We start from the raw sequence: 50,631 nt of genomic DNA, 5'->3' as shown, positions 1-50,631 counted from the left end.
CTCCGCCGCCACGACAGCCCCGACCGTCGCCGCGACCGCCACCTCAAGGCACTCCAAGACCTCGGATACGAGGTCACACTCGCCAAGGCCTCATAGGCTGCGGTCGATTCTCCTGACAGCCACTTTCACGCAACCAGCTGGCATGAAAGTGGCTTTGCTGCAATCCGGGGCGTGCCATGATCGGGACGTGGTCGTCGAGACGCTGATCGCCGCGGCGCTGGTCCTCGCCGGCATCGTCGGGGTCGTGGTGCCGGTGCTGCCCGGGCTGCTCCTCGTGGTGGCCGGCGTGGCGGTGTGGGCGGTGCCCCGCGGCGACACGGTCGGTTGGACGGTGCTCGCCGTTGCCGTGGCGATCGTCGTGCTCGGCAGCGTGGCAAAGTACCTGCTGCCCGGCCGGCGGCTGCGCGACTCCGGGGTGCCGGGGCGCACGATCGCGCTCGGAGCGGTCCTCGGGGTGCTCGGCTTCTTCGTGATCCCGGTGGCGGGGCTGTTCGTCGGGTTCGTGCTCGGCGTCTACCTCGCGGAGCTGGCCCGGCTCGGCGGGAGCGAGCGGGCGTGGCCGTCCACCCGGCAGGCGCTCACGGCCGTCGGCTGGAGCATCCTGATCGAGCTCGCCACCGGCCTGCTCGCCGCGGCGGTGTGGCTCGGGGCCGTCGTGTTCGCCTGATTAGTCTGCGCGCGTGACTGCGAACGGGATCCGGGTCGGCGTGCTGGGTGCGCAGGGGCGCATGGGCCAGGAGGTGTGCCGCGCGGTGGAGGCCGCGCCGGACCTGACACTCGTCGCGCAGGTCGACGAGGCCGACTCCCGCACCGAGCTGGTCGACGCGGGTGCGCAGGTGGCGGTGGACTTCACCCACCCCGGCGCCGTGCTCGACAACCTGCAGTTCTGCCTCGACCACGACATCGCCGCCGTCGTCGGCACGAGCGGCTTCGACGACGCGCGGCTCGCCGACGTTCGCGCCAGGCTCGAGCGCCGCCCGGGACACGTGCTGGTCGCCCCCAACTTCGGGATCGGCGCGGTGCTCGCGATGCAGTTCGCGCGGCAGGCGGCGCCGTACTTCTCGTCCGTCGAGGTGATCGAACTGCACCACGCCAACAAGGTCGACGCGCCCTCGGGCACCGCCGTGCACACCGCGTCCCTCGTCGCGGCGGCGCGGGCCGAGGCCGGGGCGGGGGCCGTCCCGGACGCCACGACCACCGAGCTGCCCGGTGCGCGCGGTGCCGACGTCGACGGCATCCGGGTGCACTCGGTGCGGCTGCCCGGCCTCGTGGCGCACCAGGAGGTGCTGCTGGGCACGCCGGGGGAGGCCCTGACGATCCGGCACGACTCGTTCGACCGTGCCTCGTTCATGCCCGGTGTGCTCATGGCGGTGCGGGCGGTGCGGGAGCGGCCGGGACTCACCGTCGGCCTGGAGTCACTGCTCGGCCTCGGCGGCTGACGGGGCCGGTTCCAGGAGCCCGCGCCGAGCACGGGGGCGGTGCGGGTGCCCTCCGTCGGGGCGCTCCTCGGCCGTGATCAAGGCGTGGATGTCGCTGCTGTATCGGTTCGGGGCGACAGTAGCGCCTTGATCGGCGGGGGTGAGGCGTCGTCGGGTCTGCGTCCGCTTGCCAGCGGGCCGAGTCGGGCGGGCTGCGCCACGTCGAGGTCCGCGACGCCTGGTCGGCGGGGCCGGTACCTACTCCTGCAGCTTGAGGTCCAGGGAGCCGGTCACGCGCACCTCGCGCAGCTCGCCGTCGCCGGTGTCGAGCACCCGCACCGTCCCGTCGGGCTCCCAGCCCGCCCGTGCGTAGAACCCACGTGATGCGGCGTCGGCTTCGGGCACCCAGGCGAGGCCGTAGATCGCGCCGGCGCCGCGCAGGGCGGCCGCGGCGGCGGCCAGCAGTCGCCCGCCGTGTCCGCGCCGTCCCCACCGGGGCTCCACGAGCAGTGTGCCCACCTCCCCCCACGCCTCCGGGCCCAGCGTCACGTCCACGGGGCCGGTGACGCCCTCCGGGGCCACGGCGGGGGCGGCCGCGCAGAAGCCCACCGTCCACGTCCCTTCGAGTGCGACGAGCACGTGCCCGGTGCCGGCCTCGACCGCCGACGTCCAGGCCTGCTGCGCCGCCTCGCCGCGCAGGTGCGCGATGGCGGCGGCCGGGACGAGCCCGGAGTAGGCGGTCTCCCAGGTGTCGGCCTGGATGCGCGCGATCTCGGCGACATCGGCGGGGGTGGCGGGACGGACGCCGGCGGTGGCCATGCCCGGCATTGAATCCCACCGCCCGCGCCCGCCCTGCTGCGGGCCGGTGGAGGCACCCCGGCACGGCGCCGGTCGAGGGCAGCCGCACGTTGGATCACGAAACCGAGCGGTGCCGGCGCGCCGAGCGGGGAACGCGACGGCGTCACGAGGGCACGAGGTGCCGCGCAGCGAGTGGGCGATCGAGCGACGGACGACTGCGTCGTCAGCCCGATCGGAAGCTGACCGGGCGCCGGGAGGGTTCGACACGTGCTCGCCCGCAGTAGGTTTCCGGCGTGGCTACGTTCGTGTTGGTCCACAGCCCCCTGGTCGGGCCGCGCAGCTGGCTCCCGGTCGCCGAGCAGTTGGGTGCGCGGGATCTGCGGACCGTCGTTCCGTCGCTGCTCGGTGCTCTCGCGTCGCCGGCGCCGCGGTATCCGGCGTTGGCCGGCGCCGTGCACGCCGCTCTTGCAGACCATCCGGACGACGACACGGTGATCCTCGTCGTGCACAGCGGCGCGGGTGCCCTGGTGCCGTCCATCGTCGATGGGCACGCCTCGCCGGTGCGCGCCATCGTGTTCGTCGACGCCACGCTGCCCTACCCCGGGCGGCGGTGGCTGGCCACCGTTCCCGCCGAGATGCGCGCTCGGCTGCGCGCACTCGCGGACGCGGACGGCGTGCTCCCCCGTTGGCATGAATGGTTCCCGGCGGACGTCGTTCGCGACCTGCTGCCCGACCCGACGACCCGTGCCGCCTTCTGCGCCGAGATCCCCCGGTTGCCGTTGGCCTACTTCGAAGAGACCGCACCGGTGGTCGACGCCTGGGTGGATCAACCGTGCGGGTATCTCCAGCTCTCGGCCGCCTACGATGACGCGGCGGCCGAGGCCCGACGTCGGGCTTGGCCGGTCGCCCGCCATGACGGACACCACCTGAGCGCCGTGACGGAGCCCGCTGCCGTGGCGGAGGCGATCCTTGCCATGGCGAATCGCTTGCAGAACTGAGCACCTGCAGCTCGGCCGCGATCACTGGTGACGAACGGGGCGATGCACGGCACACGGATCGAGCCCGACAGCACGTCGTTCGCCATGGCAACGTTCATCGGGTGGAAGTTGCTGCCGCCCCTCGTCCTCCCGCGATCGCCTGGGTCGCGCTCGGGGTCGTGTACGTCCTGTGGGGGTCCACCTACCTGGCCAACCGCTACATCATCACGGACGTCCCGCCGCTGTTCGCCAGCGGCGCGCGGTTCCTGGTCGGTGGCGCGCTGCTCGCCGTGGTCGTGCTCGCGGTCGCCGGGAGGCGCGCGTTCGCCATGACGTGGGCGCAGTTCGGCACCACCGCGCTGTCCGGGCTGCTGCTGCCGGCCTGGGGCAACGGGCTGGTCACGGTGGCGCAGCAGCACGTGGCGTCCGGCCTCGCGGCGCTGCTGATCGCCTCGGTGCCGCTGCACATCGTCCTGCTGCGCGCCGTCACCGGCGACCGGCCCCGGCGGGCCACGCTGGTCGGGGTCGGCGTGGGGGTGGCGGGCCTCGCGCTGCTGCTGCTCGCCGGCGCGTCCGGGGGGTCGGGGGCTGTGTTCGGCAACGCCTGGTGGGGGCCCTGGCTCGTGTTGCTGGCCGGGCTGGGCTGGGCCACGGGGACGTTCGCCACCACCCGCCTCCCCGCCCCGGCCAACCCGTTCGCGCTGGCCGCCGTCCAGATGCTCGTGGGCGGGGTCATCCTCATGGGCGGCAGCCTCGCGGCGGGGGACCGGCCCGACCTCTCGGCGGTCGGCCCGTCCGCGTGGTGGGCGTGGGCCTACATGGCGGTGGTCGTCTCGCTCGGGGCGTTCAGCGCGTATGCGTTCGCGCTCGCGTCGCTGCCGGTCTCGACGGTCGCCACCTACGCCTACGTCAACCCGGTGATCGCGGTGCTGCTCGGGGTGCTGGTGGCCGGCGAGCGGTTCTCCGCGACCCAGCTGGCGGGCGGCGGGGTCGTCCTGCTGGCGGTGGTGCTGGTGATCGCGGCGGAGCGGCCCCGAAACCGTCGGACGGAGCTGGCAGCATCCCGGTTGTGACCGCTCCGTCCGCCGTCGACACCCTCGGACCCGCCGCGGCGCGCCGGGCCGCGCTCGCCGCGCAGGGTTTCGCCGACCCGCTCCCCACCGGCCCCGTCACGCGCCGCCACCTGGTGCGCACGCTGCACCGGATCCGCCTGCTGCAGCTCGATTCGGTCAACGTCGCCGTCCGGGCGCACTACATGCCGCTGTTCAGCAGGCTCGGTACCTACGAGCCCGCGCTGGTCGACGACGCCGCGTGGGCCCACTCGGGCCGCAAGCCCCGGCTGCTGGTCGAGTACTGGGCGCACGAGGCGAGCCTGCTGCCCGTCGAGGACTGGCCGCTGGTGCGCTCCGGGGCGAAGCGGGAGGGCTGGTGGCGGCACTACGGGTCACTGGTCGATCGGCATCCCGGGCTCGTCGGCGACGTGCTGGCGGCGGTCAAGGAGCTGGGCCCGGTCGGCGCCGGCACGCTCGAGGCGGCGCTGGGCGGGCCGGCCCGCCCGCGACCGCCGGGCGCGTCCTGGTGGGAGCGGTCCGACGTCAAGCGGATCTGCGAGTACCTGTTCGGGATCGGAGTGCTCACCACGGGCACCCGCCGCCACTTCCAGCGCCTGTACGACCTGCCCGAGCGGGTGCTCCCGCCGCACGTGCTGGCCGCGCCGGCGCTGTCGGAGGAGGAGGCGGCCAGGGCGCTGATCCGGCGCTCGGCGTCGGCGCTGGCGGTGGCCACCGAGCCGGACCTGCGCGACTACTACCGCCTCGGCCCCACCCGCAGCCGCCGCGCGGTGGCCGAGCTGGTGGAGGCGGGCGAGCTGGAACCGGTGCAGGTGCGCGGCTGGCGCCATCTCGCCTACCGCGTGCCCGGCGCCCGGGTGCCGAGGCGCGTCACCGGACGCGCGCTGCTCGCCCCGTTCGACCCGCTGATCTGGGCACGCGACCGCACCGAGCGTCTCTTCGGCTTCCGCTACCGCATCGAGATCTACGTGCCCGAGCCGAAGCGGGAGTACGGCTACTACGTGTTCCCGTTCCTGCTCGACGGCGAGCTGGTGGCCCGTGTCGATCTCAAGGCCGACCGCAAGGCGGGAGTGCTCCGGGTGCCCGGCGCGTTCGCGGAGTCCGGCGTCGAGGTGCCACGTGTGGCCGCGGAGTTGGCGGGGGCCCTGCGGGAGATGGCCGGCTGGCTCGAGCTCGACGGGGTGGTGGTCGGTGAGCGGGGCGACCTCGCCGCCCCGCTCACCACCGCCCTGCCCTGACCGCACCGTGCACACCCGCCGGCGGCGGTGCACACGTCCGGCGGCGTGCACGGCCGACGCGGGGTGTGCACGGCCGTGCGCGGCGTCAGGCCGCCGCGCGCGTGACCAGCACGTCGCCGCTGCCGGTGCGGCCGCTCACGTGCAGGGCCGGGGCGTGCTCGGGCGCCACGGTGGTCACCTCCAGCTCGCTGCGCGCACGGCCGGAGCCGCACGACAGGTCGAGCTCCGCCCCCACACCCGGGTGCACGCCGATCCGCAGCGCTCCGGAGCCGCTCGTGAGCTCCACACGGCCGCTGCGCGCGTCGGCGATCGTCACGTCGCCCGAGCCCGTGCGCACGCCGAGGTCGCCCGCGACCTCCCCGACGCGGACATCGCCGCTGCTGGCCTTGATCTCCGACGGAGCGGCCACGGCCGCCACGGACACCGTGCCCGACCCGGTGCGCACCTTCGCGCGCCCACCGATCGGGCCGAGCTCGATGTCGCCGGAGCCCGTGGCTGCGTCGGCGTCACCGTCGACCGCACCCACCGCGATCCGGCCGGACCCGGTCTTGACCCGGGCCCACCCCGCGCGACCCGTCACCGTCACTTCGCCCGCCCCGGTGCGGGCGGCCAGGCGCGACCCGGCCGGCGCCGACACCGTGACGGCGAGCGGCACCACCCGCAGCGGCAGCTCCTCGGACGAGCGCACCACGAGCCGCCGCGCGGTCTCCGACCAGCTGATCTCCGCGGCGCGGACGGCCTGGGCCGCGAGCTCGCCGGCGTCCCCGCCCCCGCCGGACCCACCGGTGGCGCCGCCCAGCCAGTTGATGATGCCGCTGAGCCCCTGGCTCCAGCTGTTGCCCGCCGAGGGGTCGTGGCGCACCTCCACGCGCACCTCGTTGCCGCCGACCTGCTCGTCCAGGTGCACCCGGATCCGCCCGACGTCGAGGGTCAGCTCCAGCTCCGCGGGGCCGTCCACCGGCCAGCTCTGCTGGCGCACCACTTCGGTGCCCCCGTCGCCGCCGGCGTCGTCCTTGGCGAAGTCCACCACGTCGTTCACCCCTCCACCCATCCCCGCAGGCGCCGCCCCTCGCGGTCGCCCGTCCAGTCGTCGCGCCTGCTGTGGCGGCGTCCCTGGCTGCCCCCGGTCAGCGCGCCCTGCACGGCCTGCGCCACCCAGGAGTTCAGCGAGACGCCCTGCGCCGCCGCCGCCTGCTCGGCCTGGTTCTTGATCTGCTCGACGAGCCGCAGCGTGATGCGGCTGATGTCGCCGGTGTCGGCACCCCCGAAGCCGCGGAACGGCGGCGCCGGGGGAGCCTCGGCGGACGGCCGCTCCGCCGCCGGGTCGGGCGAGACCGCGACGCGGACGTCGCGGCCGTCGAGGCGCACCTCGACCACGCGGTCCCCGAGTGCGGCGGTGACCTCCGCCGCGAGGTCGGAGAGGGCGTTCATGATCGCCAGCCGCGCGGCCGGTTCGACGGCGGCGCCGAGCAGACCCGCGATGCGCTGCGTCTGCTCGTCGCCGGCCGCCGCGGCCGAGGAGAGGTCCTCCCGCAGCTGCGTGACGTACTGGCTCAGGTCCATGGCATCACTGTGGCGTCATTCGTGACGTCAGTCAAGCATCTCGTGGTGTCATCCGACGGCGACGAGCTCCCGGTGGTGCTCCGGGGTCTCGATCTCGTCGACGAGCGCGACGGCGAGATCGGCGTAGGGGAACGTCCGCGGTGGGACCTCGGGGGGCAGTACGCGGTGGTCGCCCAGCCGGTACCGGCCGGTGCGCGGCGCCCCGTCGTCGAGGACCTCGGGCGGCGGGGCGAGCACCAACCAGTCGAGGATGCTGTCGCGCAGCACCTCCAGCTCGGCCCCGTGGCCCACGGAGAACGCCCGGTACTCCGCCGGGAACTCCGGGGCGTCGTGCACGGCCATCCCCGGCGCGGCCCCGAGCGTGGTGCCCACGCCGACGAGCACCAGCCGCCGCACATCCGCTCGGCCCAGGCCGTCGACGAGCGCCCGGGCCGCGGTGACGAAGAACTCGCGCGCCGGCACGTCGGTGCGCGCGACGGCACTGATCGCGGCGTCCTGCCGCGCCGCTGCCGCGGCCACGCTCTCGGCCACCGTGGCGTCACCGGCGACGACGGTGACGCCGTCGGCGGCGAGGTCCGGATGCCGCGCCGGGTCGCGCACGACCGCCGTGACCTGGTGCCCGCGGCGCACCGCCTCGGTCACCGTCCGCCTGCCCGCGCGTCCGCCCGCGCCGAAGATCACAAGGTGATCACCGCGTCGCTGCGCGCGATGGAGCGCGACGGGATGCTCACGCGCACCGTGCACGCCGAGATCCCGCCGCACGTCGAGTACGAGCTCACCGCGCTCGGCCGCACGCTGCTGGAGCCGCTCGCCGCACAGTGCGCATGGACCAGGGCGCACCTGGCCGAGCCGGCGGAGGCCCGCGAGGCCCACCGGCGGCGGCTCATGCCTGGCGACGGTGATCCAGTCCCGGCGTTCTAGGCTCTGGGACATGCCGGAGATCGTGCCGATGAGGGTCCAGCTCGTCGCCAAGACCGAGTTCGTCGTGCCAGCGGACGTGCCGTGGAGCACCGACGCCGACGGCGGCCAGGCGCTCGCCGAGTTCGCCGGTCGCGCCTGCTACCAGTCCTGGAGCAAGCCGAACCCGCGCACCGCCACCAACGCCGGCTACCTGCGCCACATCCTCGAGGTCGGGCACCTGTCGGTGCTCGAGCACGGATCCGTGAGCTTCTACCTCACCGGCATCTCGCGGTCGCTCACCCACGAGCTGATCCGGCACCGGCACTTCTCCTACAGCCAGCTGTCACAGCGCTACGTCCCGGAGCGCGACGCGGCGATGGTCGAGCCCGACGTCGTCGCGGCCGACCCGGAGCTGCACGCCCTGTTCGCCGAGGCCGCCAAGGCGTCGGTGAAGGCCTACGAGGAGCTGCTGGAGGGGCTGGAGAAGAAGTTCGCCGACGTCCCCAACGCCACCCTGCGGCGCAAGCAGGCCCGGCAGGCGGCGCGCGCGATCCTCCCGAACGCCACCGAGACGCGGATCGTCGTCACCGGCAACTACCGCGCCTGGCGGCACTTCATCGGAATGCGCGCCACCGAGCACGCCGACGTCGAGATCCGCCAGCTGGCCGTGGAGTGCCTGCGCCAGCTGCAGCGCGAGGTGCCGAACGTGTTCGGCGACTTCGAGATCGCCGCTCTCGAGGACGGCACCGAGATCGCGTCCAGCCCGTTCGTCACGGAGGGCTGACCGCCCGCCAGGACGTGGGATTCCCAGGTTCGCCGTTCCACCTGCCACGCTGAGCACTCGACCGGAAGCGGAGAGTGGGCGTGACAATTCGGAACGGATCGGCTCACCAGGGCGGCCCGGCAGAAGGGCTGGTGGCAGGCCTACGGGCTGGGCGAGCACGCGTTCTACGTCGGCTACGAGACCGAGGCAACCCGCGTCCAGGTGTTCACCCTCGGCTACGTCCCCGGCCTGCTGCAGACCGCCGACTACGCCCGGGCCCTCTTCACGGCGGTGCCGCTGAGCCGCACGGCCGAGCAGCTGGACAACGAGGTCACGGTACGCATGATCCGCCAGGAGCGGTTGACCTCGCCCGACGATCCGCTGCAGCTGGCGGCCGTGATCGACGAGTCGGTGCTGCACCGACCCGTCGGTGGGTCCGACGTCCTGCACACCCAGCTGCAGCACCTGGCCGTCGCGGCGACATGGGACACCGTGACCCTGCAGGTGCTTCCGATCGCCGCGGGGGCGCACGAAGCGCTCGCGTCCGGGCTCGTCGTGCTGCACTTCGGCGACCTCGGTGAACCGGACATGGCCTACGTCGAGCACGCCCTCGGCGCTCTCGTCCTGGACAAGGAGCGCGACGCCGAGCGGGCTAGACTCGCGTTCGGGCGGCTGCAGTCCGGTGCGCTGAGCCCGGCCGAGTCGCTCGCGCTGATCCGGCGGCTGGCCGGGGCAACCTGACGCAGGACGAGGAGGGCGCCGTGGATCTCGCCGATGCCCAGTGGCGCAAGAGCAGCTTCAGCGGCGGCAACCAGGGCGACTGTGTCGAGGTCGCCTTCCTCGCCGACAACACCGTCGCCGTGCGCGACACCAAGGACCGCGCTGTCCCCGCCCACCGTTACCCCGGCGCCGCCTGGGATGCGTTCATCGCGGGTGTGCGGGCGGGGGAGTTCGAGCGGCGCTGAACCGGTTGCGCCCCCGACGGCCGTCGGTGCGGGGCGGTACCGTCACCCCATGAGTCCCACCCCCGCTGGATCGCGCCCGAAGGGTCGTCCGTTCGGCCGGGTGCTGACCGCCATGGTCACGCCCTTCGACGCCGACGGGCGCCTCGACCTCGCCAAGGCCGAGGAACTCGCCGCCCACCTGGTCGACCTGGGCAACGACGGGCTGGTCGTCAACGGCACCACGGGGGAGGGCCCCACCACCAGCGACACGGAGAAGGCCGAGCTCGTCCGCGCGGTGGTGAACGCCGTGGGCGACCGGGCCACGGTGGTCGCCGGGGCCGGCACCTACGACACCGCGCACAGCATCCACCTGGCCCGCGCCGCGGAGAAGGCGGGCGCCCACGGGCTGCTGCTCGTCACGCCGTACTACTCGCGGCCGCCGCAGTCCGGCCTGGTGCTGCACTTCACCGCGATCGCCGACGCCACCGACCTGCCGGTGATGCTCTACGACATCCCGCCGCGCAGCGTCATCCCGATCGAGGTGGAGACGCTCCAGCGGCTGGCGGAGCATCCGCGCATCCTGGCCGTGAAGGATGCTCGCAACGACCTGCGCGTCGGCACGGAAGTGCTCGCCACCACCACACTCGCCTACTACTCCGGCGACGACCCGGTGAACCTGCCGTGGCTCTCGGTCGGGGCGGTCGGCTTCGTCAGCGTGATCGGGCACGTGGTGGCCAACCGGCTGCGCGAGATGCTCGACGCCTACGAGGCCGGCGAGGTCGAGCGGGCGAAGGCCCTGCACTACGCCACGCTGCCGGTGATCCGCGCGATGGGCCGCGTCGGCGGGGTGGTGTTCGCCAAGACGGCGCTGCGCCTGCGCGGCATCGACGTCGGCGAGCCGCGCCTGCCGCTGCCCCCGGCCACCCAGGAGCAGGTCGCCGCCATCGCGGGCGATCTCGGCACGGCCGGCATCGCGCTCGACCCGGAGGCGCCGCGCGGCGAACGCGGGCACGGCGCCCTCGGCTCCCGCACCGCCACCGATCTCGGTGCCGAAGTGGCCTACCGATGACCAGGCGCATCTCACGTCCCGCGCTCGCCTGAGGAGCGCGACCCCGACCCCAGGCGCTCCAGGCGCCGCTTCCCCCAGCACTGCGAGGAACTTCCGTTGAGTCGCCCACCCGCACGGTCCGACCGTTCCCGGTCCGACCGCCGTTCCCGGCCGCCGCGGCGCGGCCAGCAGCGTCCCGCCCCGGCCCCGCCCGAGGAGGTCAACCGCGCCGAGCTGCCGGCCGGCCCGCCCCCGCCGCTCCCGGAGGGCGGGCTGCGCGTGGTGGCGCTGGGCGGCATCGGCGAGATCGGCCGCAACATGACCGTGTTCGAGTACGACGGCCGGCTGCTCGTCGTCGACTGCGGCGTGCTGTTCCCGGCGGAGGACTCCCCGGGCGTCGACCTGATCCTGCCCGACTTCCGCGCCATCGAGCACCGCCTCGACGACATCGACGCGCTCGTGCTCACCCACGGCCACGAGGACCACATCGGCGCCGTGCCGTTCCTGCTCCGGCTGCGCCCCGACCTGCCGATCGTCGGGTCGCGGTTCACGCTCGCGCTGGTCGCCGCCAAGTGCAAGGAGCACCGGCTCACCCCGCACCTGCTCGAGGTGAAGGAGGGCACCACCCTGCAGCACGGCGCCTTCTCCTGCGAGTACTTCGCGGTCAACCACTCCATCCCGGACGCGCTGGCCGTGGCCATCCGCACCCCGGCGGGCCTGGTGCTGCACACCGGCGACATCAAGCTCGACCAGCTCCCGCTCGACGGGCGGCTCACCGACCTCGCCGGGTTCTCCCGGCTCGGCGACGAGGGCGTCGACCTGGCACTGGTCGACTCCACGAACGCCGACGTGCCCGGCTTCGTCGTCGCCGAACGCGAGATCGGCCCGGTGCTCGACGGGGTGTTCCACCGCTCACCGGCGCGGATCATCGTGGCCTGCTTCGCCAGCCACGTGCACCGGGTGCAGCAGGTGCTCGACGCCGCGGCCGCGCACGGCCGCAAGGTGTGCCTCGTCGGCCGGTCCATGGTCCGCAACATGGGCCTGGCCGCCGAGCTGGGCTTCCTCACCGTGCCCGACGGGCTGCTGGTGGAGCTCGACGAGGCCATGGAGCTGCCCGACGACGAGCTCGTCCTCGTCTCCACAGGCTCGCAGGGCGAGCCGCTGTCGGCGCTGGCCCGGATGGCCCGCGGCGACCACCGCTCGGTCCGGATCCAGGCCGAGGACACGATCATCCTGGCCAGCTCGCTGATCCCGGGCAACGAGACCGCCGTCTTCGCCGTGATCAACGGGCTCACCCGGCTCGGCGCGTCCGTCGTGCACCAGGGCACCGCGAAGGTGCACGTGTCCGGGCACTCGCCTGCCGGGGAGCTGCTGTTCCTCTACAACGCCGTGCGCCCGAGCAACGTCATGCCGGTGCACGGCGAGTGGCGGCACCTGCGGTCCAACGCGGCGCTCGCCGTGCAGACCGGGGTGCCGGAGGACGCGGTCGTGCTGGCCGAGGACGGCGTCGTCGTCGACCTCGTCGACGGCCGGGCGTCGATCAGCGGTCGCGTCGAGGTGGGGCGGGTGTACGTCGACGGGCTCGCGGTCGGCGACATCGGCGAGAGCACCCTCGGCGACCGGCTCGTGCTCGGCGAGGGCGGGTTCATCTCGATCACGGTGGCCGTCGACACGCACACCGGGCGCGCCATGTCGCGTCCCACGCTGTCGGGCCGCGGGTTCTCCGACGACCCCAAGGCGCTCGACGCGGTGCTCCCGCTGGTGGAGGACGAGCTCTCGCGCACGGAGGCCGAGGGCATCACCGACACGCACCGGATCGCGCAGTCGGTGCGCCGCGTGGTGGGGAAGTGGGTGGGCGAGACCTACCGGCGCCGCCCGATGATCGTGCCCACGGTGATCGCGGTCTGACTCCTTGACCTGAAGCCGGGTCGAGGTATGACAGCGCCCCGCATCGAGGACACCTCCACCGACCACGCCGCCGACGTCGAGGCGATCCGCCGCGTGATCGCCGACATCGAGAAGGGCTTCAACACCGGCGACGCCGAGCTGCTCGTGGAGCACTTCACCCAGAACGCCACGGCGGTCGCCGTCTCGGGTGCGCAGCTCGACGGGCGCGACGCGTTGCTCGCGTTCAGCCGCACGGCGCTCGCCGGGCCGCTGCGCGGGCAACGCGCCCGCTACGAGCTCGCCGACGTGCAGTTCGTGCGCCCGGACGTCGCGGTGGCGCACAAGCACGCCCAGGCGCTCGACGAGGCGGGCGAGCCGGCGGACGTCGGGCACGCGATGAGCGCGCTGTACGTGCTCGTCCGCGAGGGCGGGCGGTGGTGGGTGGTGGCCCGCCAGAAAACGCTCGTGTCGCGGCCCTGACGCCGATCGCCGTGCCCGGGCAGAGTGGACGTCGTGCTGATCTCCACGATGAACGACCTGCCCGGGTACCGCATCGACAAGGTCCACGGCGAGGTGTTCGGGCTGACCGTCCGGTCCCGCCACATCGGGTCGCAGCTCGGTGCCGCCTTCAAGTCGCTGGCCGGCGGCGAGCTGCGGGGGATGACCAAGAACCTCGAGGCGAGCCGCTGGGAGGCGGTCGACCGGCTCAGCCGGGCGGCCGAGGCGCTCGGCGCCAACGCGGTGGTCGCCATGCGCTTCGACACCACGGAGATGGGCGACACCTGGAGCGAGGTGTGCGCCTACGGCACGGCGTGCACCGTCACCGAGCTCGACGGCTGAGCGCGCCGCCCCCGTCAGGCGGGGCGGCGCCGGTAGCGCAGGAGCACGCTGCCTCCGTCGAAGGCCCGCGACTCGACCAGCTCCATGCCGATCCGCTCCTGCGGGCTGCGGAACAGCGGCTTCCCCCCGCCCAGGACGACCGGGTGCACGACGATGTGCCACTCGTCGATCAAGCCGAGCCCCGTGAGGGTGGCCGGGAGGCGGGAACCGCCCATCAGCAGGAGGTCCTTGCCGGGGCCCACACCACGCGCCCGTACAGGATGGTGTCGGCGCGGTCGGTCAGCGCGTGGGAGTAGTCCGAGAGGTCCGCCTTCATCACCGGCCAGTCGAACTCGCCGTTCGGGCCGTCGATGTGGCCGTCGACCGACGTGTGGACGAAGTGGATGACGTTGCGCATGGCGTTCCTCCTCTGCGAGCGCCCGGGAGGCCGTTCCTCCCGGGCGCTCGCAGGCAGGTCGGACCCGCTCACGCGTTAACGACACCACCCGGCGAAGAACTTTCAGCCGGGGAGGCGGAACCCGATGTCGGCGGGCAGCTGCGCGGTGTCCATCTGCGCCTTCTGGAGCTTGCCCGCGTAGTCCCAGTTCATCGACTGCCAACGCGTGAACTGGTCCAGCACCCAGATCCCCGACTGGCGACTCCCGTTGCCCGAGCGGCCGTTGCCGCCGAACGGCAGGTGCGCCTCCGCGCCCGACGTCGAGTTGTTCACGCTGACCATGCCGGCGCTCACCCGCTCGCGGAACCGGAACGCGTGGACCGGCGTGGAGGTGTAGATCGACGCGGACAGCCCGTACCCGTGCCCGTTCGCGAGCGCCACCGCCTCGTCGAACGTCTCGAACCGCGCGACCCCGACGAGGGGCCCAAAGGTCTCGGTGTTCGCGAGGGCGTCCTCGGCGCACACGCCGTCGACGATCGTCGGGTGGGCGTAGAGCCCCCCGTCGCCGGTGAACTCCCCACGCGGGTTCGCCGCCGTGATCCGGCCGGTGCCCGTGGAGCCGTGCAGCGTGTGGTGGGGCTGCACGAGGTCCAGGTGGCGCTCGAACGCGTCCAGGAAGCGCTGCGAGATCATCGGCCCGAAGAGGACGTCCTCGCGGGCCGGGTCGCCGATCACCGCTCCGCGGGCGGCGGCGTCGAACCGGCGCAGGAACTCTCCGTGCACCGACGCGTGGACGATCGTCGTCCCCAGCGAGGTGCAGCGCTGCCCGGCCGTGCCGAACCCGGAGAACAGCGCGCCCTCGACGGCCAGGTCGAGGTCGGCGTCCGGCATGACGACGAGGGGGTTCTTGCCGCCCAGCTCCAGGCACGGGGTCTGCAGGTGGCGGCCGGCGAGCTCGCCGATCCGGGTGCCGACCGCCGACGACCCGGTGAACCCGATCTTGTCGACGAGCCCGGCGTCGAGCGCCTCGGAGAGCCCGTCGAACGTGGCCGGGCCGTCGGCGAGCACGGTGTTCAGCACGCCGTCGGGCAGCCCGCCGCGCACGAACAGCTCGGTGAAGGCCTCCGCGATCGCCGGGGTGTACTCGGCGGGCTTCCAGACGACGGCGTTGCCGCACAGCAGCGCCGGCACCAGGTACCAGGACGGCACCGCCACCGGGAAGTTGCCCGCCGTCACGATCGTGGCGACGCCGACCGGCACCCGGAACGTGAACAGCTGCTTGTCGGGCATCTCGCTGGGCACCGTCTGGCCGTACAACCGGCGGCCCTCGCCCGCGAAGAACGCCGCGGTGTCGATGACCTCCTGTACCTCGCCGCGGGCCTCGGCGATCGGCTTGCCGATCTCGCGCGTGACCAGCGCGGCCAGCGCCTCCTTGTTGGCCTCGACGAGGCGCCCGATCTGCTCGACGACCCGGCCACGGACGGGCGCCGGGACCGCCGCCCACTCGCGCTGGGCCTCGCGCGCGGTGCGGCACGCCTCCACGACGGTGCCCGCGTCGCCGAGCAGCGCCTCCGCCACCGTCTCGTCCGTGCGCGCCGGGTTCACGGAGGTGAACCGGCCGCCGGGCGCGTCGTCGCGCCACTTGCCGCCGATGAACGCGCCGACCCGCCGGGTCACGCCGCCACCGCCCGGGTGATCGCCGCGACGGCCAGGTCCAGCTCGTCCTCACCGATGGTCAGGGCGGGGCGCAGCCGGATCGAGCGCTCGCCGCCGCCGAGCACGAGCACCTGCTCGTCGCGGTGCAGGCGCTGCAGCGCGGCGGCCCGGTGGACGGCCGACGGGAGGTCGAAGGCGACGAACAGCCCGCGCCCGCGGACGTTGTCGATGCCCGGCACCGCGCCGAGACCGTCGAGCAGCCGCTTGCCCAACACCCCCGCCCGCTCGATCAGGCCGTCGGCCTCGATGACCTCGAGGTAGCGGCGGGAGCGGACCATGTCGGTGAGCCCGCCACCCCACGTCGAGTTGATCCGCGAGGAGACCCGGAAGACGTTGTCGGGCACCTCGTCCACCCGGCCACCCGCCATGATCCCGCAGACCTGCACCTTCTTGCCGAACGCCACGATGTCGGGCTGCACGCCCAGCTGCTGGTAGGCCCACGCGGTGCCGGTCATGCCGCAGCCGGTCTGCACCTCGTCGAGCACGAACAGGGCGTCGTGGGAGTGGCACAGCGCTTGCATCGCCTGCAGGAACTCCGGGCGCAGGTGGTTGTCGCCGCCCTCGCCCTGGATCGGCTCGGCGATGAAGCACGCGATGTCGTGCGGGTGCGCGGCGAACGCGGCGCGGGCCTGCTCCAGCGCGCGGGCCTCCGCGGCCTCCACCTCGGCCAGGTGCGCGTCCAGGGGGAACCGGATCGCCGGGACGTCGATGCGCGGCCAGTCGAACGTGGGGAAGCGCGCGGTCTTGATCGGGTCGGTGTTGGTGAGCGAGAGCGTGTAGCCGCTGCGGCCGTGGAACGCCTTGCGCAGGTGCAGCACCTTCGTGCCGAGCTCGGCCGGCCGCCCGTGCAGGGCGTTGTGCTGCCGCTTCCAGTCGAACGCCGTCTTCAGCGCGTTCTCCACCGCGAGCGCCCCGCCCTCGACGAGGAACAGGTGCGGCAGCGCCGGGTCGCCGAGCACCCGCTCGAAGGTCTCCACGAACGCGGCCATGTGCGTGGTGTAGATGTCGGAGTTCGACGGCTTGTTCACCGCGACCTCACCCAGCTCGGCCCGGAACGCCGCGTCGTCGGCCAGCGCCGGATGGTTCATGCCCAGCGGGGCGGAGGCGAAGAAGCTGAACAGGTCGAGGTGGCGCGTGCCGTTGCGGGCGTCGACGAGCCAGGACCCGCGGCTGGCGCGGGTGTCCAGCACGAGGTCGAACCCGTCCACCAGCAGGTGTCGGCGCAGCGTCTCATGAACGCGATCCGGGGTGACGGTCATGGGAATCAGTGTCGGGGCGGTGATCGTCGCCGCACACGACGCCGAGCGTCGGTGTTCCCCGGCGAACTGCCACGATGTGCGCCGTGCCACCGACGGATCGTCAGCTCGACGAGCTGGACCTCGCCCTGCTGGCGCACCTGGTCGCCGACGCCCGCGCGACGATGGCCGACCTCGGGCGCAGCGTCGGGCTGTCCCGCACGGCCGTGCTCGCGCGGGTCCAGCGCCTCGAACGGGCCGGGGTGATCCGCGGCTACCGGGCCGACGTCGTGCTGCCCGGCGACGCCGCCGCCCACCGCGCACGGGTCGGGATCGTGATCCGCACCGCGGACGTCGCCGGGTACGTCCGGCGGCTCGGCGTGCTGCCCGGCGTCACCGACATCGAGACGGTGACGGGGGAGTACGACGTGATGGTGCTGGTCACCGCGCCGAGCGCCGGCGAGCTCGACGCCGTGCTGGACGGGATCCAGGGCTGGCGCGAGACCGTGCGCACCACGACGTGGGTGGTGCTGACGCGATACCGGTGACGCCTCCCGCGGGCCCGTTGCAGCAAAGCCACTTTCACGCAACGTGCCTGCAGGAAAGTGGCTTTGCTGCAGTTCGGTCGGCCCCCGGCCACCGCGGCCGGGGTGCGTCGGAGTCCGAGTGGATCGCCCGTGCCCGATACCGTGTGACGCATGGCAGGACGCGGGACGACAGCGAACAGCAAGGGCAGTACGTCGCGGTCCCCCCGTGGAACCGGTCGCAAGCCCGCGGCCGGCTCCACGGCCCGCAAGTCGTCGAGCGCCCGCCGCCCCGCCGCGCGGAAGTCGCCGCCGCAGCGCAACCCGGACCTGCTCGACAAGGGGATCGACGGCGTCGGGCGCGGCATCGGCAGGCTCGGCAAGTCGGTGGGCCGCGCCGTCGGGCGCACGCGCGAGCTCGACCCCGCCCACCGCCGCGACGGCCTCGGTGTGGCGTTCCTCGTCCTCGCCGTCGTCAGCGCGGCCGGGATCTGGTGGGAGGCCGGCGGACCGGTCGGGCAGTGGATCTCCGGCGCCGTCGGTGCGGTGATCGGGCTCGGCGCCGTGGTGCTGCCGGTGCTGCTGCTGGTGGTCGGCATCGCGCTGATGGCCACGCAGGCGCACCCGGAGGCGCGGCCCCGGGTGGCCGTCGGGTCGCTGCTGCTCCTGCTCGGCGTGCTCGGGATCGTTCACCTCGTCGCGGGCTCACCGGACGAGCCCGCGCTCTGGTACACCGGCGGCGGAGCGCTCGGCTATCTCGCCGCCACCCCGCTCGCCAGCGGGCTGACGCCGTGGGTGGCGGTGCCCGTGCTGGTGCTCCTGTCGTTCTACGCGTTCCTCGTGCTCACCGGCACGCCGGTGCGGCAGCTGCCCAACCGGTTCCGCAGGCTCGCCGGCCGTCCCGTCCCGGAGGCCGAGGGCGACCCCGCGGACGCCGCGGCGCCCGCCGAGGACCCGATCACCGACTCGCCGCCGACCGCACTGCGCCGGCCGTCGCGCCGCCGGCAGGCCTCGCGCGTGGCGGACGTCTACCGGGACGGCCTCGACGAGGTCCCTGCCGAGCAGCCGGACGGAGCGGCGGCTGAGGCGCCCCCCGCAGACGCGCCCGCGCGCAAGCCGCGCAAGCCCGCGGCCCCGGTGCCCGCCACCCCGCCGGCCGAACCGGAGCCGGAGGGCGCCGTCGGCGAGCAGCTGCGCCTCACCGTGCAGGAACGCGATGGCGACACGCCCTACAAGCTCCCGCCCAGCGACCTGCTGCCCACCGGGCCCGCGCCGAAGACCCGCAGCCGCGCCAACGACGCGATGATCGAGTCGATCAGCGGCGTGCTCGAGCAGTTCAACGTGGACGCGCAGGTCACCGGCTTCACCCGAGGTCCGACCGTCACGCGCTACGAGATCGAGCTGGGCCCGGCCGTGAAGGTCGAGAAGATCACCCAGCTGCAGCGCAACATCTCCTACGCCGTCGCCACCGACAACGTGCGGCTGCTCGCGCCCATCCCGGGCAAGTCGGCAGTCGGCATCGAGGTGCCCAACACCGACCGCGAGATGGTGCGGCTCGGCGACGTGCTGCGCTCGAACGCCGCCCGCACCGAGCAGCACCCCCTCGTGATCGGGCTCGGCAAGGACATCGAAGGGCACTTCCTCGTCGCCAACCTGGCGAAGATGCCGCATCTGCTGGTGGCGGGCTCCACCGGTTCCGGTAAGTCGAGCTTCGTCAACTCGATGCTGGTGTCGCTGCTGTCGCGCGCCACGCCCGACGAGGTCCGGATGATCCTCATCGACCCGAAGATGGTGGAGCTCACCCCGTACGAGGGCATCCCGCACCTCATCACGCCGATCATCACGCAGCCCAAGAAGGCCGCGTCGGCGCTCGCGTGGCTGGTCGAGGAGATGGAGCAGCGCTACCAGGACATGCAGGCCAACCGGGTGCGCCACGTCGACGACTTCAACCGCAAGGTGCGCTCGGGGGAGATCACCACTCCGCCGGGGAGCGAGCGCGAGTACCGGCCGTACCCGTACATACTGTGCATCGTCGACGAGCTCGCCGACCTGATGATGACCGCACCGCGCGACGTGGAGGACGCGGTCGTGCGGATCACGCAGAAGGCCCGCGCGGCCGGCATCCACCTCGTGCTCGCCACCCAGCGCCCGTCCGTGGACGTGGTGACGGGCCTGATCAAGACGAACGTCCCGTCGCGGCTGGCGTTCGCGACGTCGTCGCTCACCGACTCGCGGGTCATCCTCGACCAGCCCGGCGCCGAGAAGCTGATCGGCATGGGCGACGGGCTCTACCTGCCGATGGGGGCGGGCAAGCCGGTCCGCATGCAGGGGGCGTTCGTCGGCGACGACGAGATCTCCCAGGTCGTCTCCTTCACCAAGGAGCAGGCCGAGCCGACCTACACCGAAGGCGTCACGGTCCAGAAGCAGGGCGAGGCCAAGGAGATCGACCCGGACATCGGCGACGACCTCGACGTGCTGCTGCAGGCGGCCGAGCTGGTCGTCACGTCGCAGTTCGGGTCCACGTCGATGCTCCAGCGCAAGCTGCGCGTCGGGTTCGCGAAGGCCGGCAGGCTGATGGACCTGCTCGAGACGCGCGGCATCGTCGGGCCGTCGGAGGGGTCGAAGGCGCGCGACGTGCTGATCAAGCCCGATGAGCTGGAGAGCGTGCTCTGGCTCATCCGCGGGGGCGGTGGGCCCGAGCCGGACGGCGACGACGAGGGCTGAGCGGCCGAGCGCGCCCGGTTCGGCGGCGTTGCGGTCAGTGGTCCGGGCCGGGCCGGGTGGACGGGCCGGTGGCCGAGGCAGGGCGCAGCGCGGCGAACGCCCGGTCGAGCAGCCGGGATCGATCGGCGCGGCCGCCCGTGCGCAGCCACTCCCGCGACACCGTGTCCAGGGCGGCGACCGCGGCGTGGGTGATCAGATCCGCGGTGAACGCGTCCAACGCGCCGTCCGAACGCTCGATGTCGTCCTCGTGGGTCGCGACCCGGAGCGTGCGGCAGCAGCGGCCGCCGAGCTGCGAAGGGAGCCGGGCGCACGCGAGGTGGATGCGCTCACCGCGGACGTGACCCGGCAGGCTGACCTGCGCAGGATCGCCGAGGAAGTCGGAGGCCGGTGCGACCGGCTCGATGTCTTGATCAACAACGCCGGGCGGATCCGCATCGCCGAGCTTCACGGTCAACTGGCAGCAGATGCTGTCGCGCGGCGTGCCGGTCGTCGGGTCGACGATCGAGATCACCCTCGACGTGCAGGGCGTCCTGCAGGGCTGACGGCCCGCGTGCGCCGGCCTGTCGCAGCAGGTCGGCGACAGCGGGGAGGTGAGTTCGTCCGAGCTCGCGACACGACGAAGCCGGTTGAACGGCCGGATGTGACAGAGAGCCGTCATTGCCGCCATGAGGTGTCGCCGTGACGATGGAGGCGTGCCCACCCCCCACCGTGTCGTCATCGCGGTCTTCCCGGATGTCGACCTGCTCGACGTCACCGGTCCGGCCGAGGTCTTCGCCCTGGCCAACCGGGAGAGCGGTGGCCGGGCGGCCTACGAGGTCCGCCTGGCAGGCCCCGACGCAGGCCCGGTCGTCACGTCGGCCGGAGTGCGCCTGATGGCGGACCTGGCCTTCGCCGACGTGGGCGCGGCAGTGGACACACTGCTCGTGCCCGGCGCGGTGGACCTGCACCCGGACGGCCCGGTGGCCCGGGTCGACGACACCGTGGTGAAGTGGGTCGAAACCACGGCGCCCCACGCGCGGCGGATCGCGTCGGTATGTGTGGGCGCGCACCTGCTCGCGGCGGCCGGGCTGCTGGACGGGCGGCGGGCGACCACGCACTGGTCGACCGCTGCGCAGCTCGCGGCGGAGCACCCGCAGGTGGGGGTCGATGCCGACCCGATCTTCGTCCGCTCCGGCCGGGTGTGGACCGGCGCGGGCATCAGCACCTGCATCGATCTGGCGCTCGCCCTGGTGGCCGAGGACCACGGCGAGGAGCCGGCCCTGGCCGTGGCCCGGCAGCTGGTGATGTACCTCAGGCGGCAGGGCGGCCAGAGCCAGTTCAGCGTGCCGCTGAGCCGGCCCGCCTCGGCCCGCAGGGACATCGACGAGCTGCGCGTGTTCGTCACCGAGCACCTCGACGACGATCTCTCAGTGCCTGTGCTGGCCGGGCGCATGTGCCTGAGCGAGCGCCATTTCGCCCGGGTCTTCCGCCAGGAGACCGGCACCAGCCCGGCCGCCTACGTGGAAGCCGCCCGCGTCGAAGCAGCCCGCCGCCTGCTGGAGACCACCGACCAGCCACTGGAGCAGATCGCGGCAACTGTCGGGATGGGCTCGGTGGAAACACTGCACCGCGCCTTCCGCAAACAGATCAGTACCACCCCGGCCTCCTATCGCCGCCGCTTCCGCACCGTTTCCTGACCCCTCTGGCCTGTGAGCCCCCGGCAACTGCGGCCTCGCCGTGCCTGTTTCCCATCCGACAGGAACCTTCCACCCATGGATGCCTCCGTGAGCCTGCGTGACGTCATCGGCCTCGACAACACGCTGCCCCGCCTCAGCGAGACCACCTTGATCATGATCGATTTCCAGAACACCTACCGCACGGGCGTCATGGCCCTCGACGGCGCGGAGCCCGCCCTGGCCGCCGGGGCCCGCCTGCTCGCCGCCGCCCGCTCGGTCGGCACACCGGTCATCCACATCATCAACGATGGGGGCGAGGGCACCCCTTACGACATCCGCGCCGAGATCGGCGCCATCAGCCCCGAGGTGGCGCCTGCCGACGGCGAGCCGGCCGTGGTGAAGCAGTTCCCCGACTCCTTCCACCGCACCGAGCTGGAGCAGGCCCTGCGTGACCTGGATGCCGGACCCGACCTGGTGCTGGCCGGGTTCATGACCCACATGTGCGTCACCTTCACCGCCCAGGGCGCCTTCAATGTGGGCTACCGGCCCACCGTCGTCGCCGAAGCGACCGCCACCCGCTCCCTGGTGGCACCCGACGGCAGCACCGTGCCCGCCGCCACCCTCCAGGCAGGAAGCTTGACCACCATCGCCGATCTCTTCGGCACCGTGGCCCCCCACGGTCGAACACCTCACCGTCTGACCGACCGGCCAGGGTGGCGGCCCCGGCCGGCCGGATGAGGGTTCGGGAGCGTTCGCGCGGGTGGCGGTCAGGACCCGGTGCGCTCGGCGAGCCAGGCGGTGGCGGGGATGCCGGCGAGGTCGCGGAAGTCGCGGGACAGGTGCGGCTGGTCGACGTAGCCCGCGTCGGCGGCCACCTCGGCGAGCGAGGGCCGCTGGGGGCTCCGTAGCCGGTCGCAGGCCCGCTCGAAGCGGATGAGGCGTGCCGCCGCCTTCGGGCTCAGGCCCGTCTCGGCGCGGAACTTCTCACCCAGGTGCCGACGGCTCCAGCCGACCTCGTGCGCCAGCTCGGTGATCCGCAGGTTGCCGCCGGTCTCCTCGAGCCGGTCCCAGGCGTACCCGACCTCGGGCAGCACCCCGCGCTCGCCGCGCCCGGCCGCGGCCAGGGCCGTCAGCTCCGCGTCCAGCAGGGCGAAGCGCTCCGCCCACCCGGGTGCGCTGGCCAGCCGGTCGAGCAGCGGGCCGGTGCGAGGCCCGAGCAGGGCGGCCAGGTCGACGGTGTCGCCGGCGAGCTCCGCGGCCGGCACCCCGAGCAGGGCCCGCGCGCCGCGCCAGGTCAGCCGCAGCTGCAGCCCGGTCTGACGGTCGCCCTGGGCGATCCGGGCCGGGGCGTCGTGCAGCCCGCCGACCATCGCGACGAACGTGCCGGGTGGCTTGTGCGGATCCGCGTTGGACAGGATCTCGACCGCGCCGTCGAGGCACAGCAGGAACGTCAGGTGCGGCGAGGCGACGCCCTGGTGGACCGACGGCGGAGCCGCCTCGAGCCGGTAGCCGGTGTAGGCGCTGACGTACGGGAGCAGCGGGGTGGCCGGGAGGCGCCCGCGCAGCCGAGGCTCCCCGGGGACGGGGACGTCGCGAGCGTCGACCACCGGCGCGGCCATGGGCGCAGGCTACGCGCGCTGCCGGGCCCGCTGCAGCAAAGCCACTTTCCTGCAACGTCGTTGCGTGAAAGTGGCTTTGCTGCAAGCCGATCCGGCGGCCCTACAGCTGCAGCAGCATCCGCACGTTGCCGAGGGTGTTGGGCTTCACGTGGGCGAGATCGAGGAACTCCGCAACGCCCGCGTCGTAGGAGCGCAGCATCGCGGCGAACACATCCGGCTCCACAGGGGTGCCGTCGATCTCGGCGAACCCGTGCCGGGCGAAGAACTGCTTCTCGAACGTCAGCACGAACAGCCGGCGCAGGCCCAGCTCGCGGGCGCCGTCGATCAGCGCGCCGACGAGCGCGTGCCCCACCCCGCGCCCGACGGCGCGCGGATGCACGGCGACGGTGCGGATCTCGCCGAGGTCCTCCCACAGCACGTGCAGTGCGCCGCAGCCGACGACCTCGCCGTCCAGCTCGGCGACGAGGAACTCCGGCACGGCCTCGTACAGGGTGACGATCTCCTTCGCGAGCAGCACGCGCCCCGCGTACTCGTCGACGAGGTCCTTGATCGTCACGACGTCGGCGGTGCGGGCCCGCCGGACGGCCACCGTTGCCACGCCGGGGAGTACACCACAGCCGGACAGATACCCTGGGCCCCGTGTCGGAATCGCTCCATCCCCCCGCCCCCTCCACGGAGGCCCCGCGGCGCGCCGCCCTGTTGACCTTGGGTTGTGCCCGCAACGAGGTCGACTCCGAGGAGCTGGCCGGCCGGCTGACCGGCAGCGGCTGGGAGTTGGTGGAGGCCGATTCCGAGGCCGACGTGATCGTCGTCAACACCTGCGGGTTCGTCGAGCAGGCCAAGAAGGACTCGATCGACACGCTGCTGGCCGCGTCGGACGTGGCCAGGGAGAACGGCGCCAAGGTCGTCGCGGTCGGCTGTCTCGCCGAGCGCTACGGCGCCGAGCTGGCCGAGAGCCTCCCCGAGGCCGACGCGGTGCTCGGCTTCGACGCCTACCCCGAGCTCGCCGAGCGCCTCGGCGACGTCATCGGGGGGCACGCACCCGCCCCGCACGTCCCGGTCGACCGGCGCACGCTGCTGCCGATCTCGCCCGTCGAGCGCCCCGCCGCCGCAGCCGACGTCGCGGTCCCGGGGCACGCATGGGTGCCCAACCTGGCGCGCACCCGACTGTCCGACGCCCCGGTCGCGCCGCTCAAGCTCGCCTCCGGCTGCGACCGCCGCTGCGCGTTCTGTGCCATCCCCTCCTTCCGCGGCGCGTTCGTCTCACGGCCGCAGGACGACGTGGTCGCCGAGGCGGCGTGGCTGGGCACGCAGGGCGTGCGGGAGATCGTGCTGGTCAGCGAGAACTCCACGTCCTACGGCAAGGACCTCCCCGGCGGCACCCGCGCGCTGTCGCGGCTGCTGCCGCGGCTGGCGAACGTCCCCGGCATCGACCGGGTCCGGGTCAGCTACCTGCAGCCCGCCGAGATGCGCCCCGACCTGCTGCAGGTCATCGCCACCACGCCGGGGGTCGCCCCGTACTTCGACCTGTCCTTCCAGCACGCGAGCGCGTCGGTGCTGCGACGGATGCGGCGGTTCGGCTCCCGTGTCGACTTCCTCGACCTGTGCGAGCGGGTCCGCGCGCTCGCGCCCGAGGCCGGCATCCGCAGCAACGTGATCGTCGGGTTCCCGGGCGAGACCGAGGAGGACGTCGCCGAGCTGGAGGCGTTCCTGATCGGGGCGCGCCTGGACGCCGTCGGCGTGTTCGGCTACTCCGACGAGGACGGCACCGAGGCCGCGGGCTACGACGGCAAGCTGCCCGCCGAGGTCGTCGCCGCGCGCGTCTCCCGCATCTCCGCCCTTGCCGACGAGCTGATGGCGCAGCGCGCCGAGGAGCGGGTGGGCACCGAGGTCGAGGTGCTGGTCGAGGCCGCGGAGGACGAGGACTTCGAGTGCACCGGCCGGGCCGCCCACCAGGCCCCCGAGGTCGACGGCGAGTGCGTGTTCGAGCGCGGCTCCGGGCTGGAGGTCGGTGACCTCGTGCGGGCCGTCGTCGTCGGCACCGAGGGCGCCGACCTCGTGGTCTCCCCGCGGGAGCTGCTACCGCGCAGCGCCCTGGCGATGGTGGGCGCCGGGGACGCAGGGTGAGCTCTGCCTCCGCCGAGCAGCCGCCGCTGCTGAACATCGCCAACGTGCTCACCGGGGTGCGGCTGCTGCTCGTCCCGGTGTTCCTCGCGGCGCTGCTCGCCGAGGGCGGCACGGACACGGGCTGGCGGCTGGGTGCGTTCGGGGTCTTCGCACTGGCGGCGATCACCGATCGGTTCGACGGCGAGCTGGCGCGCAAGCGGGGTCTGGTCACCGCGTTCGGCACGATCGCCGACCCGATCGCCGACAAGGCGCTCACCGGCGCCGCGCTGATCGGCCTCTCGGCGATCGGCCTGCTGGGCTGGTGGGTCACCCTCGTGATCATGGGCCGGGAGGTCGGCATCACCCTCCTGCGGTTCTGGGTGCTGCGCCACGGGATCATCCCGGCCAGCCGCGGGGGCAAGGCCAAGACGCTCGTGCAGTCCCTGGCCATCGGGCTCTACCTGCTCCCGCTCACCGAGCTGCTCGGCGCGGCGGACGCGATCACGGCGCTGCGCTGGACGGTGCTCGCGGCGGCCGTCGCGCTCACCGTCGGCACCGGGCTGGACTACATCCTGCGCGCGCTGCGCCTGCGGGCGGCGGCCTCGGCGCTGCCCGACGCGTCACCCTGAAGCGGTCGTGTTCGCCGTGGGCGTACGCCCGGGGAGCCCGGTCCGGCGACGCGCGGCGCCGCTTCTCGGTACGGTGATCTCACCGGTGCCGGCCGGTGGGCGAGGAGGAGGTTCTTCGATGGCTGTGCTGATGCGAGAGGCGATCGGTGGCAGCCTGCGGCGAGCCCGCACCGCCCGGCGCCGGACGCTGCGCGAGGTGTCGCGGCGGGCCAGGGTGAGCCTGGGGTACCTGTCCGAGGTGGAACGCGGCCGCAAGGAGCCCTCCAGCGAGCTGCTCGCCGCGATCTGCGAGGCGCTGGACATCGCGCTGCACGAGCTGCTCTCCGAGGCCGCCGAGGCGATGGCGGCCGACGCGATCGCCGCCGCCGACGCGGCCCGCCTGCGCCACCCCGTGGGCCTGCGCCACATGGACCTGCGGCTCGCCGGTGCCGGGGACGACGGCCCCGCGCTGCCGCTCACCCCGATCGGGCCGGCGGCGCACCCCGTCGCGCCCCAGCCTGCGTCTCCCCAGCCCGTCGGCCTGGCGTCCGTCGGGCCGGTCTGCGCCGCCGCCTGAACCACCGGCACGGGTGGTCCGCCGGTGCCGTGCGGGCGCCCTCGCGCGCCTCGGCAACGGCCCCGGCGAGGCCCTGACCTCCGGGTCGCCCCGACCGCGTGCTCCGGAAGATCCCCGATATCGTCTGCGAGCGGTGGAAGCCTCGCCGGTCCGGTGCCACGATGGGGCGAGAAACGCACCGGCGGCCGGTCCGAGCGACGGGTAATCCAGACGGCGGTGGCACACGGCACCCGGAGGTAGGCGGAAGAGATGGCCAGTCCGTTCGTGAAGGCCTGGAAGTACATGATGGCGCTGTTCTCGTCCAAGGTCGACGAGTACGCCGACCCGAAGGTGCAGATCCAGCAGGCCATCGAGGACGCCCAGCGGCAGCACCAGGCGCTGTCCCAGCAGGCGGCGGCCGTGATCGGCAACCAGCGCCAGCTGGAGATGAAGCTCAACCGGCAGCTCGGCGAGATCGAGAAGCTGCAGTCGTCGGCCCGGCAGGCGCTCGTGCTCGCCGATCAGGCCCGCGCCGCCGGTGACGAGACCAAGGCCCAGCAGTACGAGCAGTCCGCGCAGGCGTTCGCCACGCAGCTCGTCACCGCCGAGCAGTCGGTCGAGGACCTCAAGACGCTGCACGACCAGTCGATCCAGGCGGCCACGCAGGCCAAGCAGGCCGTCGAGCGCAACTCGATGATGCTGCAGCAGAAGATCGCCGAGCGCACGAAGCTGCTCAGCCAGCTCGAGCAGGCGAAGATGCAGGAGCAGGCCTCGGCATCGCTGCGACAGATGAGCGAGCTCGCGGCGCCGGGCAACACCCCGTCGCTCGAGGAGGTCCGCGACAAGATCGAGCGGCGCTACGCCAACGCCATCGGTTCCGCCGAGCTGGCCCAGAACTCGGTGCAGGGCCGGATGCTCGAGGTCCAGCAGTCCACCGTGGACATGGCGGGGGCGAGCCGGCTCGAGCAGATCCGTGCTTCGCTGCACGGCAACCCGGTGGCCGGTGAGGTCACCTCGGGCGACCAGGCCACCCAGCCTGCGCAGCCCGCGCAGCCGCAGCTGAACAAGCAGCAGCAGCCCGGAACCGCCTGACGGCCCGTGAGTGGAGAACGTCGCCGTGGCGACGTTCTCCACTCACGATCGAGTCGCAGAGTCAGCGGCGGGGCGACGGGCCGGGCTGGCACCGCGGGCACCAGTACGCGATCCGGGCGTAGATCCCGTTGCCCTGCTCCGCCGTGCGGATCCGGGTGCCGCAGCGCCGGCAGCGTTGCCCACCGCGCTCGAACACCCAGTGCTGCCGCCCGCGCCCGAGCTCGCCGGTGGTGGACTGGTGCGGCCGGTCGGCGTTGCGCAGCAGCAGGTCCCGGGACAGGCCGATGGCCGCGGCCGGCTCGGGCACGTCCCGCACAAGCGTCCACGGCGAGTGGCCGAGCAGGAAGCACACCTCGGTCTTGTAGAGGTTTCCGACGCCCGCCATCACCCGCTGCTCGAGCAGCACCAGGCCGAGCTCACTCGACCCCCACGCGGTGAAGCGCCGCAGCGCCTCGGCGGCGTGCTCGGGACCCCACGCCGGGTCGAGGAGGTCGGGGCCGAGGTGCCCGACGAGCCGGTCCTCCTCCGTCGTCGGCAGCAGCTCCAGGTCGTGCAGCGCGAACCCGACGGCAACGCGCTCGGCCGTCGTGAGCACCGCGCGGGCCTGGTGGGCGGGCCGTTGCCACGACATCCCGGGCCGGTAGAGGTGCCACGACCCGTCCATCCGCAGGTGGCTGTGCAGGCTGCGGCCGTCGTCGAAGCGGGTGAAGAGGTGCTTGCCCACGGAGGCGACGTCGAGCACGGTGCGGCCGGCCAGGTCGTGGTCGACGAGGCGGGGGTGCCGCAGCTCGCCGTGCACGAGCCGCTGCCCGGCCAGCGCGGCGCGCAGCCGTCTGGCGGTGAGGTACACGGTGTCGCCCTCGGGCACGTCCCGACGGTAGCGCGGCCGCCGGGCGACTCGCGGGTCAGGAACGGGCGACTCGCGGGTCAGGAACGGGCGACTCGCGGACGTGCCCGCGAGTCGCCCGGTTCGGACCGGTGAGTCGCCCCTTACGGACAGGCGAGTCGCCCGATGCGGCTCAACCGATCGGTGGATCTGCGGCTCCACCTCGGTCGGTACGGGCCCCGCCGCGAGACCGATTCGCGCGGGCGCGAGGCGCAGCACGATCGAGCCATGCCCGTCATCGAGGTGAGCCAGCTGCACAAGCGGTACCGCGACCACGTCGCCGTCCAGGACGTGTCGTTCTCCGTGGCCGAGGGGGAGATCTTCGGCATCCTCGGCCCGAACGGCGCGGGCAAGACCACCACCGTCGAGTGCGTCGCGGGCCTGCGCGCCGCCGACGGCGGGGCCCTCTCCGTGCTGGGGCTCGACCCGCAGCGCGACCGCACCGACCTGCGCCGCGTGCTCGGCGTGCAGCTGCAGGCCAGCGAGCTGCCGGAGAAGCTGCGGGTCGCCGAGGCCGTGCGGCTGTACGCGTCGTTCTATCCCGACCCCGGCGACCCGGACGAGCTGATCGAGCGGTGGGGGCTCGGCCCGAAGCGAAACGCCGCGTTCGGCGCGCTGTCGGGCGGGCAGAAGCAGCGGCTGTCGATCGTGCTCGCCCTGGTCGGGAACCCGCGCGTCGCGATCCTCGACGAGCTGACCACCGGCCTGGACCCGCAGGCCCGCCGCGACACCTGGGCCGCGATCGAGCAGATCCGCGACGCCGGCGTCACGGTCGTGCTCGTCACCCACTTCATGGAGGAGGCCGAGCGGCTCTGCGACCGGATCGCCGTGATCGACGGCGGGCGCGTGGTCGCGCTCGACACGCCTGCCGGGCTGGTGGCAGGCGCCGGCGGTGGCCAGCGGCTGCGCTTCCGCCCGTCCCACCCGTTCGACCACGCGCTGCTCACCGCGCTTCCCGAGGTCGAGGCGGTGCGCCGGACCGGCCCGCACGTGGAGGTCACCGGCACCGGCCAGCTGTTGCACGCCGTGACCTCGGCGCTGGCCCGCCACCAGGTCGTCCCGGCCGATCTGCGCATGGAGCAGGCCACCCTCGACGACGCGTTCGTCGCCCTGACCGGCCGCCCGGCCGAGAACTGAGGACAGCACCGATGACCCGGACGATGACCGCCCCCCGCACCCGGCAGGCGACCGGAGGGCGCGGCCTGCGCGCCCTGGCGGTGGCCGAGACCCGCCTGTTCCTGCGCGACCCGCTCGCCGTGGCCCTCGGGGTCGCCCTGCCCGCGGTCATCCTCGCCGGCCTGGGCGCCGTCCCCGCGCTCCGCGAGCGGTCCCCGGCGTTCGGCGGCGCGACGTTCGTCGAGGCCTTCGCCCCGTCGATGCTCGCCATCAGCATCGCCGTGCTCGGTGTGCAGAACATGCCCACCGTCCTCGCCACCTACCGGGAGCGGGGCATCCTGCAGGCTGTCGGCCACGCCGATGAGCCCCGCCGCGGTGCTCGTGGTGCGACTGCTGGTCAACCTGCTGACGGCGGTGGTCGGCACCGTGCTCACGGTGGCGGTGGCCGTGCTCGCCTTCGACGTGCCCGCGCCGCGCCACCCGATCGGCTTCGCGACGGCGTTCCTGTGCGGGACGTCGGCGGTGTTCGCGCTCGGGCTGCTCATCGCCGCCGTCGCACCGCGGGCCAGGGTGGCCACCGGCATCGGCACGCTCGTCTTCATGCTCACCCAGTTCTTCGCCGGCGTGTACCTGCCGAAGTTCCTGCTGCCGGACGTGATCATCCGGATCGGGGAGTTCGTCCCTCCCGGCACCGGGGGCTTCCAAGGCGCCTGGACGGGCGACGGGGGCCGCCCCGCTGCAGCTCGCCGTGATGGCCCTGATCGCGCTCGTGGCGACGGCGGCGGCCGCTAGGTTGTTCCGGTGGGAGTGAGGGGGAGCGATGAGCGGGTCGGGTAGCCCGTTCGCCGACACGCTCGACGAACGGGAGCGCAGGCTCGACTCGCTCATCGACCGCTACGTGCCCTATGCCGGGCTCGCCGCCGGCACGGTCGTCACCCCGTTCGTGGTGCCGTCGACCGTGTCGTACTGGTTCGTCACGGGATCGCTCGTGGCGGTCACGGCGGGCTGGGCGTACTGGTTCACGCTACGGCGGGTCGACTGTGGACCTGTGGGGGAGCGCGAGGGCGCGATCTACATGGCCGGCCAGCTGGTGCTCATGGCCGTGCTCACCTACCTCTCGCCGTTCTACGCGTTTCTGGCGCTGTCCGCGTACCCGCGCTCGTTCACCTACCTCCACGGGCGGTGGCGGTGGGCCGGGATCATCGCCACGGCAGTGATCGTCGCCCATTCGCTGACGGGCGGCTCACTCGTCACCGTCACGCCGGGGCGCGTCCTCGGGATCGTCGGGATCACGGCCGTGAACGCGGTCGTCGCGGGTGGCTTCACGTACTTCGGCATCCTCACCTCGCAGCAGTCCGTGCGCCGCCGCGAAATCATCGAGGAGCTGAACGAGGCCAATCGTCGGCTGTCGGAGACGCTGGAGGAGAACGCCGCGCTGCACGTCCGGCTGCTGGCGCAGGCACGCGAGGCCGGGGTGCTCGACGAGCGCGCGCGGCTGGCGCGGGAGATCCACGACACAATCGCCCAGGGCCTGACGGGGATCGTCACCCAGCTGGAGGCGGCCGGGGCGGTCGACGACGACGCGGACGCCCGCCGCCGGCACATGGACATCGCGTCCGCGCTCGCCCGGGAGAGCCTCACCGAGGCCCGCCGCTCGGTCGACGCGCTCGCCCCCGGGCAGCTCGCGGACGCACAGCTGCCCGAGGCGATCGCGGAGATGGCGAAGGCGTGGGCCGAGACGGCGGGCGTCGACCTGCTCCTCGACACCACCGGCGACCCGCGGCCGCTGTTGCCCGATCTGGAGGTCACGCTGTTCCGGGTGGCCCAGGAGTCGCTCGCCAACGTCGGCAAGCACGCGGCCGCCACCCGCATCGGCCTCACCCTGTCCTACATGGACGACGTGGTGGTGCTCGATGTGCGCGGCGACGGCTGCGGATTCACCGTGTCGGCGACGCCGCCGTCCGACGACGGCTCCGGGTTCGGACTGGTGGGGATGGAACAGCGGGTGCGCCGGGTGTCGGGGCGCCTGACGGTGGAGAGCACGCCGGGCGAGGGCACGGCGGTCAGCGCGAGCGTGCCGGCGATCCCGGCGGAGGTCCACGCATGATCAAGGTCCTGATCGTCGACGATCACCCCGTCGTCCGGGACGGGTTGCGGGGGGTGCTCGACGGCGAGCCCGACATGGAGGTCGTGGGCGAGGCCGGGCACGGCGCCGAGGCGCTGGCCCGGATCGAGGCCGGTCGACGTCGTGCTGATGGACCTGCGGATGCCCACGATGGGAGGGGTCGAGGCGATCACGCAGCTGCGGCGCACCGCCCCGGGCGTGCGGGTGCTCGTGCTCACCACGTTCGACACCGACCGCGACGTCCTCCCGGCGATCGAGGCGGGGGCCACCGGCTACCTGCTCAAGGACACCCCGCGCGACGAGCTGCTGCGGGCCGTGCGCGCCGCGCACCGGGGCGAGCCCGTGCTGTCGCCCGCGGTCGCGGGCAGGCTGATGGGGCAGGTCCGGGCACCCGCTCAGGACGCGCTGAGCGCCCGGGAGCTCGAGGTGCTGCGGCTGGTCGCGGCCGGGTCGACCAACCGGGAGACCGCGCGGCAGCTGTTCATCAGCGAGGCCACCGTGAAGACCCACCTGCTGCACATCTACGCCAAGCTCGAGGTGCGCGACCGCGCCTCCGCCGTCGCCGCCGGGTACCAGCGCGGGCTGTTGGTGCCGGACGGCAGCTGAGGGCGCACCGCCCGCCTATCCGGTGGGGATCGCCGTGCGCACCGCGTACCGGACGTCGGCCGGCAGCCGGTCCACACCACCGGAACGAACCACGGGCGCCGGGCGGGCAGCACGTCGGCCGGGACGGTCAGCACCCTCCGCAGCCTGCCCGGGGGCGCGCTCCGTGCCACCCGGTTCGCCGCAACCGCTCTCCGGTGCGCAGTCGTGTGGGTCGTCCGCCGGCTCGCTACAGATCCAGGGCCCGGCGGAGGACGGTGATCGCCTCGGCCGACTCGCGGCGGCTGACCCAGGCCTGTTCCACCAGCGCGGAGCCGTGGAACGTCCCGGGGAACACGTGCAGCTCCACCGGCACTCCCGCGAGCAGCAGGGCCTGGGCGTAGGCGATGTCCTCGTCGCGCAGCGGGTCGAACTGCATCGCGCTGACGTAGGCCGGCGGGAGGCCGGTGAGGTCGGTGGCCCGTGCCGGTGCCGCGTACATCGGGACGTCGGGCGTGCCGCGCCTGCCCGGACCCAGGTAGGCGTCCCAGCTGATGATCGCGTTGGACCGGTTCCACAGTGGGGTGTCGGTGAAGGCCGTCCAGACGAGCCCCGCGTAGCAGTCCTCGAGCGGCGCCGGGTACGGGTGTTCCGGCGCCAGCCGGTAGTCCACCGACACGACGACGACCCCGAGCTCCCGCGCCATCACCAGGTTGCGGGCGTGGTCGCCGTCGAGGTCGCCCACGATGAACCCGCCGCCGTGGACGCTGTAGACAGAGGCGGGGGCGATGGGCCGGTCCGGGGTGTACACGCGGAGCCGGACGTCGCCGTCGGGGCCGGGGACCAGCTCGTCACGCACCTGCACGCCCGTGGTGTCGGGCGTGTGCAGCGCGGCGATCGCCTCGGACAGCATCGTCCGTGCCGTGGGCAGGTCGGTGAGGTCGATCGACGGCATCACGGCCAGCGCGGCGGCGAGCTCGGGGTCGAAGGCGTAGGTCACAACATCCTCCACGGCGTCGGGTGATCTCCTTGATCGTGCCCGTCGACCGGCGCGGGGGTCATCCGCCACGCGTCGGGATCCCGCGCCCGCCGACCCGACGACCGTCCGGAGGCCCGTTAGCCTCGGCAGGCCGCCGAACCGGAAGGGTGCCGATGGAACTGACCGAGGCCATGCGTACGACCGGAACCTGCCGCTACTTCCGGCCCGACCCGGTTCCCGACGAGGTGCTGCACCGGGCGGTCGACGCCGCCCGCTTCGCGCCGCAGGGCGGCAACCGGCAGCCCGTGCGCTGGGTGGTCGTCCGGGACCCCGACCGCAGGCAGGCCCTCGCCGACCTCTACCTCCCGCTGTGGAAGGCCTATCTGGGTCGGCGCAGCGGGGGCCGGATCGACTACGAGCGGCTCCCGCGGTCGGTGCGCGACGCGGACCACTTCGCCGAGCACCTCGCCGAGGTACCGGCGATCGTCGTGGCGTGTGCCGAGCTGGCCGCGTTGTACCCGACCGACACCGGGCTCGGCAGGCTCAGCGTGGTCGGTGGCGGCTCGATCTACCCGACGGTGCAGAACCTCTGCCTCGCGCTGCGCGGCGAGGGCGTCGCCTCGGCGATGACCACGTTGCTGTGCACGGTGGAACCGCAGGTGCGCGAGCTGCTCGCGATCCCGGACGACATGATCACCGCCGCGCACATCGCGATCGGCTACCCGGAACGGCCCTTTCCCACGACGCTCACCCGGGCTCCGGTGGCGGAGATCGTCTACGCCGACACCTTCGGTCGCGCCTGTTTCCCGCCGGACGCCTGAGGATCGCGCGAGTACATCGCCCCTCTCGCGGTTACCCCGGGTGCGTGACCATCGCGGCGGAGCACCTCACCCAGCTGTTCGACTCGGACCTGCCCGACCCGCAACTCGTCGTGGAGGCGGGGGAGGCGCGAGTGGTGTCCGGGTCCGCGGGCGAGCAGCAGGGCCTCGTCGTGGCCTCGCGTGCCGACCTGCTCGAGGAGAGTGGCGGCAGGGCGCCGTCGGGCGAGGCGCTCGACCAGCTCGCGGCGCGGCTGGACTCGGCGGTGACGAGCATGGGCGGATGAGCGGAGCGTGCGGAGCGTGCATCGGCGCTGAGCGGAGCGTGCGGAGCGAACATCGGCGCTGAGCGGAACTCGGCAATGTAGGAGGTGGTGACGTGCAGGAACGTCCTGACGACCGGGTGGCAGGTGGCGGGCTGGAGGGCACGGCGTCCGAGCAGGAGGGGGCACCGGCGCTCGCGGAGGACGAGATCCGCACCGAGCGCGGCGACGACCGGCCGACGGCGCCGGGCATGACGGAGCCGAGCGGCCCGCTGCCCGAGGAGCCCGACCCGTCCGGTACCTGAGCTCCGGTCCGGACCGCTCGGGTCAGTCGCGACCGCAGTGGCGTACCCGTTCCGCCGCGGCCGAGAGCCCCCGGCGCGCACCGAGCGTCTCGACGGCGGCGAGCGCGTAGGCGCTGCAGCTCGGCGTGGACGGGCAACGCGGCGTGAACGCCGTGAGCCATCGCCGGTAGGCGAGGATCAGCGCCCGCACGAGCCCGGTGCCGCCGACCGGGGGCACCACCACTGCTGCGGCGGCCAGCAGCGGGGAGACCCGCAGGACCAGCGAGAAGTCGCACGGTCCGTCGCAGCCACGACCTCCCCCTCCGCGGCCGCCGTTGCAGCCGGACCAGTTTGCGCAGCCACTGCCGGAGGCCGACCGGCCCAGCTCGACGGCGCCTGCCCCCAGGTCGGCGACGTCCGCCCTGAGTTCGACGGCGTCGGCCACGTCCTCGCGCGACGGGCGCCGGCGACGTCGCCGCCTGTGGCCGGCGCCGGCCCGGAGCCCATCAACCGCGCCCTGCGGCCCGAACGCCGCCCTGCGCTCGACCGTCCCGGGTGCAGCCCTGGTGGTGGCTCCCGCGCCATCGGAGAGGACCCTGGCAGGACACCCGCCGGTGGAACCCGCCGCCCCGCCCGTCTCGTCGGCCGCGGGCGGGTCAGGGTCGGCACCGTGCCGGCACACCGCGTATGTGCGCGGCCCGATGGGAACCGACGTGCGCGGGCGAGGTGGTCATCGGGTTCCTCCGGTCGCCGGGTCACCGAGGGGAACGCCCGGGGAGACCGCGGGGTTGAGGCCGCCCGCCGGAACGTGGTGTCGATCACATTGCTCCGCCCGTCACGCCCGCAGCCGCAGGCCCTTGGGAGTGACCCGGAACCCGGCCTCGGTGAGCACGTCGGCCAGCTCCGACCGCAGGGACCCGACGCCGTCGGCGCGCTCGACCGCGAGCGAGCCCAGCCAGCCCTCGTGCACGGCCCCGGCCAGCGCCTGCGCCGCAGTGGCGAGCTCCTCGCGGTCGGTGGTGAACGACAGCAGCGACCGCCCACCCCGCTCCACGTACAGCGCGGGAGCGCCCTCGACGAGCACCACCAGCGCGCCCGCCTTGCGGCCCGGCCGGTGTTTCGTGTCGCCGACGGTGTCGGGCCACGGCAGCGCTGCCCCGTACGGTTGTGCGGGGTCGGCGGCGGCGAGCACCACGCGTGATGGGGCGGCGTCGCCGCGCCCGCCGGGTTCGTCGAATCCGCGTTCGCCGGCCGAGCCGCCGAGCGGCGCGCCATCGGGCCGCGACAGCGCCCGCAGCCGGTCGATGGCGCCGGGCACCGCGAACTGCGCCGCGCCCAGCCCCTCCACGACGTAGCCGCGGCGTGCGCGACCGGAGTCCTCCATGGCCCGCAGCACCCGGTACACGGCCGCGAAGCCACCGCTGACCCGCTCGGTGCCCAGGGCTCTCCGGGTGAGCACGCCGTGGCGCTCCAGGAACGCCTCGGCGCGCGCGTGTGCCCGGCGCGTGGGGTCGGGTTCGCGCGCGACGGCCAGGGCCCACCTCCCGCCCACCGATGGCGGCCCGCTGCGGCTGGGCATCGCCGGGCGGCCGGCCCGCAGCTGGGCGTACCGGCCGCGGGGGGCCGAGCGCCGGGTGCGGTGCGCGGCGCTGCGCCCGCCCGCCGATCCGCCGAGCCGGGCCCGCAGGGGAGCGAGCGTGTCGTTGGTGAGCAGCCCCGCCCAGACGAGGTCCCAGATCGCGGCGACCACGGCGTCGTCGGCGGGCGCGGGCTCCCCGGCGTCGACCAGCGCCCGCGCGGCGCGGTCGGCGAGCTCCCGGAAGAACAGCGCGCCGCCGCCGATCGGTGCGGCGTCGAGGTCGGGCAGGCCCAGCGCAGCGAGCACCGCGTGGTGCAGCGGGGTGGCCGCCACGTCGGGTTCGATCTCGGGCAGCAACAGGTCGGCCACGTCGGCAGGCGCCACGGCGAGCCAGCCGTCGGTGCCGGCCAGCGCTCCGCAGCCGGTCCAGGTGACCTCGCCCGCCGCCGTGAGCTCGTCGAGCAGGGCCGGGGTGTAGCCGGGCAGCCGGGCGGGCAGGATCAGCGACTCCAGCGCGCTCGCCGGCAGCGGCGCCCCGGCCAGCTGCTCGACGACGCCGAGGACTTCCTCGGCCCCGGGCGCGCGCCGCATGCGCCCCCGGCGGCCCTCGGCGGCGCCCTGCACCCCCTGCCACACCGGGAGGAACCGCCCGAGTGCCCGCTGCTCCACCGGCTCGACCTCGGCCCGCAGCCGCGCCAGCGACCCCCGCCGCAGCCGTCGCAGCACCTCGGCGTCGCAGTACTCGGTGCCGTCGGCGCCGGGTCGGAGCTCGCCGCGCACGAGCCGGCCGGAGCCGACGAGCCGGTCGAGCACGCCCGCCACCACGGCCACGCCGAGCCCGAACCGGGCCGCGCACTCCGCGGCGGGGAACGGCCCGTGCGTGCGGGCGTAGCGCAGCACGAGATCGCCCAGGGGGTCGGCCACCGGCTCGGTGAACGTCTCGGGCACCCCGACGGGCAGCGCCGCGCCGAGCGCGTCGCGCACCCGGCCGGCGTCCTCGATCGCGAGCCGGCGTTCCTCCCCGGCGATGCGCACGCGGATCACGCGGCGGGCGGCCTCCAGCTCGGCGAGCCACGCCTCCCGTACGCCGCGCGCCGCGGCCTCGGCGGTGGTGAGGTCGCCGACGAACCGCAGCAGGTCGGCCGCGCCCTCGGCGTCGCGGGCGTGCCGCTCCGCCGGCAGCCGCTGCAGCGACGCCTCGACCTCGGCCAGCACCTCGGGGTCGAGCAGCTCCCGGATCGCCTCCGACCCCAGCAGCTCGGCCAGCAGCGTGGAGTCGAGCGACAGCGCGGCCGCGCGGCGCTCGGCGAGCGGCGCGTCGGACTCGTAGAGGAACATCCCGACGTAGCCGAACAGCAGGCTCCGCGCGAACGGCGACGGCGCGGGGGTGGCCACCTCCACCACCCGCACCTTGCGCGCCCGCACGTCGGCCATCAACTCGCGCAGCCCGGGCAGGTCGTAGACGTCCTGCACGCACTCGCGCATCGCCTCGAGCGTGACGGGGAACTGCTCGTAGCGCCCGGCCACGGAGAGCAGCTGCGACGCTCGCTGCCGCTGCTGCCACAGCGGGCTGCGCCGCCTCGGGTCGCGACGCGGCAGCAACAGCGACCGCGCCGCGCACTCCCGGAACCGCGACGCGTACAGCGACGAGCCCCCGAGCTCGGCGACGACGATCTGCTCCACCTCCGACGGGTCGAGCAGGACGTCCTCGGCGGTGGGCACGATCTCGGCGCCGGACTCGTCGACGCCATGGAAATCACCTACAGCGGGCAGCCGCAGCACGATGCCGTCGTCGGCGCCGGACGCGTGCACCTCCACCCCGCGCCGCTCGCGCATCCGCGCCGCGATCGCGAGGGCCCACGGCCCGTTGACCTTGGCCCCGAACGGCGAGTGCACCACCAGCCGCCAGTCGCCGAGCTCGTCGCGGAACCGCTCCACGAGGATCGTGCGGTCGCTCGGGACGTGGCGGGTGGTGTCGCGTTGCTCGTGAAGGTAGGCGAGCAGGTTGTCGGTGGCCCATTCGTCGAGGCCCGCCGCGGCGGCGCGGGCGCGGGCGGCCTCGTCGGGCAGGCCCGCCATCTCCCGGACGAACGCCCCCACCGCGCGCCCCAGCTCGAGCGGGCGTCCGATCGACTCGCCCTTCCAGAACGGCATCCGGGCGGGCTGGCCCGGGGCCGGAGTGACGATCACGCGGTCGTGGGTGATGTCCTCGACCCTCCAGCTGGACGTGCCGAGCAGGAACGTGTCGCCCACCCGCGACTCGTAGACCATCTCCTCGTCCAGCTCGCCGACCCGTGAGCCTGCGCCGTCGGCCCCGCCCGGCGTCGTCACCGTGAACAGGCCCCGGTCGGGGATGGTGCCCCCGGACGTGACCGCGAGCCGCTGCGCGCCGGGGCGGCCCTGCAGCTCGTCGGTGATGCGGTCCCACGTGATCCGCGCGCGCAGCTCGCCGAACTCCTCCGACGGGTAGCGCCCGGCCAGCATGTCGAGCACCGAGTGCAGCGCCGACTCGGGCAGCGCGGCGAACGGCGCCGCCCGCCGGACGACCCGCGCGAGGTCGGCGAGCGACCAGGGCTCCAGCGCGACCATGGCCACGATCTGCTGGGCGAGCACGTCGAGCGGGTTGCGCGGGTAGCGCAGCGACTCGATCGCCCCGGCGGTCATGCGTTCGGCGACGACCGCGCAGGACACGAGGTCACCGCGGTACTTCGGGAACACCACACCGCGTGACACCGCTCCCACCTGGTGGCCCGCCCGCCCGACCCGTTGCAGCCCGGACGCCACGCTGGGTGGCGCCTCCACCTGCACGACGAGGTCGACCGCGCCCATGTCGATGCCCAGCTCCAGGCTGGACGTGGCGACGACGCAGGGCAGCACCCCGGTCTTGAGCTCCTCCTCCACCAGCGTGCGCTGCTCGCGCGACATCGACCCGTGGTGCGCCTTGGCGACGGTGGCGGCCGCCCCACCGCCGATGCCGCTCTGCCCGATCGCCTCGGCGGGAAAGGCGTCGAGGTCGACGGCCTCGTCGGCCTCCTCGGCGGCCAGCTCGTTGAGCCGCGACGTGAGCCGTTCGGCGAGCCGGCGGGAGTTGGAGAACACGATGGTGGAGCGGTGCTCGCGGACGAGCCCCAGCAGCCGCCGCTCGACGGCGGGCCAGATCGACGGCCGCTCCGCGGTGCCCGCCGCGGACCCGATGACCTCCTCGTCGGTGCTGCCCGGGGGCGGCCGCTCGTCGAGCGCGGCGAGATCGGGCACCGGTACCTCGACGGCCACCTCGATCGTCTTCGGGATCGGCGGCTGCACGACCTCCACGGGCCGCGCCCCGGCCAGGAACGTGGACACCTCGTCGATCGGCCGCACGGTGGCCGAGAGCCCGACGCGCTGGGCCGGGCGCTCGAGCAGCTCGTCGAGCCGCTCCAGCGACAGCGCGAGGTGGGCGCCCCGCTTGGTGCCCGCGACGGCGTGCACCTCGTCGACGATCACGGTCTGCACCCCGCGCAGCGACTCCCGGGCCGCGGAGGTGAGCAGCAGGAACAGCGACTCCGGCGTGGTGACGAGCACGTCGGGCGGGGTGCGGGCGAACCGGCGGCGCTCGTCGGCGGGCGTGTCGCCGGTGCGCATGCCGACGGTGATCTCCGGGACCGGCAGGCCAAGCCGCTGCGCCGCCTGCCGGATGCCCGCGAGCGGTGACCGGAGGTTGCGCTGGACGTCGACGGCGAGCGCCTTGAGCGGGGACACGTACAGCACCCGGCACCGGTGTCCGGCCTCCGCGGGCGGGGGGCACGCGGCGAGCCGGTCGAGCGCCCACAGGAAGGCGGCGAGCGTCTTGCCCGACCCGGTGGGGGCGACGACCAGGGCGTGCCGGCCGGCCTGGGCTGCCGTCCACGCCCCTTCCTGGGTGGCGGTGGGCGCGGCGAAGGCCCCGCGGAACCAGTCGCGGGTGGCGGGGGAGAAACCGTCGAGCGCCGTCACGCCGTCCATGATGCGCCGGGGTACCGACAGTTCCGGGCGGGCGCCGATCCGCCACGATGCGGTGATGACCATCCGCACACTGCTGCACGGGGGACAGGTCTTCGACGGGTCGGGGGCGCCATCCGCCGCCGCGGACGTCGTCGTGGCCGACGGACAGATCGTCGAGGTCGGTCCCGGACTCGACGGGGACGTGGTCGTGGACGTCACCGGCGCGACCGTCCTGCCGGGCCTGTTCGACTGCCACGTGCACGTGACGGTGTCCGGCGTCGACGTGATGCAGCGCCTGACCCGGCCGTTCTCCTACCAGTTCTACGCCGCGGCGGAGAACCTGCGCGCGACCCTGGCCGCGGGGATCACCACCGCCCGGGACGCGGGCGGGGCCGACCTCGGGATCCAGCAGGCGCTCGCCGACGGGCTCATCGCCGGGCCGCGGCTGCTGCTGTCGGTGAACATCATCGGCCAGACCGGCGGGCACACCGACGGCTGGTTCCCCTCCGGCCTGGAGCTGCCGCTGAGCGTCCCGCACCCCGGCCGGCCCGCCGCGCTCGCCGACGGCCCCGACGAGCTGCGCCGCGTGGTGCGCTCGCTGCTGCGCGCGGGCGCCGACGTGATCAAGATCTGCACGACCGGTGGCGTCCTCTCACCGCGCGACGACCCGCGGCACACGCAGTTCGGCCCCGACGAGCTCGACGTGGTCGTGGCCGAGGCGGCGGCAGCGGGCCGTGGCGTGATGGCGCACGCGCAGGGCGCAGCGGGCATCAAGAACGCGCTGCGGGCCGGCGTGCGGTCCATCGAGCACGGCATCTACCTCGACGACGAGGCCATCGACCTGCTGCTGGAGCGGGAGGCCTGGCTCGTGCCGACGCTCGTGGCGCCGCGCGCGGTGCTCGCGGCCGCGTCGGCGGGCGCCCAGCTGCCACCCGCGGTCGTCAGCAAGGCCGCGGAGGTGTCGGCGGTGCACCTCGAGTCGGTGCGCCGGGCGGCCGCCGCGGGCGTGCGGATCGCGATGGGCACCGACAGCGGCGTCGGTCCGCACGGGCAGAACCTCGACGAGCTCCCGCTGATGCAGGAGTGCGGCATGACGCCCGAGCAGGTCCTCGTGGCGTCCACGGCGGAGGCGGCCCGGCTGTGCGGGCTGCAGGACCGCACCGGTCGCCTCGAGCCGGGGCTGGCGGCCGACCTGCTGGTCGTCGACGGCGACGCACGGGAGTTCGACGGGTTCCGCGACCGGATCCGGCAGGTGTGGCAGGCGGGCCGGCCGGTGGTGGGCGGCCCGAAGGCGGCCTGAGCGGACCCACCGACGGTCAGCAAAGCCACTTTCCTGCAACGTCGTTGCGTGAAAGTGGCTTTGCTGCAACCGGGCGGCGGAGGGATCAGGGCGCGTCGGGCGCCGCGGTGAGCTCCGCGGCGAGCCTGGCGAGGATGCCCGCGGCTCCGCTGCCCGGCTGCCACGTGCACGCCAGGCCCACGGCGACCACGGAACCGGTCGCCAGCACGCTTCGCACAGCCGCCGCGACCCCCGCCAGCGGCGGCCCGCCGGGAGCCGGGAAGAGCAGCCCCGGCAGGTCCTGCGGATCCACCACGTCGACGTCGACGTGCAGGTACAGCGGCCCGTCCGGCAGGGCCGCGGCGACCTCGTCGACGCCGCACCGCCGGATCGCCGACGTGGCGAGGTAGTCCGCCTCCGGCGGGTCGAGGTCGCGCGCGTCGACGAGCACGACGTCGCTCTCGGCGAGGGGCCGCAGCCCGAGGTGGTCGGGGGCGCTGCGCTCGGCGCCGCCGACGAGCTGCCGCAGCGGCACCCCGCCGAGGTAGCCCGACGCCGACGTCTCCGGCGTCTGGACGTCGCCGTGCGCGTCGAACCACACGACCGACGGCGCCACTCCGGCCCGCTGCAGGCCGGTGACGACCCCGAGCGAGGTGGTGCAGTCGCCGGAGACGACCACCGGCACCCGTCCGGCGGTGACGTCGGCGGCCACGGCGTCGGCCACCTCGGCGTAGAGGGCGGCCATCCGCTGCCACGGCGATCCCGCGGGCAGTGCGGGGGCGACGGTGCGGCCCGGCGCCAGCGGCGGGTCGAACGCGGGCAGCGGCTCGTCGAGGTGGAACGGCACGGCGATCACGTTCACGGACGCTCCTCGCTCACGCTCGTGGCCGCCGTGTCCGACGGGGCTGGTGCTGAACGGTGATCTCGCAAGCTCGCTCACGCCGTCATCGTGCTGCTTCCGCCGCCGGAACGGTGGTGGTTTTCCGCCGGCGCGGGCCGACCAGCACGAGCGCGACGCCGAGGGCGCACACGAGCCCTCCGGGAACGGCCAGCGGCCCGGGGGTCTCGGCGAACATCAGCCACGCCCAGACCATCGTGGCCGGCGGGGTGAGGTACAGCAGCGTGCTGACCCGGGTGGCCCCCACCCGGCGCAGCATCAGCAGGTAGGTGCCGTAGCCGCCGGCGGTGGACAGGATCACGAGCCAGGCCACCGCCCACCAGAAGCCGGCTCCGGCCGGAGGCTGCAGCCTGCCGGCAGCGGCCGCGGCGGCCAGGAAGAAGACGCAGGCCACGGTGGTCTGGACGGTGAGCGACGCGAGCAGCGTCTCCGCGGGTCGCCACCGTCGCTGCAGCACCGTGCCCGCCGACAGCGCGAGCACCCCGCCCACCGGCAGCAGGTACGCCCACGCGGGTGCGCCGCCGCTGCCGATGTCGCCCGACACCACCACACCGACCCCGGTCAGGCCGATCGCGAGCCCCCACCACTGCCGCACCGTCGGCCGTTCCCCGAGCAGCGGGCCCGCCACGGCGGCGACGAGGAGCGGCTGCGCCGCCGCGATCAGGGCGGTGGTGCCCGCCGGTACGCCGAGCTCGACGCCGCCGAACACGCCACTCAGGTAGACGCACTGGCACAGCAGGCCGAGGGTCCCGTGCCGGCCCAGCGCACGCCCGTCGTAGCGGGTGCGGCAGGCGACGGCGAGCGCCACGAGCGGGACCGCCACGACGACGTAGCGCCACGCCAGCAGCGTGTCGGCGGCGGCGTACCGGGTGCCGAGCTCCGCCCCGACGAACCCGGAGCTCCAGAACACCACCAGCGCCGCGGCGCCGAGGGCGTCGCTCCGTGTACTTCGCACGCGCACAGATAACCACACCGGTCGGTATACTCACAGTGGACGGGAGGAGATCCGCATGTCCACGGAAGCGACGACGCTGACGCCGGCGGGGGAGCGGCTGCTCGCCGCGGCGGCCGACCTGTTCTACCGGCGCGGCATCCGGGCGGTCGGCGTGGACCTGATCGCCGACACGGCCGGCACCACCAAGAAGACGCTCTACGACCGCTTCGGCTCCAAGGACGCCCTCGTCGTCCTGTACCTGCGCCGCCGGGCCGAGCAGTGGCACGGCTTCCTCCGGGCCCACATCGACCCGCACCCGCCGGGACGGGCGCGCGTGCTGGGCGCGTTCGACGCGCTGGAGGACTGGCTGCGCGAGCAGTACCGCGGGTGCGCGTTCGTCAACGCCTACGCCGAGGTCGGGGGGACCGACCACCCTGCGGTGGAGGTCATCCGTGCGGACAAGGCGTGGACGCGGCAGCTGTTCTGCGAGCTCGCGCGCGAGGCCGGCGCCGCCGACCCGGACGCGCTCGGCGCCCAGCTGCACGTGCTCTACGAGGGCGCCAACGTCGCCGTCACCGCCGGTGGGCAGGCCGACGCGGTCGACGTGGCGCGGGCGGCTGCGGCGCGGCTGCTCGGCGGGTAGCCGCCGGGGTTTGCCGGAGTGCGGAAGCGGAAACGTGATCGACACCCGACTGCCGCAGCCGACGCGAGGAGCGAGCGCCATGCCCGACGTCATCCGACTGATCCTGGACGACCACGAGACCTTCCGCAGCCAGTTCGCGAAGCTGGAGGCGCTGCGGGGCGACCCCCGGGCCGCGGCCGAGCTCTGGAAGGGCCTGTCGGCGCACCTCGAGATCCACGCCTCGGCCGAGGAGGAGCACTTCTACCCCGCGCTGCTGCAGCACGTGAAGGACAGCGAGGACGAGACGAAGGACGCCATCGGCGACCACGACGAGATCCGGGACGGGATCCGGCGCGCCGCTGCCGCCGAGGTCGGCATCGACGAGTGGTGGGCGGGCATCCAGGACGCGCGCGAGGCCAACGACCACCATCTGGCCGAGGAGGAGCGCGACGACATCCCGGACTTCCTGCGCGCGGCGTCGGTCGAGCTGCGGCAGGAGCTCGGCGCGAAGTTCTCGGGCTTCGAGGACGAGCACCCGGGCGGCCGCGGCCTGTCGGGTGAGGACAAGGACCCCGACGAGTACATCGCCGAACACAGCTGACGCCGATACCCCTGGCGGGCGGCGGGCCTCGACCGGCACGATCAGGTGGTGCTCCACCCTGTCGACACGGTCGGTGTCCAGCGTCGCGTCCTGTCGGTGCTCGCGGTCACCCAGGTGCTCGGCGGTGTCGGCACCGCCACGGTGATCGCGGTCAACACCCTGGTCGCCGCGCGGCTGTCCGGGTCGGAGACGGTCGGCGGGGCCGCCACCACGGCGCTCGTGCTGGGCACCGCCGTGGCCGCGGTGCTCGTCGCACGGGTCGCCACCCGGCTCGGCAGGCGCCCGGCGCTCACCCTGGGCTACGGCGTGGGCGCGCTCGGCGGGGCCGGTGCCGCGGCCGCGGTCGCCGCCGGCAGCGCGCCCGGCCTGCTGGCGTCGCTGCCGCTGGCGGGCGCCGCCACGGCCGCCGGGCTCGCGGCCCGCTTCGCGGCCAGCGACCTCGCCGCACCGGAGCGCAGGGCCCGTGCGCTCGGCACGGTGGTGTGGGCGACCACGGTCGGCGCGGTCGCAGGCCCCAACCTCGCCGGGCCCGTCCAGGGGGTCGCCGACGGCCTCGGGCTGGAACCCGCCACCGGCCCCTTCCTGCTCTGCACGTCCGCGTTCGTCCTCGCCGCCGTGATCACCTGGGTGGGGCTGCGGCCGGACCCGTTGCTGCTCGCCCGGTCCGCCACCGACGACACGGCGGGCGCGGCGGTCACCGGCGCCCAGGTGCGGGCCGCCCTGCGCGCCTCCCCGGCGGCACTGCTGGGCCTGGGCGGGATCGTCCTCGGCCACGTCGTGATGGTCGGGCTGATGTCGATGACACCCGTCCACATGGACCACGGCGGCACCGCGCTGCACGTCGTCGGCCTCGTGATCAGCCTGCACGTCGCGGGCATGTACGCCCTCAGCCCCGTGTTCGGCTGGCTGGCCGACCGCGCGGGCCGGGTGCGCGTGCTGGCGCTCGCCGCCGCGTTGCTGGCGGCCGCCGCGACCGTGTGCGCGCTGGCCGGGCCGCGGTCCACGGCGCTGCTCGGGGTGGGGCTCGTGCTGCTCGGGCTGGGCTGGTCCGCAGGGCTCATCGCCGGTTCCACGCTGCTCACCGAGTCGTTGCCGGTCGCCCTGCGCCCACGCGCCCAGGGGCTCGCCGACGTCACGATGAACGTCAGCGGGGCCGTGGGCAGCATCGCCGCGGGCCTGGTGGTCGCCGGTGCCTCCTTCGCCGCGCTCGGGGTGGCGGCCGTCGTGCTCGTGGTGCCCTACCTGCTGGCTGCGGGATCCATGGCGGTGCGCGCGGCCCGTCCCGCCTGAGCCCGAGCCGTCAGGCCGGGCAGAACCAGTCGTCGTTGCGCGGCACCTCGGCCGCGTCCGGGGCGGGGAACGGCGAGCGGAACGTGAACGCGAACGCGCTGGGACCGTGAACGCGCAGGTGGTCCAGCCGCACCTCGGCCTCGGCCACGGTGGGCCGGTGACCCTCCGGCACCCACCACAGCACCTGCGACGCCTCGCGCATCCGCGGGAACCACTCGCGCCTCCTGGCGAGGATCTCCCGGTGCAGCCCCTGGAAGACGAAGTCGCCGAGCGCCTCGATCGAGGTCCAGACGCTCATGTTGATGATCAGGCGGTCGTCGCCGAAGCCGCGGATGGCGGTGGCGTCGCCGTCCTCGGTCTGCAGCCGCCAGACGAAGCCGGGCGCGGCGTCGGCCAGCGCGTTGACCGGCTCCAGCGCGGCGACGAACCGGGCCAGCCGGGGTGAGGTCAGCGGTGCGACGGGCAGCGAGATGTTGAGTTGGGCGAGGTGCACGCGGTCACGCTATCGCGGCGGCGACCGTCGCCGTCCGGTTTTCCCGGTACCCGTCAGCGCCCGCGGTTCTGCCACCACCAGCGCAGCAGCAGCACCAGCGCCGCCACCAGCCCGGCCAGGATGACGAGCCGGCCGATCGGGGACGACAGGCCGGTGGGGTCCTGGGCGAGGGCCGACAGCACGCCGACGACGGTACCGGCCCACGGCTCGGCGGGCGCGGCCGGAAACTCGCTGATCAAGGCGCTGATGCCGCCCCGGATCGATTCAGGAGCGACGTCAGCGCCTTGATCGACGAGTTACCGGGCGGTCGGCGGGCCACCGTCGACGTCCCACCGCGGGACCGCCGCACCGTAGGCGGGTGCGGGCGCCGGCCAGGCCAGGGCCGCGCCGTCGACGGTGCCCGGCGGTGCGGCGAGCGTCAGGCGGCCGTCCGGGGTGCCGAGGTCCGTCAGCCAGGGACCGGGGTCCGCCTCCGGCACCGGGACGCGCGCGGTCCGCGGCAGGCCCAGCAGCCACGCCGCGGTGCCGGCGAGCGACAGCCGCACGTGGGGGGTGCCGCCGCCACGGCGCTGCGCGTCCAGCGCGAGCAGGGCCCCGGCGGCGGCGAGGTAGCCGGTGGCGTGGTCGAGCACCTGGGCCGGGAGCGCCCCGGGTCGGTCCGGGTCACCCTCCGCGAGCGCGATCCCGCTCGCCGCCTGCACGAGGCTGTCGAACCCGCGGCGCCGCGCCCACGGGCCGCGGTGCCCCCACGCCGACAGCGTGACCAGCACCAGGCCCGGGTGCCGGTCCGCGAGCTCGTCGGGGGCCAGCCCGAAGCGGTCCAGCGCGCCCGGGCGGTAGCCGGTGACCACGACGTCCGCGCCGGCCAGCAGGTCCCCGAGCCGGTGTCCGGCACGACCCAGGTCCAGGAGCGCGCTGCGCTTGCCGGGAAGGGTGTCGAAGGCCTGCAGGGGGATCTCGGGGCGGTCCGGGGCGTCGATGCGGAGCACGTCGGCGCCGTGCGCCGCCAGCGTGCGGGTGGCGACCGGTCCGGCGATGACCCGGGTCAGGTCGAGCACGCGGGGCCGCCGGGCGGCCCGGCCCGGCGCGGCGCTCAGGTCGCGGACCTCCACCAGCGGCGGCGGTGGCCCGGCGGCCGCCCGCCAGGCCTCCTCGCCCCGGACGGCGGCGGCGACGCCACCGGCGTCGTGCAGCGCGGACTCCAGCTCCACGGCCCCGCGCCCGGCGATCGCGGCCGGCACGTCGGCCTCGGCGCAGCCCAGCACCCGCAGCGCCGCCGCACGGTGCCACGGGTAGTTGGCGTGCAGCCGCAGCCAGCCGTCCGCGGTGCGGTGGAAGGCCGAGAGCGGGTCGAACGGCTGGCCCACCGGACGGCCGTCGCGGCGCACGTACCGCTCGCTGCGCAGCGCGACCGCGAGCCCGCGGGTGTCGACGCCGACGGGGGCGCCGGTGCCGAGCGTGGCCGCCAGCAGGCTCGCGCCCACGGTCGCCGCGCCGACGGCCGTCACCGGGAACGCCGAGGACAGGGTGACGGCAGGCCCCGTGACCCGGAGCCTGTCGAGCTCGGCGGGCGGGCCGGCCAACGCGGCCCAGACCGCGCCCAACAGATCGATCATGTGTCCTCCTGCCGCGCGTACCGGTGGCCAGCCTGCCGGTTACGGTGGTGGGGATGCGATTCACCCAGTTCCGGGAGCTGATGGACGGCGAGTTCGGCGCCGCCCGCGCCGCCGCCGTGTCCCACGACCACGTGTTCTCCGAGCTCGGCGGGCGCACGGTCGAGCAGGCCCTGGCGGACGGGATCGACCCGCGCGAGGTCTGGAAGGCCGTCTGCGACGCCTACGACGTGCCGCCCGCGCGGCGCTGAGCACGACCGTCGGCTCGGGGCACCGCCGGTCTCAGACCGCGACGTCGGCCACCGCGGCGTGCAGGTGCCGCAGTACGTGCAGGCATGCCTCGACGTCGGCGTCGGTGAGCTCGCCGCCCACGTCCCGCAGCACGGCGTGCTCGCGAGCGGTGATGGCGGCCATGGTGGCGGCGCCGTCGGGGGTCAGCTCGATCAGCACCGATCGGCGGTGTGCCGGGTTGGGTGTGCTGCGCACCCAACCGCGCCCGGCTGCGGCGTCGACGCTGCACTGCACGAACTGCCGGCTCAGCGCGAGCGCGGCCGCGATGCTCGGCACCGGTTGCGGCCCCGTGGCCTGCAGGCGTTCCAGCACCGCGCGCCCCGACGACGACCTGCTCGCCGTGCTCGACGCCCTCGAGCTGCCGCGGGCGGCCGTCGTGGGGATGTCCTACGGCGGCGGCACGAGCGCCGACTTCGCCGTCACCCACCCGGACCGGCTGTGGGCGATGGTGCTCACCGGCCCCGGGCTGAACCCGATGCGCTTCGACGACCCGTTCGTTCGCGAGCACCACCGCATCCAGGGGGAGGCGGCCGCCGCAGGCGACGGCGGGGCCTACCTCGACGCGTTGCTGCGGATCGCCGTCGACGGGCCGTACCGGACGCCGGAGCAGACGCCGGCGGCGGTCCGGAACGCCTGCCGCGCAGCGGCGGAGCGCACCATGGCCGCGCACCACGCCGCGACCGGGACGGTGCAGTTCCGGGACGCCGCCGAGCGGCTCGAGGAGATCGAGGTGCCGACGCTGCTCGTGCTGGGCGAGCTGGAGCTGCCCGACCTGTACCGCGTCGTGGCCGACGCGCACCGGCGGCTGCGGCGGGCCGAGCGGGTGGACGTGGCGGGCGCGGGCCACATGCTGAACATGGAGCGGCCGGAGGAGTGCAACCGCGCGGTGCTGGAGTTCCTCGACCGGCCTCGGTGAGCGGCGGGCAGAGGCCGTTCCGGTCGGGGGACCACTGGGCGCGGGATCATAGCCGGTGGGCGTGTCGAGCGCTACGATCGAACACCTGTTCGCTAGGCTGTTGTCCACATCGCGGGTCGGCCGTCCACAGTTGCGGGCGTCGTCCGCAGACTGTCGGTGGTTCCCCCTACCGTCGCACCAGATCCAGAACACGTCCGAAACTTCGAGGTGGAGACCGGCGATGACCGCACCCGACCGCGAGAAGGCGCTGCAGCTCGCCCTCGCTCAGATCGAGAAGAACCACGGCAAGGGCTCGGTGATGCGCCTCGGCGACGACACCCGTCCGCCGATCGGCGTCATTCCCACCGGCTCCATCGCGCTCGACGTCGCGCTCGGGGTCGGTGGCCTGCCCCGCGGCCGCGTCGTGGAGGTCTACGGCCCGGAGTCGAGCGGTAAGACCACGGTGGCGCTGCACTGCGTCGCCAGTGCGCAGGCCGCGGGCGGTATCGCCGCCTTCATCGACGCGGAGCACGCGCTCGACCCCGAGTACGCCAAGGCGCTCGGCGTCGACACCGACGCGCTGCTGGTCTCCCAGCCCGACACGGGGGAGCAGGCGCTCGAGATCGCCGACATGCTGATCCGCTCCGGTGCGCTCGACATCATCGTCATCGACTCCGTGGCGGCCCTGGTGCCGCGAGCGGAGATCGAGGGTGAGATGGGCGACAGCCACGTGGGTCTGCAGGCCCGGCTCATGAGCCAGGCGCTGCGCAAGATCACCGGTGCCCTGAGCAACTCGGGCACCACCGCGATCTTCATCAACCAGCTGCGCGAGAAGATCGGCGTCATGTTCGGCTCGCCGGAGACCACGACCGGTGGCCGGGCGCTCAAGTTCTACTCCTCGGTGCGCCTCGACGTCCGACGGATCGAGACGCTCAAGGACGGCTCCGACATGGTCGGCAACCGCACCCGCGTCAAGGTCGTCAAGAACAAGGTCGCACCGCCGTTCAAGCAGGCCGAGTTCGACATCCTCTACGGGGTCGGGATCAGCCGTGAGGGATCGCTGATCGACGTGGGCGTCGAGCAGGCGATCATCCGCAAGTCCGGGGCCTGGTACACCTACGAGGGCGACCAGCTCGGGCAGGGCAAGGAGAACGCCCGCAAGTTCATGCGCGACAACCCCGACGTCGCCGCCGAGATCGAGAAGAAGATCAAGGAGAAGCTCGGCATCGGCGCCCAGGTCGATGCCGACGAGCCGCTCCCGGCGCCGGTCGACTTCTGAGCGGGTCGATGAGTCGGGACGACGCGCGTCCCGCCGCCGGCGAGGTCCGGGTCGCCCGGTTCGACGGGATGGCCGCCGAGGAGGCAGCGCCCGCGCCCGTGGCGCGTCTGCCCGAACCGGCGGCGGTGGAGCGGCCGGAGCTCGCCGGCGGCTCCACCGACCGCGCGGCCGGTCCGGCCGATCTCGC

55 protein-coding genes and 1 pseudogene are annotated in these 50,631 nt (G+C 74.2%); 36 read left to right on the top strand and 20 right to left on the bottom strand.

Annotated elements, in window-relative coordinates:
* Positions 1 to 187 precede the first annotated feature (187 nt).
* Positions 188 to 667, top strand: coding sequence for a DUF456 domain-containing protein (locus KME75_RS11485; protein ID WP_308282705.1), 480 nt, complete (start codon positions 188 to 190; stop codon positions 665 to 667).
* 13 nt (positions 668 to 680) lie between these two features.
* Positions 681 to 1,439, top strand: coding sequence for a 4-hydroxy-tetrahydrodipicolinate reductase (gene dapB, locus KME75_RS11480; RefSeq protein WP_308282704.1), 759 nt, complete (start codon positions 681 to 683; stop codon positions 1,437 to 1,439).
* A gap of 237 nt (positions 1,440 to 1,676) precedes the next feature.
* Here the strand turns inward: dapB and KME75_RS11475 are convergent, their stop codons facing one another.
* A complete protein-coding gene (locus KME75_RS11475; RefSeq protein ID WP_219414582.1) occupies positions 1,677 to 2,237 on the bottom strand; it encodes a GNAT family N-acetyltransferase in 561 nt (186 codons plus the stop codon).
* 419 nt (positions 2,238 to 2,656) lie between these two features.
* Between KME75_RS11475 and KME75_RS11470 the strand changes: the two genes are divergently transcribed.
* The 3 genes from KME75_RS11470 to KME75_RS11460 all read left to right on the top strand — a co-directional run bounded on the left by KME75_RS11470 (position 2,657) and on the right by KME75_RS11460 (position 5,501).
* Entirely contained in the window at positions 2,657 to 3,214 is a 558-nt protein-coding gene (locus tag KME75_RS11470; protein ID WP_246631893.1) for an alpha/beta fold hydrolase, read from the top strand.
* Between the two features lie 101 nt (positions 3,215 to 3,315).
* Entirely contained in the window at positions 3,316 to 4,266 is a 951-nt protein-coding gene (locus KME75_RS11465; RefSeq protein WP_308282703.1) for an EamA family transporter, read from the top strand.
* Entirely contained in the window at positions 4,254 to 5,501 is a 1,248-nt protein-coding gene (locus KME75_RS11460; RefSeq protein WP_372452585.1) for a winged helix-turn-helix domain-containing protein, read from the top strand. Before KME75_RS11465 ends, KME75_RS11460 begins: the two co-directional genes overlap by 13 nt.
* 85 nt (positions 5,502 to 5,586) lie before the next feature.
* On the opposite strand, the gene KME75_RS11455 is transcribed toward KME75_RS11460, so the two are convergent.
* Genes KME75_RS11455 through KME75_RS11445 form a run of 3 tightly spaced genes read right to left on the bottom strand, consistent with a single transcriptional unit; the run spans position 5,587 to position 7,745 of the window.
* Positions 5,587 to 6,540, bottom strand: coding sequence for a DUF4097 family beta strand repeat-containing protein (locus KME75_RS11455; RefSeq protein ID WP_219414579.1), 954 nt, complete (start codon positions 6,538 to 6,540; stop codon positions 5,587 to 5,589).
* A complete protein-coding gene (locus KME75_RS11450; protein WP_219414578.1) occupies positions 6,537 to 7,064 on the bottom strand; it encodes a toxin-antitoxin system HicB family antitoxin in 528 nt (175 codons plus the stop codon). Before KME75_RS11450 ends, KME75_RS11455 begins: the two co-directional genes overlap by 4 nt.
* A 48-nt stretch (positions 7,065 to 7,112) precedes the next feature.
* Positions 7,113 to 7,745 (bottom strand): NAD(P)-dependent oxidoreductase, encoded by a 633-nt coding sequence (locus KME75_RS11445; protein ID WP_308282702.1) that lies wholly within the window; start codon positions 7,743 to 7,745, stop codon positions 7,113 to 7,115.
* A 3-nt stretch (positions 7,746 to 7,748) separates the two neighbouring features.
* On the opposite strand from KME75_RS11445, the gene KME75_RS43030 reads away from it, so the two are divergent.
* From KME75_RS43030 to KME75_RS11410, 8 genes are all read left to right on the top strand, one after another.
* A complete protein-coding gene (locus tag KME75_RS43030; protein WP_308282701.1) occupies positions 7,749 to 7,985 on the top strand; it encodes a winged helix-turn-helix transcriptional regulator in 237 nt (78 codons plus the stop codon).
* Positions 7,986 to 7,995: 10 nt separating this feature from the next.
* A complete protein-coding gene (gene thyX / locus KME75_RS11440) occupies positions 7,996 to 8,748 on the top strand; it encodes an FAD-dependent thymidylate synthase (protein ID WP_219414576.1) in 753 nt (250 codons plus the stop codon).
* Between the two features lie 147 nt (positions 8,749 to 8,895).
* Entirely contained in the window at positions 8,896 to 9,468 is a 573-nt protein-coding gene (locus KME75_RS11435) for a DUF5753 domain-containing protein (RefSeq protein WP_246631907.1), read from the top strand.
* A 20-nt stretch (positions 9,469 to 9,488) separates the two neighbouring features.
* Positions 9,489 to 9,692 carry a DUF397 domain-containing protein gene (locus tag KME75_RS11430; protein ID WP_219414574.1) on the top strand — a complete coding sequence of 68 codons (204 nt, stop codon included), beginning with the start codon at positions 9,489 to 9,491 and terminating at the stop codon, positions 9,690 to 9,692.
* A gap of 49 nt (positions 9,693 to 9,741) precedes the next feature.
* Complete coding sequence (dapA, locus tag KME75_RS11425; RefSeq protein ID WP_219414573.1) at positions 9,742 to 10,740, top strand: 4-hydroxy-tetrahydrodipicolinate synthase; 999 nt, start codon at positions 9,742 to 9,744, stop codon at positions 10,738 to 10,740.
* Between the two features lie 213 nt (positions 10,741 to 10,953).
* On the top strand, positions 10,954 to 12,627 hold the full coding sequence (locus KME75_RS11420; protein WP_219414587.1) for a ribonuclease J: 1,674 nt from the start codon (positions 10,954 to 10,956) through the stop codon (positions 12,625 to 12,627).
* A gap of 27 nt (positions 12,628 to 12,654) precedes the next feature.
* On the top strand, positions 12,655 to 13,086 hold the full coding sequence (locus KME75_RS11415; RefSeq protein ID WP_219414572.1) for an SgcJ/EcaC family oxidoreductase: 432 nt from the start codon (positions 12,655 to 12,657) through the stop codon (positions 13,084 to 13,086).
* Positions 13,087 to 13,119: 33 nt separating this feature from the next.
* Positions 13,120 to 13,446: a YbjQ family protein gene (locus tag KME75_RS11410; RefSeq protein ID WP_219414571.1), complete on the top strand. Its 327-nt coding sequence runs from the start codon at positions 13,120 to 13,122 to the stop codon at positions 13,444 to 13,446.
* A gap of 14 nt (positions 13,447 to 13,460) precedes the next feature.
* Here the strand turns inward: KME75_RS11410 and KME75_RS43025 are convergent, their stop codons facing one another.
* From KME75_RS43025 to lat, 4 genes are all read right to left on the bottom strand, one after another.
* Positions 13,461 to 13,661: a dihydrofolate reductase family protein gene (locus KME75_RS43025; protein WP_246631890.1), complete on the bottom strand. Its 201-nt coding sequence runs from the start codon at positions 13,659 to 13,661 to the stop codon at positions 13,461 to 13,463.
* Positions 13,661 to 13,843, bottom strand: a complete 183-nt coding sequence (locus KME75_RS43020; RefSeq protein ID WP_246631889.1) for a dihydrofolate reductase family protein — start codon at positions 13,841 to 13,843, stop codon at positions 13,661 to 13,663. The genes KME75_RS43025 and KME75_RS43020 overlap by 1 nt, the downstream gene beginning before the upstream one ends.
* A gap of 102 nt (positions 13,844 to 13,945) precedes the next feature.
* Positions 13,946 to 15,499 (bottom strand): aldehyde dehydrogenase family protein, encoded by a 1,554-nt coding sequence (locus tag KME75_RS11400; RefSeq protein WP_308282700.1) that lies wholly within the window; start codon positions 15,497 to 15,499, stop codon positions 13,946 to 13,948.
* A complete protein-coding gene (lat, locus tag KME75_RS11395; protein ID WP_219414570.1) occupies positions 15,496 to 16,797 on the bottom strand; it encodes an L-lysine 6-transaminase in 1,302 nt (433 codons plus the stop codon). Before lat ends, KME75_RS11400 begins: the two co-directional genes overlap by 4 nt.
* An 83-nt stretch (positions 16,798 to 16,880) precedes the next feature.
* On the opposite strand from lat, the gene KME75_RS11390 reads away from it, so the two are divergent.
* The 5 genes from KME75_RS11390 to KME75_RS11370 all read left to right on the top strand — a co-directional run bounded on the left by KME75_RS11390 (position 16,881) and on the right by KME75_RS11370 (position 22,414).
* Positions 16,881 to 17,321, top strand: a complete 441-nt coding sequence (locus KME75_RS11390; RefSeq protein ID WP_219414569.1) for an Lrp/AsnC family transcriptional regulator — start codon at positions 16,881 to 16,883, stop codon at positions 17,319 to 17,321.
* A gap of 150 nt (positions 17,322 to 17,471) precedes the next feature.
* Complete coding sequence (locus tag KME75_RS11385) at positions 17,472 to 20,021, top strand: DNA translocase FtsK (protein ID WP_219414568.1); 2,550 nt, start codon at positions 17,472 to 17,474, stop codon at positions 20,019 to 20,021.
* The gene (locus KME75_RS11380) at positions 19,948 to 20,703 is read left to right on the top strand and encodes an SDR family NAD(P)-dependent oxidoreductase (protein ID WP_246631888.1); all 756 of its coding nucleotides are present in this window, start codon (positions 19,948 to 19,950) and stop codon (positions 20,701 to 20,703) included. The genes KME75_RS11385 and KME75_RS11380 overlap by 74 nt, the downstream gene beginning before the upstream one ends.
* 10 nt (positions 20,704 to 20,713) lie before the next feature.
* The gene (locus tag KME75_RS11375; RefSeq protein WP_308282699.1) at positions 20,714 to 21,697 is read left to right on the top strand and encodes a GlxA family transcriptional regulator; all 984 of its coding nucleotides are present in this window, start codon (positions 20,714 to 20,716) and stop codon (positions 21,695 to 21,697) included.
* A gap of 87 nt (positions 21,698 to 21,784) precedes the next feature.
* On the top strand, positions 21,785 to 22,414 hold the full coding sequence (locus KME75_RS11370; protein ID WP_308282698.1) for an isochorismatase family protein: 630 nt from the start codon (positions 21,785 to 21,787) through the stop codon (positions 22,412 to 22,414).
* A 29-nt stretch (positions 22,415 to 22,443) separates the two neighbouring features.
* Here the strand turns inward: KME75_RS11370 and KME75_RS11365 are convergent, their stop codons facing one another.
* Both KME75_RS11365 and KME75_RS11360 read right to left on the bottom strand, forming a co-directional pair.
* Positions 22,444 to 23,295: a helix-turn-helix domain-containing protein gene (locus KME75_RS11365; protein ID WP_219414565.1), complete on the bottom strand. Its 852-nt coding sequence runs from the start codon at positions 23,293 to 23,295 to the stop codon at positions 22,444 to 22,446.
* 100 nt (positions 23,296 to 23,395) lie between these two features.
* Entirely contained in the window at positions 23,396 to 23,893 is a 498-nt protein-coding gene (locus KME75_RS11360; RefSeq protein ID WP_219414564.1) for an amino-acid N-acetyltransferase, read from the bottom strand.
* Between the two features lie 41 nt (positions 23,894 to 23,934).
* Here KME75_RS11360 and rimO point away from each other — a divergent pair, with 41 nt between their 5' ends.
* The 4 genes from rimO to KME75_RS11340 all read left to right on the top strand — a co-directional run bounded on the left by rimO (position 23,935) and on the right by KME75_RS11340 (position 27,657).
* A complete protein-coding gene (gene rimO / locus KME75_RS11355) occupies positions 23,935 to 25,422 on the top strand; it encodes a 30S ribosomal protein S12 methylthiotransferase RimO (RefSeq protein ID WP_219414563.1) in 1,488 nt (495 codons plus the stop codon).
* Positions 25,419 to 26,030: a CDP-alcohol phosphatidyltransferase family protein gene (locus tag KME75_RS11350; RefSeq protein ID WP_219414562.1), complete on the top strand. Its 612-nt coding sequence runs from the start codon at positions 25,419 to 25,421 to the stop codon at positions 26,028 to 26,030. The genes rimO and KME75_RS11350 overlap by 4 nt, the downstream gene beginning before the upstream one ends.
* 118 nt (positions 26,031 to 26,148) lie before the next feature.
* Positions 26,149 to 26,586 carry a helix-turn-helix domain-containing protein gene (locus KME75_RS11345; protein WP_219414561.1) on the top strand — a complete coding sequence of 146 codons (438 nt, stop codon included), beginning with the start codon at positions 26,149 to 26,151 and terminating at the stop codon, positions 26,584 to 26,586.
* A gap of 249 nt (positions 26,587 to 26,835) precedes the next feature.
* Entirely contained in the window at positions 26,836 to 27,657 is an 822-nt protein-coding gene (locus tag KME75_RS11340; RefSeq protein WP_219414560.1) for a PspA/IM30 family protein, read from the top strand.
* Positions 27,658 to 27,718: 61 nt separating this feature from the next.
* Here KME75_RS11340 and KME75_RS11335 read toward each other — a convergent pair whose 3' ends face one another.
* Entirely contained in the window at positions 27,719 to 28,525 is an 807-nt protein-coding gene (locus KME75_RS11335; RefSeq protein WP_219414559.1) for an Fpg/Nei family DNA glycosylase, read from the bottom strand.
* Positions 28,526 to 28,771: 246 nt separating this feature from the next.
* On the opposite strand from KME75_RS11335, the gene KME75_RS11330 reads away from it, so the two are divergent.
* From KME75_RS11330 to KME75_RS11315, 4 genes and pseudogenes are all read left to right on the top strand, one after another.
* Positions 28,772 to 29,680: an ABC transporter ATP-binding protein gene (locus KME75_RS11330; protein ID WP_219414558.1), complete on the top strand. Its 909-nt coding sequence runs from the start codon at positions 28,772 to 28,774 to the stop codon at positions 29,678 to 29,680.
* A gap of 267 nt (positions 29,681 to 29,947) precedes the next feature.
* A complete protein-coding gene (locus KME75_RS11325) occupies positions 29,948 to 30,451 on the top strand; it encodes an ABC transporter permease (protein WP_308282697.1) in 504 nt (167 codons plus the stop codon).
* A gap of 28 nt (positions 30,452 to 30,479) precedes the next feature.
* Entirely contained in the window at positions 30,480 to 31,766 is a 1,287-nt protein-coding gene (locus KME75_RS11320; RefSeq protein ID WP_219414556.1) for a sensor histidine kinase, read from the top strand.
* Positions 31,763 to 32,390: pseudogene (locus KME75_RS11315) on the top strand (response regulator). The gene KME75_RS11320 and the pseudogene KME75_RS11315 overlap by 4 nt, the downstream one beginning before the upstream one ends.
* A gap of 226 nt (positions 32,391 to 32,616) precedes the next feature.
* On the opposite strand, the gene KME75_RS11310 reads toward KME75_RS11315, so the two are convergent.
* Positions 32,617 to 33,378 (bottom strand): alpha/beta hydrolase fold domain-containing protein, encoded by a 762-nt coding sequence (locus KME75_RS11310; RefSeq protein ID WP_308282696.1) that lies wholly within the window; start codon positions 33,376 to 33,378, stop codon positions 32,617 to 32,619.
* Between the two features lie 140 nt (positions 33,379 to 33,518).
* Between KME75_RS11310 and KME75_RS11305 the strand changes: the two genes are divergently transcribed.
* The 3 genes from KME75_RS11305 to KME75_RS11295 all read left to right on the top strand — a co-directional run bounded on the left by KME75_RS11305 (position 33,519) and on the right by KME75_RS11295 (position 34,731).
* Entirely contained in the window at positions 33,519 to 34,166 is a 648-nt protein-coding gene (locus tag KME75_RS11305; RefSeq protein ID WP_219414555.1) for a nitroreductase family protein, read from the top strand.
* Between the two features lie 44 nt (positions 34,167 to 34,210).
* Positions 34,211 to 34,450 (top strand): hypothetical protein, encoded by a 240-nt coding sequence (locus KME75_RS11300; RefSeq protein ID WP_219414554.1) that lies wholly within the window; start codon positions 34,211 to 34,213, stop codon positions 34,448 to 34,450.
* A gap of 92 nt (positions 34,451 to 34,542) precedes the next feature.
* Positions 34,543 to 34,731, top strand: a complete 189-nt coding sequence (locus KME75_RS11295; protein ID WP_219414553.1) for a hypothetical protein — start codon at positions 34,543 to 34,545, stop codon at positions 34,729 to 34,731.
* 22 nt (positions 34,732 to 34,753) lie between these two features.
* Here the strand turns inward: KME75_RS11295 and yidD are convergent, their stop codons facing one another.
* Together yidD and KME75_RS11285 are read right to left on the bottom strand one after the other, a co-directional pair.
* Positions 34,754 to 35,155, bottom strand: coding sequence for a membrane protein insertion efficiency factor YidD (gene yidD, locus KME75_RS45795; protein ID WP_219414552.1), 402 nt, complete (start codon positions 35,153 to 35,155; stop codon positions 34,754 to 34,756).
* Positions 35,156 to 35,545: 390 nt separating this feature from the next.
* Complete coding sequence (locus KME75_RS11285; protein WP_219414584.1) at positions 35,546 to 40,270, bottom strand: ATP-dependent helicase; 4,725 nt, start codon at positions 40,268 to 40,270, stop codon at positions 35,546 to 35,548.
* Positions 40,271 to 40,325: 55 nt separating this feature from the next.
* Between KME75_RS11285 and KME75_RS11280 the strand changes: the two genes are divergently transcribed.
* Positions 40,326 to 41,549: a metal-dependent hydrolase family protein gene (locus KME75_RS11280; RefSeq protein ID WP_219414551.1), complete on the top strand. Its 1,224-nt coding sequence runs from the start codon at positions 40,326 to 40,328 to the stop codon at positions 41,547 to 41,549.
* 85 nt (positions 41,550 to 41,634) lie between these two features.
* On the opposite strand, the gene KME75_RS11275 is transcribed toward KME75_RS11280, so the two are convergent.
* Both KME75_RS11275 and KME75_RS11270 read right to left on the bottom strand, forming a co-directional pair.
* Entirely contained in the window at positions 41,635 to 42,390 is a 756-nt protein-coding gene (locus KME75_RS11275; protein ID WP_219414550.1) for an arginase family protein, read from the bottom strand.
* Between the two features lie 82 nt (positions 42,391 to 42,472).
* Positions 42,473 to 43,381, bottom strand: a complete 909-nt coding sequence (locus KME75_RS11270) for a DMT family transporter (RefSeq protein WP_219414549.1) — start codon at positions 43,379 to 43,381, stop codon at positions 42,473 to 42,475.
* A 55-nt stretch (positions 43,382 to 43,436) separates the two neighbouring features.
* Here KME75_RS11270 and KME75_RS11265 point away from each other — a divergent pair, with 55 nt between their 5' ends.
* From KME75_RS11265 to KME75_RS11255, 3 genes are all read left to right on the top strand, one after another.
* Positions 43,437 to 44,003, top strand: a complete 567-nt coding sequence (locus tag KME75_RS11265) for a TetR/AcrR family transcriptional regulator (RefSeq protein WP_219414548.1) — start codon at positions 43,437 to 43,439, stop codon at positions 44,001 to 44,003.
* A gap of 79 nt (positions 44,004 to 44,082) precedes the next feature.
* The gene (locus tag KME75_RS11260; protein ID WP_219414547.1) at positions 44,083 to 44,583 is read left to right on the top strand and encodes a hemerythrin domain-containing protein; all 501 of its coding nucleotides are present in this window, start codon (positions 44,083 to 44,085) and stop codon (positions 44,581 to 44,583) included.
* A gap of 48 nt (positions 44,584 to 44,631) precedes the next feature.
* A complete protein-coding gene (locus tag KME75_RS11255; protein WP_219414546.1) occupies positions 44,632 to 45,873 on the top strand; it encodes an MFS transporter in 1,242 nt (413 codons plus the stop codon).
* 10 nt (positions 45,874 to 45,883) lie between these two features.
* Here KME75_RS11255 and KME75_RS11250 read toward each other — a convergent pair whose 3' ends face one another.
* Genes KME75_RS11250 through KME75_RS11240 form a run of 3 tightly spaced genes read right to left on the bottom strand, consistent with a single transcriptional unit; the run spans position 45,884 to position 47,982 of the window.
* Positions 45,884 to 46,366 (bottom strand): DUF3291 domain-containing protein, encoded by a 483-nt coding sequence (locus KME75_RS11250; RefSeq protein WP_219414545.1) that lies wholly within the window; start codon positions 46,364 to 46,366, stop codon positions 45,884 to 45,886.
* Positions 46,367 to 46,419: 53 nt separating this feature from the next.
* The gene (locus KME75_RS11245; protein ID WP_219414590.1) at positions 46,420 to 46,605 is read right to left on the bottom strand and encodes a hypothetical protein; all 186 of its coding nucleotides are present in this window, start codon (positions 46,603 to 46,605) and stop codon (positions 46,420 to 46,422) included.
* Positions 46,606 to 46,662: 57 nt separating this feature from the next.
* A complete protein-coding gene (locus tag KME75_RS11240) occupies positions 46,663 to 47,982 on the bottom strand; it encodes a CoA transferase (protein WP_219414544.1) in 1,320 nt (439 codons plus the stop codon).
* Positions 47,983 to 48,035: 53 nt separating this feature from the next.
* Between KME75_RS11240 and KME75_RS11235 the strand changes: the two genes are divergently transcribed.
* Entirely contained in the window at positions 48,036 to 48,230 is a 195-nt protein-coding gene (locus tag KME75_RS11235) for a DUF3046 domain-containing protein (RefSeq protein WP_219414543.1), read from the top strand.
* Positions 48,231 to 48,261: 31 nt separating this feature from the next.
* Here the strand turns inward: KME75_RS11235 and KME75_RS11230 are convergent, their stop codons facing one another.
* On the bottom strand, positions 48,262 to 48,546 hold the full coding sequence (locus tag KME75_RS11230; protein ID WP_219414542.1) for a MarR family winged helix-turn-helix transcriptional regulator: 285 nt from the start codon (positions 48,544 to 48,546) through the stop codon (positions 48,262 to 48,264).
* On the opposite strand from KME75_RS11230, the gene KME75_RS11225 reads away from it, so the two are divergent.
* Positions 48,536 to 49,186: an alpha/beta fold hydrolase gene (locus KME75_RS11225; RefSeq protein WP_219414541.1), complete on the top strand. Its 651-nt coding sequence runs from the start codon at positions 48,536 to 48,538 to the stop codon at positions 49,184 to 49,186. The genes KME75_RS11230 and KME75_RS11225 overlap by 11 nt on opposite strands.
* Before the next feature lie 220 nt (positions 49,187 to 49,406).
* Positions 49,407 to 50,444, top strand: coding sequence for a recombinase RecA (recA, locus tag KME75_RS11220; RefSeq protein WP_219414540.1), 1,038 nt, complete (start codon positions 49,407 to 49,409; stop codon positions 50,442 to 50,444).
* Positions 50,445 to 50,631 lie beyond the last annotated feature (187 nt).

It is taken from the genome of Pseudonocardia nigra, assembly GCF_019396355.1.
Lineage (GTDB): Bacteria > Actinomycetota > Actinomycetes > Mycobacteriales > Pseudonocardiaceae > Pseudonocardia > Pseudonocardia nigra.
The sequence above is the reverse complement of the archived record's forward strand: the minus strand, read 5'-3'. Positions and strand labels throughout refer to the sequence as shown.

Bases quoted from the DNA above. Each gene is read 5' to 3' on its own strand.
- KME75_RS11475 (WP_219414582.1), bottom strand. From the start codon at position 2,237: ATGGCCACCGCCGGCGTCCGTCCCGCCACCCCCGCCGATGTCGCCGAG.
- KME75_RS11450 (WP_219414578.1), bottom strand. From the start codon at position 7,064: ATGGACCTGAGCCAGTACGTCACGCAGCTGCGGGAGGACCTCTCCTCG.
- thyX (WP_219414576.1), top strand. From the start codon at position 7,996: ATGCCGGAGATCGTGCCGATGAGGGTCCAGCTCGTCGCCAAGACCGAG.
- dapA (WP_219414573.1), top strand. From the start codon at position 9,742: ATGAGTCCCACCCCCGCTGGATCGCGCCCGAAGGGTCGTCCGTTCGGC.
- KME75_RS11415 (WP_219414572.1), top strand. From the start codon at position 12,655: ATGACAGCGCCCCGCATCGAGGACACCTCCACCGACCACGCCGCCGAC.
- KME75_RS43025 (WP_246631890.1), bottom strand. From the start codon at position 13,661: ATGGGCGGTTCCCGCCTCCCGGCCACCCTCACGGGGCTCGGCTTGATC.
- KME75_RS43020 (WP_246631889.1), bottom strand. From the start codon at position 13,843: ATGCGCAACGTCATCCACTTCGTCCACACGTCGGTCGACGGCCACATC.
- lat (WP_219414570.1), bottom strand. From the start codon at position 16,797: ATGACCGTCACCCCGGATCGCGTTCATGAGACGCTGCGCCGACACCTG.
- KME75_RS11385 (WP_219414568.1), top strand. From the start codon at position 17,472: ATGGCAGGACGCGGGACGACAGCGAACAGCAAGGGCAGTACGTCGCGG.
- KME75_RS11380 (WP_246631888.1), top strand. From the start codon at position 19,948: ATGAGCTGGAGAGCGTGCTCTGGCTCATCCGCGGGGGCGGTGGGCCCG.
- KME75_RS11365 (WP_219414565.1), bottom strand. From the start codon at position 23,295: ATGGCCGCGCCGGTGGTCGACGCTCGCGACGTCCCCGTCCCCGGGGAG.
- KME75_RS11345 (WP_219414561.1), top strand. From the start codon at position 26,149: ATGGCTGTGCTGATGCGAGAGGCGATCGGTGGCAGCCTGCGGCGAGCC.
- KME75_RS11340 (WP_219414560.1), top strand. From the start codon at position 26,836: ATGGCCAGTCCGTTCGTGAAGGCCTGGAAGTACATGATGGCGCTGTTC.
- KME75_RS11330 (WP_219414558.1), top strand. From the start codon at position 28,772: ATGCCCGTCATCGAGGTGAGCCAGCTGCACAAGCGGTACCGCGACCAC.
- KME75_RS11320 (WP_219414556.1), top strand. From the start codon at position 30,480: ATGAGCGGGTCGGGTAGCCCGTTCGCCGACACGCTCGACGAACGGGAG.
- KME75_RS11305 (WP_219414555.1), top strand. From the start codon at position 33,519: ATGGAACTGACCGAGGCCATGCGTACGACCGGAACCTGCCGCTACTTC.
- KME75_RS11285 (WP_219414584.1), bottom strand. From the start codon at position 40,270: ATGGACGGCGTGACGGCGCTCGACGGTTTCTCCCCCGCCACCCGCGAC.
- KME75_RS11280 (WP_219414551.1), top strand. From the start codon at position 40,326: ATGACCATCCGCACACTGCTGCACGGGGGACAGGTCTTCGACGGGTCG.
- KME75_RS11265 (WP_219414548.1), top strand. From the start codon at position 43,437: ATGTCCACGGAAGCGACGACGCTGACGCCGGCGGGGGAGCGGCTGCTC.
- KME75_RS11260 (WP_219414547.1), top strand. From the start codon at position 44,083: ATGCCCGACGTCATCCGACTGATCCTGGACGACCACGAGACCTTCCGC.
- KME75_RS11240 (WP_219414544.1), bottom strand. From the start codon at position 47,982: ATGATCGATCTGTTGGGCGCGGTCTGGGCCGCGTTGGCCGGCCCGCCC.
- KME75_RS11235 (WP_219414543.1), top strand. From the start codon at position 48,036: ATGCGATTCACCCAGTTCCGGGAGCTGATGGACGGCGAGTTCGGCGCC.
- KME75_RS11225 (WP_219414541.1), top strand. From the start codon at position 48,536: ATGCTCGGCACCGGTTGCGGCCCCGTGGCCTGCAGGCGTTCCAGCACC.
- recA (WP_219414540.1), top strand. From the start codon at position 49,407: ATGACCGCACCCGACCGCGAGAAGGCGCTGCAGCTCGCCCTCGCTCAG.